The sequence below is a fragment of the Enterococcus asini ATCC 700915 genome (genome assembly GCF_000407365.1).
GTDB classification, from domain to species: domain Bacteria; phylum Bacillota; class Bacilli; order Lactobacillales; family Enterococcaceae; genus Enterococcus_C; species Enterococcus_C asini.
In genome coordinates this window covers 1,526,254-1,583,408 of sequence record NZ_ASVU01000001.1, presented here as the reverse complement: position 1 = coordinate 1,583,408, position 57,155 = coordinate 1,526,254, and the positions used below count along the sequence as shown (strand labels likewise).

Here is a 57,155-nt window from a genome sequence, read left to right as displayed (position 1 = left end):
TGATCAATTCCAAAGCCTCGGTCACTCGTTCATCATCGATCCCGATGATGAAGGTGCTGTTGCCGGCTTTCAAGAAACCACCGGTTGAGGACAATTTGGTTGCCCGAATATTTGCATCGATAAATTCGTTTGCAAGACGGTTACTGTCTTTATCTTGCACAATCGCCATGATTAATTTCATAAAAAACTCCTCCTTTTCAGTTTAAAAGAATTGGGGATAACTTTCTGTGATGGCGGTAAAGCTTTCTTCCACAACATCCGTTAAGGACATGCGGGCGTCCACTTTGTGAATCCGAATTGGTTCTTCTTCCGCCAATTTCAAGTAAGCGTGGCGGACCCGTTGATGAAATTCCAGACTTTCCGTTTCCAAGCGATCCACTTGGCGACCGGAGCGGGCATTTTCGATCCGTTTCAAACCGGTATCGGAATCCACATCCAAATACAAAGTGAAATCAGGCTTGGTTCCTTCTGTGGCAAATTCATTGATTTTGCGAATATCCGGCATGCCAATGCGACGACCGGCTCCTTGATAGGCCAAGGAACTATCCACAAAGCGATCACAAATCACAATCTTGCCAGCACTTAAGGCCGGTAAGATGACTTGCACCAAGTGTTGCCGCCGGGCTGCTGCATAGAGCAAGGCCTCCGTGCGTTCGTCCATCTCTTCGTTTTGTGGGTCTAAGATGATCTGACGAATCTTTTCTGAAATCTTCACACCACCTGGTTCCCGGGTTTTCACGATGCCTCGTTTGGCAATCAACTGCAATCTCGGGTATAACTCGTTAATCACGCTAGTCTTGCCAGCGCCGTCTGGTCCTTCTATGGTAATAAACAATCCGTTCACCATACGTCCTCCACTCTTGTCTCTATTGTACTAGAAAAAAAATAAATGCACAAAAACTATAGTTCTCGCCGACCTTCTACGGCCTTTAATAAGGTGACCTCGTCGGCGTATTCGATATCGCTGCCTACCGCCAAACCGTGGGCTAAGCGGGTGACTTTAATCCCTGCCGGTTTGATCAACCGAGAGAGATACATGGCCGTGGCTTCTCCTTCTGTGGTGGCATTGGTGGCGATGATGACTTCTTTTACCGTATCATCGTGAAGCCGTTTAATCAAAGCCGGGATATTGATGTCTTCCGGGCCGGTACCTTCCATGGGGCTCAAAACGCCTCCTAAAACATGGTACAAACCGTGGTACTCCCGCATTTTTTCTAGGGCCATCACGTCTTTGGGCTCTTCCACTACCAAAATCGTACTGCGATCTCGGGTGGTGTCCCGACAGATTTCACAAGGCTCTTCCTCGGTGATATTGCCACAGACGCTACAAAAGTGCAGATCCCGCTTCACACTTAACAGGGATTTGGCAAATTCGTTGACCACTTCTTCTTTCATATCGATGGTATAAAAGGCTAGCCGGGTGGCGGTTTTCTGACCGATTCCGGGTAACTTCATATAACTATCGATTAATTTTGCTATGGGCTCTGGGTATTGCATGGACTAAGCGCCCTCCTTTGTTGATCCAACTAAACCGCTACAAAAAGACTAGCCGTACTATGCTCGGCTTAGAAGCCCGGCATGCCTTTGGTATATTTGCCCATAGTCTTTTCGGTTTCCACGCTGATTTGATTTAGCGCATCGTTAACCGCCATCATGACTAGGTCTTGAAGCATGTCGCTGTCTTCTGGATCAATCACAGCTGGATCCACTTCTAAATTGATCATTTTTCGATCACCGGTGAAAGTCGCTTTGGCATAGCCATTTGTCGCTTCTCCCACAAATTGTTTTTCATTCAAAGCTTCTTGGGCTTTGACCATTTCTTTTTGCATTTTTTGAACTTGTTTCATCATGCCTTGCATATTCCCCATGCCACGCATCATTGTACTTCACTCACTTTCAAATTAGTCGTTTACAATACTCGTTAAATCCCCAAAAATTGCTTGGGCTTTTTCCACAATGGGCTCTTCTTTTGGTGGTTCTTTTTCTGTCGGTGCTTGTTCCTCACCTGCTGAGGCGCCACCTTGCTTCCGAGCTTTGCGCTGTTGCAAGTAACTTTGCCGCAAGCCTAACCAACTGGACTCAGGGATAAAGACGATTTCCGGAGCATAGCCACTAATCAAACGACTCATGTGATTGGAAATCATCAAAGCCAACTGTTCATCTTCCGAAGCTTTTTGACATACCATCTCGGCTTCAAAGGACAAGACCAAACCTTGAGGGCCCGCCGCTTTGATTTCCGTATTGCGCAAAAGACCTTTTTGCAAGGAATCAAACATGGTCAAAAGCTCGTCCCAGACTTCTCGGACTTTGGTCACATCTTCGTTGGTAGCTTGATCCAAGACCCGGTACACCCGTTCTTTTGGCAAGCGGTATTTGCTAGTAGTCTTCGTGCTTGAAGGACTACTACTAGTGGCCGAAGTGCTTTTGACTTGCGCCGGTTGTTGTTGCAATTCTTTCAACTCATGGGTCAAGCGATTGACCTGTTGTTGCAATTGTTGCACCAGATCTGCTAGCTCTCCTCCTTGAGTAGCACTAGAATCAGCGCTTGAGGCATTCGTAGGAGCAATACCACAGAGTTTCACCGCGGCGACTTCCAAATAAATCCGCGGATTATTAGTGAAACGAATCTCGTTTTGGGTTTCGTTTAACTGTTTAATCCAAAAGAAAAGCTGTTCGGCAGTGACTTCTCCGGCTAATGTTTTAAAGCCTTCCGTGAGATAGCCATTTTTCTCCGTTAAAAGAGCCGGTGCTTTTTGATATAGCAATAAATCCCGGCAATAGACCAAGAGGTTTTCCAAAAGTCGTCGGGCCTCTTTCCCACTGGCCAACATCTCGTCTAAATCCGCTAAGGCCTGAGCCGTGTCTTGTTGCCGGCAAGCTTCCATGAATTGATCCATGCGCTCATAGCTCAGACTGCCAGTGACTTCCATGACATCTTTCATAGTCACCCGGCCATCGGCAAAGGAAATTGCCTGATCCAGCATGCTCAAAGCATCCCGCATGCCCCCTTCTGCTGCTTGGGCGATGACTTTCAGCGCTTGTTCTTCATAGGGAACGTCAATTTGCCCTAAGATATAGGCCAGATGTTCCGCGATGTCTTGGGTATCAATGCGCTTAAAGTCAAAGCGTTGGGTCCGGGAGATAATCGTCGCCGGAATCTTATGAGGTTCGGTCGTAGCTAAGATAAAGACCAAGCTTTCTTGGGGCTCTTCCAAAGTTTTTAACAAGGCGTTAAAAGCCCCGGTGGATAGCATGTGGACTTCATCGATAATGTAGACTTTGTATTTGGCTTGGGTCGGGGCGTATTTGGCCCGATCCGTGATAAAACGAATTTCATCCACGCCATTGTTGGAAGCCGCATCGATTTCGATGACATCTTCTTGTTTCCCTGCCGTAATCGCGCGACACATGTCACATTCGTTACAAGGCTCACCGTCATGGCTATTAGGACAGTTAATGGCTTTGGCAAAAATTTTAGCCGCACTGGTCTTCCCCGTCCCTCGAGGTCCAGTAAATAAATAGGCATGGGAGATCTGATTTTGGATGACCGCATTTTTCAGTGTTTGGGTGATTGCCTTTTGGCCCACCACATCGTCAAAACGCTGGGATCGCCACACTCGGTACAGTGCTTGATAGCCCACGTTCGCCACTCCCTTTCCTGGGCATTAGTATGACATTTGCGAAGCATTTCTCGCAAATCACTAGGTTCTATTATACGCAAAAACCCCTTAAATGACTAGCAGGAATCCAAGGTTACAAAAGAGCTTAAGATTCACTCAAAATGGCTTTTTTCCCTTTGGAGTAAAGGATTTTCCCAGACAATAGTCACTTCACTAAGCCTCTTGGCGTCACTATGATATAATTTAGAAGAATAACGGAACACTAAGTTATGAATAGGAGGAAGCAAGATGGGTATCATTAAAGCAGCAACCAGTACAATCGGTGGCGGATTAGCCGACCAATGGCTAGAGGTCATCGAACCAGACAATATGGGGGATACAACGGTCCTTACAAAAGGGGTTAAAGTCCGCCAAAATGACAAGCGTGGCGCCAATCGCAAAGGCACAGAAGATGTCATCACGGACGGCTCCGTCATCCACGTTTATCCGAATATGATGATGTTGTTAGTGGATGGTGGGAAAATCATCGACTACACCGCTGAAGAAGGCTACTACACCGTCAAAAATGACAGCGCTCCTTCCCTTTTGAACGGCTCCTTAAAAGACGCGGTGAAAGAAACCTTCAGTCGTTTCAAATTCGGTGGTGTCACGCCGCAAAAACAACAAGTCTTCTACTTAAACTTACAAGAAATCAAAGGGATTAAATTCGGTACCCCGGCACCTTTGAATTATTTCGATAACTTCTACAATGCCGAGTTATTTTTACGGGCTCACGGGACCTACTCCATTAAAATCACCGATCCGATTTTGTTTTACGCGAATGCCATTCCGAAAAACAAAACCCAAGTGGATATCAATGAAATCAACGAACAATACTTAAACGAATTCTTGACTGGTTTGCAGTCTTCCATTAACCAAATGTCGGCTGAAGGACAACGGATCAGCTATGTACCTTCCAAGAGCATGGAGTTGTCCAAATACATGGCCGATGTCTTGGATGCTAGCTGGAAAGAACTGCGCGGCATGGAAATCGTGGCCGTGGCTGTGGCAAGCATCTCTTACACCGACGACTCCATGAAACTGATCAATATGCGGAACCAAGGGGCAATGCTAGGGGATCCAAATGTGCGAGAAGGCTATGTGCAAGGATCTGTGGCTCGCGGTATGGAAGAAGCCGGCAAAAATGCTGCCGGAGCAACCACTGGCTTTATGGGTATGGGCATGGCAACTAACGCCGGGGGAGGCTTTTTAAACCAAGCATCCCAAGCCAATAACCAACAAATTCAACAACAACAGCAACAGGCACAACAATCCCAACCGGCTGCTCAAGCTGCTGGGGAAAGCTGGACTTGTCCAAAATGCGGTACGGAAAACACCGGCAAATTCTGCAGCAATTGTGGTGAAGCGAAACCAGCTCCTGTGGCAACCAGCGCTAAATTGGCAATGAAATGTGCCGAATGTGGCGAAACCGTTGATTTGTCAGCGGGCATTCCAAAATTCTGTCCTCATTGTGGCAAACCTTTTAAAGGCGTGCCTTTGGATGACTAACAAAGGGGTGGCACCATGGAGGTAATCACACACAAATGCCCGAACTGCGGCGGGGCCTTAACCTTTGATCCCGCCGATCAAAAATTTCATTGTCCCTACTGTTTGAGTATCTTTACGGAAGAAGAAGTCACTGAATTTGAAGCCAAGCAAAAAGCTGCCCAAATGCAAGATGACTCGACAACTACTACTGAAAATGGAACAGCGAGTGGCGAGGCGACGGATACTACCGCTACGGACAAAGACACCGAAACCGCAGCAGAAGCCATGGATCTCTACCTGTGTCCTAGCTGTGGGGCGGAAATCGTCACGGATGCTACTACGGCGGCGACATTTTGCTATTACTGTCACAATCCCGTGGTCTTACAAGGTCGCTTATCCGGTAAGTTTTTGCCGGATAAGGTCCTCCCCTTTGCCGTGACCAAAGAAGAAGCCGTCAGCAAGTTTTTAGACTGGTCGCAAAAAAAATGGTTTGTGCCTAAAGCCTTCTTTAATGAAGACCAAGTAGAAAAACTCACCGGGGTATACTTCCCTTATTGGAATGTCAATGCCCAAGCAGACGGCGGCTTAAATGGGACCGGGACTGCCTTACGTGTTTGGATTGCCGGGGATATCGAATACACGGAAACCAAACAATACGAAGTGCGTCGGGCCGGGCGTTTTCGCTTTAGCGATTTGGTCAAAAATGCCTTGTCCAAAAATGCCCAACAAAAAATGGTGGCTTCCGTCCAACCTTTCCAATTGGATCAAGCCGTGGCTTTTAAGGATCAATACTTAGCCGGCTTCCAAGCAGAAAAACGGGACATCGAGTACCAAAGCATGGCTCCCGATGTTGAAAAAGAACTAAAAGGCTATGCGGAAAATCTTTTGAAGAACACCGTGGGGAGTTTTTCCAGCTTTGTCGTCACCAATAGTCACTTGGACATCACAGACACCCAAAAGGAATACTTGCTTTTGCCAGTATGGCTGGTGACCTATCAAGCCGATGACGATAACAAGAAGACCTTTTATTACGCTATGAATGGTCAAACAGGTAAAGTGGCCGGTATCCTGCCCATTAGCTACAAAAAACTCGGCCTCGTTTCCGGTGGCATCTTCGCCGTACTCTTGGCATTGTTTTTGGGGGTGGCGTATTTACTATGAAAAAACTACTCTTTCTATTATTTGGACTCTTAGTTTTTGCCTTACCTCAATCGGTTACGGCTACTAGTGAGCATATTGAAGACAATGCGGGCCTTTTTAGCGCCACGGAAATCTCGGAGTTGGAAAGTCAGGCGGTCAGCCTTAGCGATACGATTAAAGGGGACGTTTACTTGGTGACTTCTGCGGACAATAGTGAAGATCCGGAAGAATTCGCTCAGGAATACTTGCGGGATAAAGTTGGCAATAACAATAACGGCGCCGTACTTTTCATGGATATGAATCAACGGGTCACCGCCATTAAGACTTCTGGGAATATGATTGATTACTTAACTGACAGTCGCTTGGAGGAGATCTTTGACACGTTGCAAAGCGCTATGGGGGCTGGGGATTACTTCAGCGCCGGCAACAGCTTTTTCTCCATGGCAGCAGGTTTTGTGGACGACGGGGTGCCTAGCGGTCATTACCGGGTAGATGAAGAAACCGGGAAAATCACGTATTACAAGACGATTTCCCCTTTTGAAGCCTTTATCGCGTTTTTGATTGCACTGGTGGCGGCCATTGCCTTTTTCGTGGTCATCAAATCCCGTTATCAATTGAAACTAGGAACTTACAAATACCCTTATCAAGAAAAATCCCAAGTAAATTTGACCGTGAATGAAAATCAATTAACCAATTCCTTTGTCACGACTCGCCGGATTCCGAGAAATAACAACTCCGGTGGCGGCTTTGGCGGTGGTGGCAGCACCACTTCCTCTAGTGGTGGCGGAACCTTTGGTGGCGGCAGTCGCGGATTTTAACATTCAATCAAGTTGGATGAAGGCCAGGACTTGTTCCTGGTCTTTTTTTCTTGCCCTACCTTTTTAGTGGAGAAACTGCTACAATAAACTCAACTTAGTAAAGGATGACCAACATGGATAGTAATCAATTACCCGCAATTTTCCCCACTGGACGAGTGGATCAGCAGCCCCACGGAAGCGAGCAAGAACTGACGATTCCCGTAGATCAGGGCTTTTTTCACGTGGCTAAAACCGAGTTAACGCCTCGGGAATTGCAGCTTTTAGAACTTTTCGCACCCCACACCACCCATCACGCCGAAAAAGAGCATCTCTGGTATCAGATTTTATTTGAAGGCGCACCAGTACCTGCCACACCGGCTTTGCGGGTGATTCAGGTTAAGTTGAAAATTCAGCCCGGCTTTTTAAAAAAAGAATGGCTAGCAGAAATCGATGATATGTTTTTACGCTTGGTGGACCGTTTTTTTATTCAGGATGACTTGTTACTTTTAATCGAGGAAAAAGGCGATACGAACTATCCGGTGGAAGAGATTTTTGGCTTATTTCAAGCTCTGGATACGGACTTTGATATCTACACGCAAGTCTTTGTAGGGGCTTTTCACGGGGATCCCACCAGTTTGGCGGCTAATTTCCAAGAAGAACAAAAGATTTTTACTGGGGAGCTCGCCACTCGCAATCGCCAGAAGGACTTTCCCTTCACTTCCACGGCGATTAATTATTTTATTGGCGAGCCGGTCAAAGCTAGCCCCATGATGAATGGCTTGTACCAAGATTGGTTCAGTGACTCGGAGATGATCGATATCCTCCGCGCCTTGTGGCAAAGCCAAGGAAACGTCAGCTCGGCCGCCAAAGAACTCTTTCTCCACCGCAATACCGTCCTTTATCGCATTGACAAATTCCAAGAAGCCACTCGTTTGGATCTGAAAAATATGAACGATTTAGTCTTTTGTCATCTACTAATCGAAATCTTTGCCGATAAATAAAAACGTCTTTCCCATCTGGAATCAGGTGGAAAAGACGTTTTTTTATTTTTCAATGGCAAATCCATAGCCTTGGATATGATTTTTTAACAAGGCCAAATAGCGCTCGCCTAATGGTGATAGTTCCAGCTGACGGTGCTTCAACCAACCTAACTGAATCGGATCATCTACGTTTAAGGGAATTGCCACGATTTTATCGTCATTTAACTCGCTAGATATAATGCCTGAGCTAATCGTATAACCCCTCAAACCTACCATGAGATTGAAAATCGTCGCCCGATCGCTAACCTTGATCTGACGCTTCCGGTGCAAAGTGCTCAAGATTTCTTCAGAGAAATAAAAGGAGTCCCCGTCCCCTTGCTCATAGGACAAATACGGATAATCCGCCAAATCTTCTAAACTCACGGAACTTTGCTTGATCAATGGATTGTCCCGGCTGACAAAGACATGGGGGCTAGCAGTAAACAAAGGATGAAACTCCAAATCCGAATCCTTAAAGAGTTTTTCCATGACTTGGCGATTGAACTTGTTTAAATACAAAATCCCCAACTCGCTTTTAAAAGCCGTTAAGTCCGCCAGAATATTCAAGGTTTCCGTTTCCCGTAGCGTGAATTGATACTCCGCCGCATCTACTTCCCGGATCAACTCCACAAAGGCATGGACCACAAATGCATAGTGCTGGGCCGAAACGGAAAAGGCCTGTTTCCGAGGTGCCCCCGCTTTGTACTTGCCTTCTAATAAATTAACCTGATCCAAAATCTGCCGGGCATAAATCATGAATTCTCGGCCTTCTGTAGTCAGACTGACGCCGGATTGATGGCGTCGGAGGATTTGAATGCCCATTTCCGCTTCTAAGTCCTTCACCGCATTGGACAAGCTTGGCTGACTTAAAAAAAGTTCCTTACTGGCCTCATTAATTGACCCTTTTTCCACGATTTTTTCCAAATAAGCCAACTGTTGAATCCGCATAATTGCCTCCTCCTTCCAAGTATTCCCTATAGTTTACTTCAAGATATAGTTGAAAGCTATAAGCAGTCATATTTTTTTTCAGTTATTCAAAGTCGAAAATGCGTGGTACCTTAGCTACTAACAACCACACTACTTTTCAAAGACAAGGAGCGACTGCCATGACCACAACCATTATCGGCTTTCCCCGGATTGGTGAATACCGGGAATTAAAATTTGCTACAGAAAAATACTTCCGCCAAGAAATCAGTGAAGCAGACTTACAAGAAACCGCCCGCGCCTTGCGCCAAAAGCATTGGCAGACCCTTAAAGACAGCGGTATCGATGAAATTCCCAGCAATGATTTTTCTTTTTACGACACCACCCTGGATACCGCCTTTTTATTCAATATCTTACCTTCTGAGATCAAAGATATTGAACTGAGTTCCTTGGATCAGTACTTTGCTTTGGCTAGGGGCTACCAAGGACCAAAAGGCGATATTAAAGCTCGCCCGATGAAAAAATGGTTCAATACAAACTATCATTATTTGGTGCCAAAGTTTGAAGCAGACACCAAGATTAAATTAAATGACGAGAAAATCTTTCAAGAATTTAAAGAAGCCCAAGCACTGGGAATCACCACTCGCCCGGTGCTAGTAGGGCCTTTCACATTACTGAGTCTCGGAGAATACGCTGCAGGCAGCACCCCAAGAGATTTTGCCAAAGCTTTGGTCGCGGCGTACAAAGAAGTTTTGACGAAGCTAGCAGACTTAGGAGCCCAATGGTTGCAACTAGACGAGCCTGCCTTGGTGAAAGACTTGACCGCTACAGACCTAGCGCTTTTTGAAGAAATCTATCAAGAACTCTTAGCAGACAAGCCATTAAAAGTCCTTTTGCAAACCTACTTTGGGGATATCCGGGATGCGTACGACAGTGTCATCGCCTTGCCCTTTGATGGTATCGGCTTAGACTTTGTGGAAGGGGTGCAAAGTTTAGCCCTCGTGGAAAAAGGCTTCCCCAAAGACAAACGCCTCTACGCCGGAGTGGTAAATGGCAAAAACATCTGGCGCAATGACTACCAGAAGACTTTGGACCTCTTAGCTCAGCTGCCCCAAACTGCGGTCTTGTCCACTTCTTGTTCCTTACTTCATGTGCCTTACACGACAGCTAATGAAGACTTTGCACCGGAAATTGTCGCCCACTTCGCCTTTGCAAAAGAAAAATTACAGGAATTAACCGATTTGGCAGCCATTCGCCAGGACAATCATTCTCCTTTAACGGTCAATCAAGCACTCTTTGCCCAAAAACGCTTTGCCCCAGACCCGCAAGTCCAAGCCAATCTAGCCGCCCTTACTCCGGAAGATTTTGTCCGGACACCAGCTTTTGCCCAGCGAGAAGCCTTGCAAAAAGCCGTCTTCCAGCTGCCGTTGCTGCCGACGACCACGATTGGTTCCTTTCCCCAAACCCGGGAAGTCAAGCGCACTAGAGCCCAGTTTAAACGGCAAGAAATCACCGAAGCTGCTTATGATGCCTTTGTAGCGGCACAAATTGATGACTGGCTGGCTTGGCAAGAAGCCATTGGGCTAGATGTTTTGGTCCACGGGGAATTTGAGCGCAACGACATGGTGGAATATTTCGGTCAAAATCTCGCCGGCTACCTCTTTAGTAAAAATGGCTGGGTGCAGTCTTACGGTACCCGGGGTGTTAAGCCCCCGATTATCTGGGGAGATATAAAACGGGGGGCGGCCATCACCGTGAAATGGTCCCAATACGCCCAGTCCCGCACGGATAAATTCGTCAAAGGCATGCTGACCGGGCCTGTCACGATTTTAAACTGGTCATTCCCCCGGGAGGATATCAGTTTAAAAGATGCCACCTTGCAACTGGCTTTGGCCATTCAAGAAGAAGTCTTGGACTTGGAAGCCCATGGCATCTCCATGATTCAAATCGACGAAGCCGCACTGCGGGAAAAATTACCTTTACGAAAAAGCGATTGGTACCAAGAATACTTGGATTGGGCCATTCCGGCTTTCCGCTTAGTTCACAGCAAAGTCTCCGCCACCACTCAGATTCATACCCATATGTGTTATAGCGAGTTCACGGATATCATCCCGGCGATTGAAAATCTGGACGCAGACGTGATTTCTTTTGAAGCGTCCCGTTCCAATTTGGAGATTTTGGACGCTTTGAAGGCGCAAAACTTCCAAACCCAAGTGGGCCCCGGGGTTTATGATATCCATTCCCCTCGTGTCCCAAGCGTTAGTGAAATTAGTGAAACCATCGAGAAAATCCTAGCCAAAGTCACACCGGAAAAACTCTGGATCAATCCCGACTGTGGTCTGAAAACGCGAGGCATCCCGGAAACCCGAGAAAGTTTGGCCAATCTCACCACAGCAGCCAAAGCAATTCGCCAAACAATTAGCGAACCCGTGTCAACTAGTATCCAATAGAAAGGAAGTCCGCCTATGTCACATGCCTCTTTGTCCTTTGAAATCTTCCCTCCTAATACCCACGTGGGGGAAGAAAAGCTCTTGGGGACTTTGGAACAGTTGGGAGATTTGGCCCCGGACTTTATCAGCGTGACTTGTAGCAACAACAAGCGCAATATCGAAGAAACCACGCTAAAAGTCGCCGGCTATGTGAAAAATCACCTGCAGATTCCAACGATTGCCCACTTGCCCGCCTGTTACTTAAGTAAACAACAAGTTACCGCTATCTTGACCCAATTAGAGCAGCTAGGTATAAAACAAGTCTTGGCCTTACGGGGGGACATCGATCCACAGATTCCTCCCACAAAAGATTTTTCTTACGCCAGTGACTTGGTAGCTTATATTAAAGAAGCGGCCCCCCACTTTGAAATCAGTAGGGCGTGCTACCCAGAAGTCCATCCCGAGTCAAAAAGTCATGTGGCCGATGTCTTGCATTTGAAAGAAAAAGTAGCTAGGGGCTGCGACCAGTTGATTTCCCAACTTTTCTTTGACAATGAAGTCTTCTATCGTTTTTTGGAGATCTGTCAGTTGGCCAATATCCAAGCTCCGGTTTTGGCCGGCATCATGCCCATCGTAAATCGCAAACAAGCCTTGCGCATCATCCAAACTGCCGATGCTAAGTTGCCCAAAAAATTCTTGGCTATCTTAGACAAGTATGAGCACAATCCCGTGGCCTTACGAGATGCGGGGCTGGCCTATGCTGTGGATCAAATCGTGGACCTCATCACCCAAGACGTGGCCGGCATTCATTTGTACACTATGAACAATGCGGCTACCGCTCGCCAAATCTATCAAGCCACCGCCTCTTTATTCCACAAAACGCCGGTGCTAGACCAAGTTCTTGGCTAATCGCATACTACAAACAGGAGGACAACGCTGGGAGTTTTTCCAACGTTGTTTGCGTTTTCAACAAAGTGTACAAAAAATCTCCTGTGGTTTTGTGCAGATTGTCATGGCATTCAAAAAGCGCTTTCAGGTATAGTTAACCCATAGAAAACGAAAAGAGGTATTTTCAATGGTAGAAATGGCATTACAACACGTGTACAAAAAATATGACAGCGCAGAAAACTATTCTGTAACTGACTTCAACTTGAACATCGCAGATCGCGAATTTATCGTCTTCGTAGGTCCTTCCGGTTGTGGGAAATCCACTACTTTGCGGATGATCGCAGGTTTGGAAGACATTTCAGAAGGTGAATTGTTAATCGGCGGCAACGTGATGAACGACGTAGCACCTAAAGATCGGGACATCGCCATGGTATTCCAGAACTACGCTTTGTACCCACACATGACCGTTTTTGACAACATGGCATTCGGTTTGAAATTGCGTAAATACGACAAAGCCGACATCAAAACTCGGGTAGAAAACGCTGCAGAAATCTTAGGTTTGACTGAATACTTGGATCGTAAACCGGCTGCCTTGTCCGGTGGTCAACGTCAACGGGTTGCCTTGGGTCGTGCCATCGTGCGGGATGCAAAAGTCTTCTTGATGGATGAACCTTTATCTAACTTGGATGCGAAATTGCGGGTTGCCATGCGTGCCGAAATCGCGAAATTGCACCAACGTTTGAACACTACTACAATCTACGTAACCCATGACCAAACAGAAGCGATGACCATGGCGGACCGGATCGTTATCATGAAAGATGGTTTCATCCAACAAATCGGAACTCCTCAAGAAGTTTACGATACACCAGTTAACATGTTCGTTGCAGGCTTCATCGGCTCTCCAGCTATGAACTTCTTCAACGTTACTTTGAACAACGGGGTCATCACTGACGGCCACGGCTTGAAACTACGCATTCCTGAAGGGAAAAACAAAATCTTGGTGGAAAAAGGCTACGAAGGCAAGCAATTAGTCTTTGGTATCCGTCCAGAAGATATTCACTCTGAACAAGTTGCGATTCAAGCATCTCCTGAAGCAACAGTTACCGCTGAAGTTGTGGTATCTGAATTACTAGGTGCCGAATCCATGTTGTACACTCGTATCGGGGATACTGAATTCATCTCTAAAGTAGATGCTCGTGACTTCCACCGTCCTGGTGAAATGATGGATCTAGCATTCAACATCTCGAAAGCACACTTCTTCGACAAAGAGTCCGAACAAGTAATCAAGCTTCCTTAATCTCGTGTTCATTTCTTAACCCTATACCTTTCCAATACCAAAAGACCCGCTTGCTCCTATGCAGGCGGGTCTTTTGGCGTGTTTAGTTTGGTACTACAATTTCTTTTCAAAACCTTCCATCGGCGCCAGATTATTTTGATAGCTGTCAAATTCTGTGCCGTCTTCCGTAAAGTGCATGACACTGCGAAAAGCGGTTTGCAAGTATTCTTGCATGGCTACTGGAATCGCTAATTCGTCCAAATCGTAAGGGCTCAATGTATTACGTAAAGGCTCTCCGGCAGCAGCTTTTTGAACCCATTTTGGTTCTCTGATCAATTCCCGACCAATGGCGACAAAATCGGCTCCATCGGCTAGGGCTGCCTCAGCGTCGGCAGGGCTTTCCACGGAACCGACACCGATTAAAGGTACTACCCCTTTGGTCTTTTCGGCAAATTGAGACACTAAACTGCGGCTGTCGGTTTTATCGTTCAATGAAGTCCGTTGGTAACTCCCCATGGATAGATGAAGGTAGCTGATCTTATCTTTGATTTGATCCACAAAGTACAAGGAATCAGCCAAACGAATCCCTGGTGTTTCTATTTCTTCTGGAGAGATGCGATAGCCCACTAGAAAAGGTCCTTTGCTGTATTTGGCTACCACTTGATTGACTTTTTCAATGACGGCTAAAGGAAACTTCAGGCGTTTTTCCCGGCTGCCGCCCCAGTCGTCTTCCCGTTGATTGGCATTTTCCGAATAGAATTGTTGCAACAAATAAGTATTGGCCCCGTGGAGTTCCACCCCATCAAAACCAGCTACAATCGCTCTTCTCGTCGCTTCACCAAAGTCTTCGATGATTTGTAGAATTTCTTTTTCCGTCAAAGCACGAGGCACTTCGGAGTCTGCTGGATAACTAGCCGCAATTTTGCTAGCGCTCACTGGTTGTTCCCCGCGCAAAACCTTACTAGTGGACTTTCTGCCGGCGTGGAAAATCTGCAAAATCGCTTTCGTGCCATCCTTTTGAATTCCTTTGGCAAGCTTGCTCAACCCGGGAATCATTTCGTCTCGAGTGATGGAAAGCTCCCCTTCGAATCCTTTGCCACTTTCACTGACATTGGCCACCCCGGTGACGATCATCCCCGGTCCCCCAGCCCGTAAAGCGTAATAGGCGATTTCTTCTTTCGTCACCATGCCGTTGTAAAAGCTGGCCATGGTCGTCATAGGTGACATAACGATCCGGTTTTTGACTTCTAAGCCATTGGCAAAGCGATAAGTTGATAAAAAGTTGTACATTTTCTTCATCCTTTCTTTTTCCGAGTAATGGTTACGTACCTCGTAAAAGCAATTATAGACACTTGCCTCTTTTTGCCTAGTACCTACTTTTTTGTTTGCTAGCCACTTTAAAGTAACAATTTGATAACACCTGGCTTTTGGCCTGACTCAAATGGTAAAGAAAAGTTTAAGACCTAGACAACTCAGCTGAAGAAAAGTAGCCTTGAAAGCCAATCATTGCGAGGGCGAGCCGTGGGTGGTATGCTGACTGACGAAACAAGCCTTAAAAAAGGAGTTTAGTTATGAAAAAAATTTATCATTTAGCGGTAGAAACTACTCTCGATGTTATCGGAGGCAAATGGAAACCTATCATCCTCTGCCATCTGGGAAACGGCCCTCAACGCACCAGTGAATTGCAAAAGAACATCCCCGCAGTCACTCAAAAGATGCTAGTGCAACAACTACGGGAATTAGAAGCGGACGGCATCATTTTGCGGAAAGTCTACAATCAAGTCCCCCCTAAAGTGGAATACTCCTTAACAGAAGAAGGCAAAACCTTGCGCAATATTTTCGTCTCTATGTCGGAATGGGGCGTTAGGCGAGTAGCTACTTTAAATGAAAAAGGCGCCGATATCCAAATCGAAAACGAAAACTTCGATGGCTTTTTGAAGTATTAACCCCTGTAAAATGATTGCTAGAGCAGTCAGTAAAAATCACAAAAAACGTCTGCCCCAGGAGAATCTCTTCCTAGGCAGACGTTTTTTTGCATTTTTTATTTTACTGAAGCGCTGGAAACACCGTCCACGCTTGCGGCAGCTACCGGAACTTTCGCCGGTATTGGTGCATCACTTTTAGAAGCACTGGCTACGGCGTCTACAGCAGGGGCTGCTGAGGTTTCCCCGGCATTTTTTGAAGCACCAGCCACGGCATCTACTTCCCCGCCGACTAATGCTTGACCGGTTTGGGCCAAATACCAGTCCACGATTGGTTTAAAGTCCAAGATGTATTCATTGACCCCGGCGTAATTGCCGGCTTCATCATGCATGGCTTGGTAATTGTGAACCACGTATTTGTCTGGGCCGTGGGTCGGTACATGAACCCGAATGACATCTTGGGCTCCGGAGCGTAGTTGTTGCAAGACCCACTCCACGTTTTTATAGGATTTTTGTGGGTGGCAATAAGCCAAGGCATTGCCGACTTGTCCCGGTTGGCGTTTGGCAAACATCTCCTCGGCGTCGGCACAGTGATTGTAGTACAAAAATTGATTGTTGCTGTCGGCATAGGTCAATTCCATGGGCATGGAGCGCAAGAAGTAGTTCAATTGATCCACGGTTAAGATCCCTCGATCTAGTTCCACATAGGTGTTCCCAGAGACGGCCCCCACTGCGGCAGCGGCTTGTTCCACCCAGTCTTCGGCGGCTTTGTCGATATCGGGAATCGTTGTGGCAATCGCTCCTTTTGCTTCCAAGTCTTCCGGTGGTAATTTAGGTGCGGCACCGTCCAATTGACCGATTACTTCGATGAACTGGACGAATTTCCCTAGAGTACTCCCTAAAAATTTCCGGGTGCCTTCTGATTTTAAGTTGCCTTTTTCGTCAAAGGCTTCTTTGGCTTTGCCTAAAAGAAATTCATTGCCGGGTAATACGATGGCATTGACCCCGGGAGCATCGAGGATTTGGCGCAAGTGCAGTTGTGCCCGCGAGGTTCCCTGGTCGTAATACGAACAGCCCACGATCATCACCGGTTTATTTTCCAGTGGATGAATCTTGAAGGAGAGCCATTCCAATGCACTTTTTAGAGCCGCGGGAATGGTGTGGTTGTGTTCCGGAGTGGCGATAATGACCCCATCTGCTTGCATGATTTTCCGGTTTAAATTTTGAATGGCTACACTATCGGTTTGATCGTCACTTTGATTAAACAATGGCAAGTTGGCGATTTCCATGATTTCCAAGTCAAAAAGCTGACTGTATTCTTTGGAAATGTATTCCAATAAAATTCGGTTGTATGACTGCTCTGCGGCTGACCCGACTAATCCGATTAATTTCATCTCGTTCACTTCTCCTTATCGATTTTCCCAAGAAACAGATTCCGCCAACTTTTGATTGACGCTATGGGCGTGACCCAGCTGGCTGGTGATTTGCATAAATACTAAGAAATCTTCAAAGAGTCCTTCCAGTTGTGCCACCATATCTTGATCTATCAGTTCGTTGTTTTCATCAAAGGCTTGTAGGGAATGACTTAAAAGAAACTCTGAACTAGGCATGATCCGAGCTTTTAATTCCGGCGCATCCAAAACTTGACGCAAGTGCGCTTGCGCCCGGGAAGAACCCAGTGTTCCGTATGAGGCACCGATGATCATCACCGGTTTGTCCACAAAAGGATAGATGCCGTAAGAAAGCCAGTTCAAGGCATTCAGTAAAGCGGCGGGAATGGCGTGGTCGTATTCCGGCGTACTGATCACCACTCCATCGGCGCTTTCAATGGTCAGGGCCATTTGACGCACCACTTCTGGTACCTTTTTATCTGCAGGTTTATCAAACAAAGGCAAGTGGTTAATCTCAAGTAATTCCAACTCCGCTTGATTTGCAAAATGAGCTTTCATGTATTGTAATAGTTGTCTATTGGTCGAGTTTTCCGAATTAGTCCCGACTAAAGCGACGATTTTCACCATAGTACTCTTCCTTTCTCGTTTCCAGCTTTACTGCCAAATAATGTGGTCTGCCACTTGGGCCGAGGTCAACACCTGGCGATCTTTCATAATCAAAATGCCCTCAATTCCCGGAGTCTGTTCAAGAATTGCCAAAATCTCGTCAGGTTCTTTGCCAAACAACCGCGTCGTCCAAATCTCACCATCCACGGATTTTTGTGAAAGAATCGTCAAACTGGCCAAGTCCGTTTCCAAAGGGTGACCCGTATAACGATCGATCAAGTGATGGTAACGGTGATTTCCTGTGACCAACTGTCGCTCATAAATCCCTGAGGTCACCACGGAAGTAGCCGGTGTAGCCAAAATCAAACGATACTCCTCCCGCTCCCCTTGAGGATCACGGATGCCGATACGCCAAAGTCCCTGGGGATGAGACGAAGGCCCAAAGACCAGTAAATTACCGCCTAAATTCAACAGACCAGAGCGAGCTCCCACTGATTGAAGGTACGCGAGCAAGCGATCCCCTATGTACCCTTTGGCTAAGGAACCTAAGTCAATGGCCATGCCGGGCTTCGTCAAAAAGACACTGTGAGTGGCATCATCTAAGACAATCTGGCCAGGATCCGTCAAAGCTAGCTTGGCATTTAGCTCCGCCTCGCTGGGGACGCGGGCATCACTAAAACCAATGCGCCAACTCTGTACCAAAGGACCAATGGCGATGTTTAACTGACTGCCAGGCGCTTGACTGTGGGCTGTGCCTAATTTGATCAACTCATACAGTTCCGGATGGACCACCACAGGGCTCTTGCCACTTTGGCGATTCACCTGCATCAATTCCGAGCTGGGATCATTGGCACTGAAGCGGTGTTCGTATTCCTTTAAGCGAGTCACCAACTCGTTTAAAACCGACTCCGCCGCTTCGTGTTCAATGGTCAGCTCAATAATCGTTCCCATTAAACGAACAACCCGTTTGCCTTGCACCATGCCGCTCCTTCTTTCTTTTATCCGGTTGTGGCTTTTTTCACATTATTTTACAAAGCGATTCTACGCCTTGATTATAAAGATGTCAATTCAAAATATACATTTTTTATATATTTAAAATTCTTAGCACACAAAAAAAGTCTGAATCCCAGTGATTCAGACTTTTTAGTAGCTTAATTAGTCGATGTTAATTCTTGCATTTGAGCGTTGATTTGCTTCAATAAACGCTGATTGTCATTGACCTTGGCATAAGCCCGGGCATCTTGGAGCAATTCCAACACACGGCTTTTTTCTTGACCTGCTTGCAGCGCATTTTGGGCCAACTGAAAGACTGCTCGCGCCAAGTAGTAGGTCACGTGATTTTTCGCACATAGGGAAAAGACATATTGGAAAAGGCCATCGCTAGACTCGTAGTCCTTTTGCTCCCCGTAAAACAAGCCACAGTGAAAGACCATATTCAAAACCTTCCAGACTTCTTCAATGGTATTAGTAGGATATTGATAGACCCGCTCTAGCACTTGATTGAAGTAATACTCCGCTTTGTTCAAGTCACTCTCCCGCAAATAAACCAAACCGATGCCTGTATAGCCCAATAGCTGGTAAATTTCTTGAGGATGTTGATGCTCTTCTGCTAAGAGTTTGTCAAAGGTAAAGAGGACATCCGTCACCGGCGCCTGGCGAAAAATCATTTCAAAGCCCAGTAGGTAGTAGTACTGCAACAACAGTCCCGCCTGGGTCACTTCGACTAGGTCAAGCTGTTCCAAAAGAGTCCGCAAGCTCTCATATTCACTGGTAATCAAGTAAAACTCCCCTTGATTCAGTAGCTCCCGCAGCTGAGTATTTTGCGTGCCCACTTTAGGAAAGAGCTCCCCTAGTGGCAACTCCAAGCGATTGCACAGTTGAATCAAAATTTTTAAGGTCGGAATCTGGCCATTGTTTTCCAAACGGCTCAAAGTCGCCTGGGTGCAAATTCCCTGGGCCAATTCCTTTTGAGAGTATCCTTTTTCCTTCCGAGTAGCAATGAATAATTCGATGTTCATGAACGTCCTCCTGGTGAATGCCTAGTCTTACTATAGTCGATTATTCTAAAAAAAGAAATCAGAAAAAAACGCCCTTGGAAAATGACCCAGCCGGTGCATTTTCTACAGACGTTTTTTTATTATTTCTTAGTCCAATACATCATGGATAAAACCTTGGAGTTTATCCTTCATGCCTTCTGTCGCTTCTTTGACATTGTCGCCATAGACAGAAACTTGTTTTTTCCGGTCTTTGATTTTCCCCATGACATTCATCAAGGAATCCAAGTCGTCATCGGAGAGATCGTCTACCACGCCTAAAAGTCGCTCGTTTCCGTTAAATTTGTCGTCCACAAAGCGTTTCACTTTTCGGCGATTCTTCTTATGGCGTAGCGTATCTGTCACACTTTCTGAAACAATTGTAGCCGAAATGATTCCTGCCACGGCCACCACACTTAATCCAATCGCAACTTTCGTCGATGTCTTCATAATGGAACCTCCTTAAATAACTGCTTCTATGGGGATTATCCCCTACTTTTATCATAGCACAGGGGTCATTTTATGAGAACTGAAAGCACTTTTCTCCTAGGCTTTTGCATAAAAAATCCGGGACTAATGAAACGCCCCGGATTGTATGTTTATTTGACTTTGGCGACGCTTTTGTCAATCAATGGCAATGCGACTTTTTGGCTCCAGAAGCTGATTAAGGGTCCCGTTAAAAAGGCATTAATAAAGGTCCCAACACCCACCGGTCCGTGTAAAAAGAAAGCCAGTAAGGTAAAAGACACATCTTGGGTCACCCGCAAGATGCGGTAATTGGCCCCCGTGCGATCCACCAATGAAGGCGCCAAAGCATCATAAGGGGCACTTCCTAAATCGGCTCCAGTGTAAATGGCCACGCCTAAGGTAAAGATCCCAGTGCCGATTAACAAGAATAAAACTTGCTGGAAAACATTCGTGGCACTAAGTCCCGCTTGGCGAAATATTCCTGTGAAAAAGTCGATTAGAAAGCCGACGAAGACCATATTCACCAAGGTGCCAAAACCGATATACTTACGCCCAATGAAAAAGATCACCAGCAAGAATACTAGATTCACGCCTAGTTGGTAGACCCCTAAAGAGAGGCCAAAAACTTTTGACAAAGCGATATTAGACGAAGTATAGGGGTCTAGGCCCACATGTCCTTCTTGCAAGATCGTCGCCCCTAAACCGAGCATGATGACACCACCCACGGCAAATGCCATGCGGACAAACAGTTCCTTCGTGATCCGATACATGAGGCCACTCCTCTCAACGCACTAAAAGCTTAGAGTCAACTAATCGTTGCGGCCACGGCCACCAAACAAAATCACCAGTCGCAATAATTGCAGCAAAGTACTGATGGCTGCTGCCACATAGGTCAAAGCCGCGGCAATCAAAACTTTCCGGGCTTGAGGCAATTCTTCTGGTGTCAGAAGCCCACCTTCGCCTAAAATCGCTAGGGCTCGTCTTGAAGCGTTAAATTCCACGGGCAAAGTCACCACTTGGAATAAAAAGGCCAAAGAAAACGCGATTAAGCCCACTTGAATCAAGAAATTCGTCTGCAACAAAAGCCCAATCAAAATAATCGGCATGGCCATTTGGGAACCAATATTGGCCACAGGAACCAGACTCGCCCGCAAGCGCAAAGGGAAGTAACTCTTCGCATCTTGCACCGCATGACCACATTCGTGAGCCGCCACTCCAATAGCCGCCACTGAGGTAGAACGTGCCGTGGACTGAGACAAGCTCAACATCTTGTTGCGGGAGTCGTAATTATCCGTCAAATCCCCGGAAATCTGTTGCACGCCCACATTGTGAATTCCTTGACTATTCAAGATATATTGAGCGGCACTGGTCCCAGTCACTTGATTGACGCTTTTGACTTGATCGTACTTGTTAAAGGTGTGTTTCACGTACGCCGAAGCAGCCAATGACAAGACCAGCCCGATGATGACAAAGATAAAGGTCCCATCGAATAGGCCATAGCCGAAACCGTACATTCCATACATACAACATCCCTCCATTTTCTTGCTCAATAGTATAACAGGAATCCATGAACTTTCTGTGAATTAATTCTTCTTAACAAACTCCGATTTCAAAGACATAGGACCAAAGCCTTCGATCTTGCAATCGATATTGTGATCCCCTTCCACTAAGCGGATGTTTTTTACTTTCGTACCTTGTTTCAAAGGACCAGATGCCCCTTTGACTTTCAAGTCTTTAATCACCGTCACGCTGTCCCCGTCTTGCAAAAGATTGCCATTGGCGTCTTTGACCACCAAGCCGACTTCTTCTTCCGTAGATTCCACCCATTCATGACCGCATTCTGGGCAGACAAACTGACCTCGATCCTCATAGGTGTATGCTGAATTACAAACTGGACAATTTGGCAGTTGTGCCATTTTCTTCATTCCTTCCAAAACATAGTGTAGCCTCTATTGTAACGGAAAAGAATAACCAGGGAAAGCTGATTTTTCACTAAATCACAGGCATTTTATGAAAATTTTGGTCACCGCTTTGCCTTTAGCAACGCTTCTAAGATCACCGCTTGATTTTCGGCTTGGTTTTTAGCCGCAAACAACAACGTCACCTGAGCGTGTTCTTTTACGATTTCTTGTAATTGCAAAAAAGCAGTCCGGGTTGCTCCATGCTTTAGCTCTTCTTCGTAAGCCTGACGAAAAGCTGCAAAATCAATCTTGCCTCCGTGAAAGGCCTGACGCAATTCACGACTAGGGCCTACTTCTTTGAGCCACAAATCCACGTGGGCCCGCTCTTTACTAAGTCCTCTGGGCCACAGGCGATCCACTAAGACCCGGTAGCCATCTGCAGCCCCGGCTTCTTCATACACTCGTTTTATTTGCAACATCGCTTTCACCTTCTTTTCTTTTAGCATAGGACTTTTTTTGAAAAAGACAAACTCATTTGCTCGCAAAAAAGCAAACGGTTCATAGATTTAAACTACCCGCCAAAAGACAAAAAAACCGTCTGAGCAAAGGCTCAAACGGTTTTCGATTACTTATTGTCTAAGATATTCAGACGGACCTTTTTAGGACCTTCTGTGCGGACACCGTACACAATGGTGCGAATCGCTTTTGCAACTCGACCTTGCTTGCCGATGACCCGACCGATATCTTCCGGAGCGACGGTTAAGTTGTACTCCATAAAGTCACGAGACTCTTCGATTTCCAACTTCACTGCATCCGGGTGGGTGACTAAAGGACGGACGATTGTTAAGACTAAATCTCGTAAATCAGTCATAGTCGGTCACCTTATTTCGAAAATTTTGCTTCGTGATGTTTCTTCATAACGCCTTCTTTAGAAAGGATGTTACGAACGGTATCTGAAGGTTGCGCACCTTTAGACAACCAATCCAAAACCAAATCTTCTTTGATAGAAACTTCCGCAGGGTTAGTTAAAGGATTGTAAGTCCCAACTGTTTCGATAAAACGTCCATCACGAGGAGAACGAGAATCAGCAACTACGATACGGTAGAAAGGTTTCTTTTTAGAACCCATACGTTTCAAACGGATTTTTACTGCCATTATTTACACCTCCATATAATTTTCTCACATGGGCTAGTTTAACAGGTTTTTCTGATGGTGTAAAGAGTTTTTTCTTTACAGGTTAAATTCTTCTGACTTTCCCCTGTTTTCCGGTGTTTTTCGGCTTATTTCTAGCCAAAAGACCTTTTCTTTGTCTTTTCCGGAGATTCTAGTTACAATTAGTAAGTAAGTTATTTTCATTATTTAAACCCATCAAGGAGGAATCGTTCATGACAAAGAAAATTTGTTTTATCGTAGGTAGTTTACGGACTGCATCTTACAACAAAAAAGTAGCCCATGCCTTTGCAGAGCTCTTACCGGAAGACTTTGAAGCAGTCTTTCTCGAAATTGGCAATCTGCCATTGTACAATGAAGATTTGGACGCAGAAGGCCATATCCCAGTGGAATGGCAAGCCTTCCGTGATCAATTAATGCCATTAGACGGCGTGTTCTTCTTCACACCAGAATACAACCGTTCAGTACCCGGCGCTTTGAAAAACGCCCTTGATGTAGGTTCTCGCCCTTATGGTCAAAGTTCTTGGGATGGCAAACCTGCTTTAGTTGTTTCCGTATCACCAGGTGCTATTGGCGGTTTCGGTGCCAACCATCACTTGCGTCAATCCTTAGTATTCTTGAATATGCCAACTTTGCAACAACCAGAAGCCTATATCGGTGGCATTAACAACCTAATGGACGAAGACGGCAACGTGCAAGAAGGAACTTTAGACTACTTCAAGACGATTGTCGGAAAATATGTGGAATTCTTTAACAAATTAAAAGCCTAAGCCTTGCTTACCCCTGCTTAGACTCATAAGAAAACAGGCAGCTCCCGCTATTATGGTGGGAGTTGCCTGTTTTTATTATTTGTCAGTGACTGCCTGAGACAAGTATTGCCACATGATATCGCCAAAACGAGGCAAGTACTCGTGCCCGTATTCCGGATAGCTGTAAAGCTTTTTGTCGGCAACGTTTATCAGGTTGTTGTAGACAGCAAACTGTGTCTTTGGTGGACACACCGTATCCTCTAAGCCAATGGCCCAGTGAACTTTCCCCGTAATCCGGGGAGCAAAATATTGCAAATCAATGTAATCAAGGGTGGCGAAGAAATCCTCTTCTTTTTCATGGAGTGGATCTTTAAACCGAAACCAGTAGGCCAATTCTTCATAAGCAGAGTTGGTCACGTCTAAACGATAGGCTTCTCGATAATCACTTAAAAATGGATAGCACACAAAGCTCTCCTTAATCTCCGGGGCCAATGCCGCACAAATAAGCGCCAATGCGCCCCCTTGAGAAGCCCCATAAGCATAACATTTCTCAGACTCAACCTCGGGATAATGCAAGATAATCCGAGTCAACTGATAAATATCCAAAAAAACACTTCGGTAAAACAAGTGATCTGGCCCTGTCTCTACCCCTCGAATAATATGACCTTTCAAAGTCCCTCCGGAAGTTTGGGACATATCTTCGGAAAGCCCCCCTTGCCCTCGCACATCCAAAGCTACCACCCAGAAACCTTCTGCGGCTAAAGCAACTTTATCCGTCCAATCTCCTGCATCCCCGTGATAGCCATGAAATTGAAACAGCACTGGACACTTATTTTGATTTGCTTTTGGTCGAATCACTTGGGCGTGAACCCGTGCCCCACCAACACCAGTAAACGTCAGATCAAACCCCTCAGCCTGTTTTGAAAATAATTCATGGGGGATCATTTCATGAGTAGTTCCCAATAGATCGACTTCTGCTAGCCCTTTTTGCCAAAATTCCGTAAAGTCAGCAGGCTTTTGCTGGCTTCCCAAATAATCATGCCACTTTGCCAATGCATCTTTTGTATACATCTTACTGGTCCTTTCGTAAGTGATAATTTGCCACAGCGCCTACTAGATTGGCATCATTTTGGAACTCACAGATTTTCACCGTGATGACTTGGTCTTCTGCGTGTTGTTGGGCTTGCAACTGCGCCAGCTGTTCCTTCACCGGCTCCAAAAAGTCGCTACGGGTAGAAATCCCACCCCCGATGCAGACTACTTCTGGATCGACTACTAAGCAAATATTGTAAATACCGATGGCCAAGGCACGATGGATTTGCGCCACTTCTTTTTGGGCCCTTTCGTCGCCCTTTTCAGCTAAAGCAAACAACTGCTGACCGTCAATCGCTTCTGCTAATGCCATAGCTTTTGCGTAACGTTTGGCTGCGTGCACCGGGCTTGCTAACTCACTCAAGGTATGCCCCTTTTCTGTCAGCATATAACCAAATTCTCCCCCAAAAAGACTGTTTCCTTTGATTAGCTGACGTTCCAAAATCACGGCTCCTCCTACTCCAGAACCGATGATTAGCGCCACCGAACTCTGAGCATCTTTAGCCGCACCATAATAGGCCTCGGCCAAGCCGGCACAGTTGGCATCGTTTTCGATGAAAACAGGTTTGCCTAGGGCTGCTTCAAGTTCTGTCACAAAAGGAAAATGATGAATGTAGGAAATGGCACTGTACCCACCGATGACCCCAGCTTCACTATCCACTGCGCCAGGTACACTAATGGTTACAGCTTCGATCTCCTCTGGACTTTGTTTTGCCTGTTCCCCTAGTACCCGCAGTAATTCTTCCTGTAACGCTGACCAACTGTCCGGCGTCTGAAAATTCCCGGGATTTTGCAGACTTTCTGCTTGCCACAAAGCATACTTCACACTGGTACCACCGATATCCACTGCCAAAATACTCATACAGATTCCTTCTTTCCTCATAAACGTACAACTACATACTATTGTTTGCTAATTAAAGTCACTAGGGCATAATTCTTTAACTCCTAGTCAAGACGAACTCCACGGAGAAATTGTCATAGCGATGCACAGAAATGGAATACTCGAAAGCTTGTCCCGTATCCAAATAAGCGATCTGTTCCGCCACCGCCACGGGATCTCCTGAAGTAAGCCCGAGATAGCTTTGCTCTTCTTTTGTGGCTTGACGTACACTGATGCTCCGGTGACCACTTTGAATTTTCAAACCCAAATCCTCTTCAATGTATTCATAAAGGGAACCTTCAATCCGCTCTTTCTTCAAGCCAGGGATTAAATCAATGGGCATAAACATTCGCTCCATTACTAAAGGTTCCCCTTCCACAAGACGCACCCGGGAGATATTGTAAACAAACTGATCTTCTTGCATGTTTAATTTATTTTTTATCAAAGCATCCGCATTAATCACGGAAAAGACTAAGACTTTACTCTTCACTTTCTGATCCGGATGTAAAGCAGTAGTTCCCCGAAACTGATTTGCCACAGCCAAGCGCTCCAGCTCAGATGCGCTTAAGTCCTTCACAAAAGTCCCAGAACCCCGGCGTTTAATAATCAGGCCTTCCGCCACTAAAATATCCAGGCCTTTTTTAACCGTCATCTTACTGACGCCATACTCGGCACAAAGCTTTTTTTCAAAGGGAATTTGCTGGTTGGCTTGGTAGACGCCTTCTAAAATTTTCTTGCGAATATCATTGGCGATAAACGTGTACTTTTTCAACTAGCATCCTCCCTTTCCCCGTTACGGTTTACTCTTGTTGTTCCAAATAATACAGTTGGGAATGATAATCTCCCGGTAACTCTCGGGACCAATAATCCTGGGCTCGCTTAATGTAATTGCCCCCGAAAATCAGCCCAATACGCTCCAAGTCTTTTCCGGAGCGCAATGTTTCCGACCCGTTGATTTGGTAAAAGGCCTGTGGATTTAGCCCTACAAGCTTCAGCCGACGATAGGCTGGATTGGGTTTTCCTAAGACTTGATAGTCCGCTACCAGTGCCTGTTTCTGATCCTTTGACACCACCATCCAACTGCAATTTATTTCTTCAAAAGGACTGATTAATCGGTAAAATTTGCCCTCGTGAATCAGGTCCTGTCGTAATTTGAAAGTCTGAATGGCGTCCTTAACCTTGCCTAATTCTTCAGGGGTTAATTGCGTCACATCCAGTTCCAAACCATAGGTACTAAAAAGCGCCACATCACTTCTAAAATCCAAGCCCGGTGAGCGTCCCACCTGATGATTCGGCACGGCTGAAAGATGCCCGCCAATGCTTGACAAGGGATAAAGCATGGATGCTCCATACTGAATTTTTAAGCGTTCCACACCGTCCGTGTCGTCACTGGACCAAGTTTGAGGGGCATAGTATAACAGTCCCGGATCAAAGCGCCCGCCACCTCCAGCACAGGACTCAATCAACAGCGCTGGATACTTGGCCAATAACTTTTCGTAAAGCGCATAAACGCCGAGAATATAGCGATGAAATAACCCCCCTTGCGCTTGTTCACCGAGATAATTGGAAAAAGGTTCCGAGATGTAGCGGTTCATATCCCACTTAAGATAAGAAATCCGCCCACAGGACAAAATCTCATCCATTTGCCGAAAAATCTCCTCCACTACTTGAGGATTGCTAAAATCTAGAACGTATTGGTTGCGACCGTGGGAGATATTTTTTTCCGGATTGCCAATGACCCATTCCGGATGGGCTTGATACAAAGGTGTATCTCTCGAAATCATCTCCGGCTCAAACCACAGACCAAATTCCAAGCCTAACCCATTGATTTTTTGCGCCAGTCCGGCTATTCCCTCTGGCAATTTTTCTTTTTGTACCGACCAATCCCCTAAGGAACCCTTGTCACTGTTCCGCTGCCCAAACCAACCGTCATCTAAAACAAAGAGCTCCACGCCGATTTCTGCCGCTTTTTCGGCAATTTGGAGCAACTTCTCGCTGGAAAAATCAAAATAAGTTGCTTCCCAATTATTAATCAGAACGGGTCGTCGTTTATGTGCCCAGTGTGGGTTAATCAAATGTTCTGTGAAAAATTCGTGGAACGTCTGGCTCATGCCATTTAGCCCAGTATCGCTGTACACTAAAACCGCTTCAGGAGTTAGGAATTCACTTTGTCCTGTTAATTGCCAGCAAAATTCGAAGGGATTGATGCCCATTTGTACCCGTAACATATCATAAGTGTCTACTTGTATCCGTGCCAAAAAGTTGCCACTATAAATCAAGCTAAACCCGTAAGCTTCTCCTTGGTGTTCGGTGGTTTCCTTGGTACAAAGGGCCAAAAAAGGATTGTGTACGTGGCTCGATGCTCCTCGCGTACTGGAAACTTCCTGCACCCCGTAATTTAAAGGAGTACGGCTCAACTGTGTTTCTCGTGCCCAGGCCCCGTCCAAGTGTAGCCAGTCGTAGTTTTGATTTGGCAAGTCCAGATTGAAGCTCAGACAATCCAGGAGTTCATAGGTTATTGAACTGGGATTCAACACTTTCATTTGCCGAGTAACCACGGCGCTATCGGGAAAAATCGTGTAAAAGAGCTCCACCTGTAAAAGGGAGTAGGCATCTTGTAAGGTGATGATTAACGTTTCCCCTTCTTCCCCAAAAGTCCCCGGCAAGCCGACAGAAGACTTCTTCCCCTTGACGATTCGGTAACCAGCATAGGTGAACTGACTGATGCGATCACCGTTTTCATAGCGAATGCGCAACATAGGATAACGAAAATCCGTGGTCCCATAAATGCCCAGCTCCTGCTTAATGTGCTCCAAAGAAGTAGTATGATCTTCTGCTAATTGGTTATTACTAGGACGAATCTCTCGTTCGATTAAAAAATCGTGAGTTTCATAAACGGGGATGCGACTGCCAAAGTACAGTTGTTCCAAGACTTCCAGCTGTTCCATCACTCGAAATACATAGCTGATCTTTTCATTTTGCAGATGAAATTCATTTGTTCGCTCATTAATATGAATCATGTGTTTGTCCTTTCAATTCAAGTAATTTCTGGTGACCTTTTTTCAATAAATAAAAGACACCACCCGGCGCTACCAAGAAAAACAATAGTGGACTAATCGGAAGTAATAAGGCCCAAAAGACAAAATTGGCAACCACAAACCCGTTCCACAAACTTGGGCGTAACGTTTGACTTAACACAAGATAGCTATATGTTGCAAAGTCTAGCCCAGCCTTTGGCGTCACTAAAAAATTCGTAGTCAAAAGCAGTAAGAACAACAACAAAATTCCGCTGGCTACTAAGAATAAAACCGAAAGTGATGAGCCTACACCCCACACCAAAGTTCCAATGACTCCGGCAAAAGACAAGAAGATCCCTACAGATAAAGTTTTCTCCCAAAGTTTCGCTTTGCCTAGGTTTTCGGTAATGCGGCTAAGCCCTTCATGTACCGCTTCGGGATGGTCTACGGCGTACATGGTTTTTTCTTGGGCAGAAACCCAGCCATAAATCCCAGCCATTTTAATGAGTGTTCCCCAGAAAAACAGTGAACTCTTGACTAAGACGTAAAGAAACTCAACACCTTTAGTCAGGCGGCTTTTTGCTGTCATAGTCCTTCTTCCTTTCGATACTTTTTTTGCTTATTTCACTGAACCTGCCACACCATTGTAGATGTATTTTTGTAGAGCTAAGAACACGATTAGAATCGGTAAAATCACGATAATTACCCCAGCTAAAATCACCGGCCAGTTCGTGCCATAAGGTCCTTTAAAAGCGAATAACGCAGTAGAAATCACCTTCAAATTGCGATCAGGCATGTATAAGAAAGGATTGTAAAAATCGTTGTACACTCCAACACCGCTGATGATTAACATCGTAACAATCGGTGCTTTCAGGTTGGGTAAAATGATTCGCCAAAAGATTCCGAAATAATTGGCCCCATCAAGAAACGCCGATTCATCTAAAGACACTGGAATCTCATCTAAATACTGCAAAAATACGTAGATTGAAATCACATCAGTTCCCAGATTTAGCAAGATTACCGACCAGATGGTGTTAAATAAGCCAATGCCTTCAATAATTTGGAAAGTCGCCACTTGACTTGTAATCCCTGGAATCAGCATGGCCAACATAAAGAGTGCCATAATCGGCTTCTTTAGTTTAAAGTCAAAGCGGCTCATTACATAAGCAAACATAGAACCTAACAAAAGCTTCCCTACCATACTAATGCCAAAAATAATCAAGGTATTCTTGAACCCTGTAAGCATCTGCCCACTGACAAAGGCTGTCTTGTAGTTACTAAAATCCAAAGACTTCGGCAGACTTAAAACGCCGGTAGTCAAAAATTCATTATTAGACTTAAAAGAACCGATAAAGACTACTAAAATCGGCAGGATGGCCACAATCGCCCCAACTGCTAAAATCAAATATTGAAAAGCCTTGCCTATCGATAATCCTCTTTTCATCTGCTAGCCCTCCTTTTCCGTGATAAATCGGCGCTGAATCAGCGTCACCACTAATACAATCACCAGTAAAATCACTGCCATGGCTGAAGCCAGCCCCACCTTGTTGTACTTAAAGGCTGTATCAATAGTTTGAATTACAAAGGTCATCGTGCCGTTCGCCCCCGAAGTCATGATATAAGGAATATCGAAGACGCTCAAGGAACCACTGATGCCCAAAATCAAATTCAAAAAGATGATTTTCCGTATGCTCGGTACGATGATATAGCGGAATTCATCCCAGCGATTGGCTCCGTCGATTTCTGCGGCTTCATAGACTTCCGGGTTGACCGACTGAATCGCCCCTAAGAAAATCAAGAAGTTAAACCCGGTATAACGCCATAAGGAAGTAAAGGCCAATGAGATATTGTTAATGGAGCGATCTCCTAGCCACAGGCGAATCTGACTATCCAATCCCAATGCAGAAAGCACGGTGTCCAAAGTTCCGCCGCCTTTGTAGAAATACAAGAAGATAAAGCCGATTGCCACCCCGTTCAGTAGATAAGGGAAGAACAAAACACCCTTCCAAAAGTTAGCAAACTTCACTTTAAAGGACAGAATCGTGGCAAATAACAGCGCCACCGCCAGCTGAAGGAAGGTTGCGATAAAATAATACAAACTCGTCTTAAAGACGGTGAAATATTTGGGATTGGTTAAAACCGTCTTGTAGTTTTCCAAGCCTACAAAGGTGCTGTCCGGGGAATAACCGTTCCAATCCGTCAAGCTATACTGAAACATCTTCACTAATGGATAATAAGAAAGCAATAAGAGCAATACCACAGGAATAATCGTAAACGTAAAAATCAGGATGCGTTTTTCCGTTTTTTGACTCAGCCGGGATTTTTTCTTTGGTTTCACCGGCGCAAGTTCTGCTGGTTTATTCATCTTGAATCCTCCTGTCATTTTTAAATCTCCTGTTTATCTGGTCGCAAGGAACTCACTATGTAATTTTTGCGCCAGCACCTTCTTCAGACCATGACAAAGCCCTAGGAGAAGCAGTGCTTTCCCGATTGCTTTGTCACAGTACAAAAGAAGTTGATACGATAAGTTAGCGACTCGTTTTTATTCCCCCACTGTCTTCATAGCATCGGCCCAACGAGTATTAAAGTCTTTCATAATGGCATCAAAGGTTTCATTGGAATTGCCCACAGCAGCGTCAATGATTCGTTGTTTTTCTGCATCCGTGGTGCCAATTCCTAATTCAGCTTGATCGTTAATTGCGCTGAACAAGGATTCTTTGCCGGCCGGTGCAGGATTTTCTTCCAAAAGTTCTACTCCGGCTTCTTGCGCTACTTGTAAAGACTCTGGATAGTCTGCGCCGACTTTGGCAGACAAACCACCATTGTCTTCGGCATAGTCCGACTCATTTACTAACCAATCCAATAATTTCCGTGCTGCTTCTTTATGCTTACTGTGAACATTGATCCCGTAGTTGTAGTCTCCGCCGATTGGTAAGTATTGTTTGCCATCTGGAGCTGTCATTGGGAATGGTTGAAATGCGATATCCTCCGCATTTTCCGCCACCGCTTCTTTGATTTGGGGCACTGCCCAACTACCAAGGACCATTACACCGATTTTTCCATTCGCCATATCTACCTTGGATTGTTCCCAGTCACTGGTTGTCGGATCGGCTTCAATTAATTTTTGTTTGCTTACTTCATACAAGGTGTTGTAGATCGTATTCATGGTTTTTCCACTGTCAAAAGGAGCTGTATCCGTTGTCATTTCATTAGTAAAATCTGGATTCCCTGCGGCCCCACTACGGACAAAATCCCAGTTTGAAAGAGTCCAACCTGCAGCGTAGTTCGTATAAAGAGGTGTCACTTCCGCATTTTTTTCCTTCACCGTTTTCAATGCGCTGATAAAGTCTTCCGGTGTCTGAGGAAATTCCGTAATCCCTGCATCTTCAAAGACTTTTTGATTCACCACTAGTCCAGTAGCATTCATCTGAGACGGGATCCCATAGCTTGTACCATCATACGAACGATCATTTAAGCCTAAATATTTTTCCCCTAACTCATCCTTTTTCCCCAATGGTTCAAAGAAATTGCCATAGTCTTCTGGTTTAATATCTCCGGGAATCATCAAGAGATCGCCGTACTCTTCACTGTTCATCCGGGTTTTAATCTGTCCGGCATAATCGGTGATAGTCTGAATCTCTACTTTGATGTCTGGGTATTTTTTATTGAATTCCGCCATGTACTCATCCCACTTGCCGTTGGTTTCCCAATCGGTTTTGTGGTTGATAAACGTGATAGTTTCTGTTTTGCCATTCCCTTTGTCCGCTTCCTTCTGATTGCCACAAGCACCCAGTATTAACCCAGTTGCCCCTAAGATTACCAATGAACCTAGCATTTTTTTCTTCATGTTTCTTCCTCCTAATGAATAGATAAAGTGCGCTCTCAAAAAAAATTTTTTGAGCAGAACCAATGTTACCTTTCCAGCCAGTTTCGAAACTTGGAAAACGATTACAAAAACATAATACTACATTTCCCTTTATAAGTATATACCTAAAATATATTATTTTGTACTTTTATAGAATTTCTGAATGATTGCTTCCGCAGGTTTCCCATAAAGAGCATAATCTGTATCCTGGGACGCCTGATCTAAGTCGTATAAAAAAGCTTTCCAATCCCAGATACCAAAGCCTTGAACCCATGCTCGTTTGTCACAGGCGGCAAACATGGCTTGAAACCATCGACTTTGCGCATCAAGACTGACCTGTCCTAAAAGCGTCCAATCATTTGGTAAATATTCACTACCTACACGACTAGGACAGCCGGACTCGCAGAAAAAGAACGGTTTTTGCTCTCGCTTTACTACTTCCTCGATTCGATCTAATTCCTCTTCCCAAGAAGCTAGCGGATAATAACCAGAAGAGGAAATCACGTCCACCGCATCCCACCAAGTTAGGTGATCTTCTTGATACTTGTCACAGTTGTACGTAATCAATCCCTGATAACGTTGCCGTACTTCTGCAATCAGTGACCGCCATTCTGCTTCCCGACGATCGGCATTGACCAATTCGCAGCCCACGACGAACATTTCACATTTCGTTTCCTCCGCCAATTGGGCATAGTGATTTAGATACTCTCCATAAGAAGCAAACCATTCCGACCATTTTGGTTCACAGGGAACATCGTGATCAAAGAAATTAATATGGGCCCGCCAAGTACCATCGGCGACATTTACCATAGGTTTCAAAATCACCTTTAACCCTAGGCTCTTTGCATACGCAATCAATTCTTTGACTTCCTCATCTGTCACTACCTCGTCAGCTTGCCAATCAATTTTTACGGATTGGGGATGAGCTTGCGTAACTGTGATCGGTAAAATCACGTGTTCCACACTGCAATGTTCCTGCATCAGCCGTAAAGATTCTCGACTCCTAGGATTTTGCCAATCCCCTCGCTTGCTCATAAAGCCAAAGGTCATGCCTTTAATGGTTTCCATCTTCTTTCACGCTCCATCTTTTTAGTTTGAAATCGATTTCAGCTACATTGTAAAGGAATCTATTTCTATTTTCAATATAGATATATACTTATAAAATATTTAACCAAACTTATATCACACACAAAAAAGAGCCCTTTTCCCGGGAATACCGAGAAAAGGACTCTTCTAATTGTTTTATTTCATCGTCTCTTCCACCAATTCCTGATGGCGAAAGCAAGTCACGAGATGATCATTAATGATGCCCACCGCTTGTAAAAAAGCATAAATGGTCGTGGAACCCACAAAGGAAAAGCCACGTTTTTTTAAGTCCTTGGCGATTTGATCGGACAAAGGACTTGTGGCGGGGACTTCTGCTAGGCTTGCCCAGTCATTGATCACAGGTTTTCCGTCCACAAAGGACCAAAGATAGTCCGAAAAGCTGCCCCACTCTTGCTGGATTTCCAAAACGCGTTGGGCATTGTTAACGGCGGCGGCCACTTTTCTGCGGTTCCTGATAATGCCAGGATCTTGCAAGAGACTTGCGACTTTTTCTGGGGGATAAGCCGCCACTTTGGCAATTTCGAAATGATCATAGGCATGATCGAAATTGTCCCACTTTTGTAAGATCGTATTCCAACTAAGACCGGCTTGATTGATGTCTAGCATTAATTTCGCAAAAAGTTGCTGATCTTCCCGAATGGGCACGCCCCAGACTTCATCATGATAGCGGGTCATGGCTTCATTTTGGTGGCTCCAACCACAGCGTTCTTTTTCCATAGGGTTCCTCCTTAAGCTTTGTTACCAGTAATTACGTGGTTTTGGGCTTTTCCACTGCAAATAAGTAATGGGGCATCACCACACCCTTGTATTCTTTTACAAAGCGTTTTTCCACAGTCATGCCGTTTCTGATGGCCACATTCATGGAAGCTAGATTGGTATCTCGCACGATGGAATGGACTTTTTGAGCATTCAAAGTAGTAAAAGCGTAATCTCGGACAGCTTGGGCCGCTTCTTGTGCATAGCCGTTATGCCACGCATCATAAAGCAAATGATAGCCGATTTCTAACAGTTTTTCCCCTTCCACTACTTGCCAAGTCAGACCACATTCGCCTAAGAGTTTTCCCGTGACCTTGTCTTCTACAGCCCACAAACCGAAACCATCTTCCTCATAAGACGCCAGATTCCACTGGAGCCAATGGGCGACCTCGGCTTCACTAAAGGCTCCTTCATAAGCATACATCACCCGTTCATCACTTAAAAAACGAGCTAGCAGGGCTTCTTCCCCTATCCGCCATTCTCTTAGGCGTAGGCGACTAGTTTCAATCATCATCGCTGGACTCCTTTTACTTTATTCTGGGGCTTCCAAGGTAATCACCTGAGTCGCCACTTTTTCTAAAAATGTTTTGTCGTGTTCTACCACGAGCATGGTCGGCTGAGCAGCCAAAATCATCGTTTCCAACTGTTCTTGGTTGAAGACATCCAGGTAGTTTAAAGGTTCATCCCAAATGTACAGTTCCGCTGGTGTTGCCAAGGATTTTGCCAATTCCACCCGTTTTCGTTGCCCCATGCTCATCTGCTCAATCGGATTCTGGAAGACGGTGCGTTCAAAGCCCAGCTTTTTCAAGTTATTCAATAAATCTTGGTAACTCAAGCCATGACTCTCCGCAAATTCCGGCAAAGTGCCCCGATTGTCTTCATAATTTTGCCGTACATAACTTGTGGCTACTTGATTAGGACGAAGGATTTCTCCGGTAGCTTCCCCGGTGAAGTTACCTTGCAAGTAGCGAATAATCGAGGATTTTCCTGCACCGTTTGCTCCGGCAATGGCAATCCGCTCTCCTTGCTGGATTTCAAAGGAAACCGGCTTAAACAAAGGTTTGCCGTCAAAGGACAAGACCAGATCCGTGACTTTTAGCAGCAACTTGTGATGGCTTGGCTGGTAGTTGATTTTCAAAGGATCGATGTATTCCATGTCTTGCAAGAGTTCTTCTTTTTCGGCAATCTGACCTTCCAAACGTCGCTCTAGATTTTTTGATTTTTTCATCACTCGCGCCGCCCGGGCACCGATAAAGCCGGTATCATAAACCGCTCCACTGCCTTTGACGTTGGCTTTGCCGTATTTGTCTTTTTCTCGTCCCCGGGACCATTCGGCTTTTTCTGCTGCGGTCTGTTTCAAGCGACCGATTTCTTTTTTGAGTTTTTCATTTTGTTCCACTTCGTAGCGGTCTCGCATATTTTTTTGTTCTTCATATACGGAGAAATTCCCCTGATACAAGACCAGCTGGCTTTTTTCAATGGATAGGATGTGATCCACCACTTCATCTACAAAACTGCGGTCATGACTAATCAAGATAAAGCCTTGCCGCTTATTCCGCAAATAGTCCGCCACTTGCTTGCGCCCGAGAATGTCCAAGTGATTGGTGGGCTCATCGATCAAAGGATAGCTAGCATCCTCCACGAACAACAAGGCCAAAAGCACCTTGGTCTGTTCCCCACCAGAAAGGCTGTCGAAAGGTCGCCACAAAATATCCGGATCCACCTTAAGCAAATTCAACTCCCGCTGAATCTGCCAGTCCTCAAACTCCCCTTGCCCCTGCAACACGTAATAAGTCAGCTGACTCGGATCGGTCACCGGTTGAGGAAAATAAGTAAATTGCAACTGATGGAAAATCTTTCCTTCATGAGGCAGCTGCCCTTGCAACAGTTTCATCAACGTGGTTTTGCCCCGACCATTGCGACCAATTAAGCCCAGTTTCCATTTCGTATCGATGACCAAATTGGCATCGGTAAAGAGATTGTGTCCTTGGCTATCATAGCCAAAGGTCAAATTTTTAATTTCAATTACGCCCATGTTTATCACCTCTTAGTTGTCCGCAATTTGCGCACAAAAAAACGCCTTTTCTACTTTTCAGAAAAGACGTGAGTAGCCAAAGAGGCCCATCAAATGGGACTTGCACCATTGAAAACTCCGCCAATTCTGAAAATCTGCACACTGATTCCTTGGATAGTCCTCAGTCTGAATGCAGCTTCAACAAATTGGTTTAGTTTTTCAATGGATGATCCCTCATTTCATATGATTGTGTAATTAGAGTAGCATGTTCTGCTTTTTTTGACAACTGAGAAAGCATTAAAATTTTGCTAACTCTTTCGGATTAGTCTGCTGCTTTCTTTTTTCCAGTGCTTGGTCTTTGGCTTTGCCTGCTAGATAATAGCGCCAAGCTAACTGAATGAATAAAATCAAAACCGCCCCGATGGCTAAGATTCCGTAGGCCAGCATTTTGGAGACGTGAACCCCGTGACTCGCTGGTGAAAACTCCCAACGATTCACCAAAATCACCAACCCGATAAAAACTACCGTCCAATAGACATTGACTCCCCGCCACAACTTCATCTCTGTCACTCCCTAAAAAATTAAGCGCCTTCACTTTTACTAACTCTATTCTAGCACAACGACTGAGAGGGGCAAGTTAGAAGGGTTCGTCTTATGAATGAATAGCGGGCTAGTGTAAGTGCCGGCTTGGAAGAACCGCATTGGAGGTGAAAAAAGACTCTCACAAAAGGGGCAAATAAATCGCTCAGGGTCTTAGCGCCACTGCTGGGATTTATTTGCTCTCTCAGATGCAAGAGTCAATCGTTATTTTTTAAAGCTTATTTGCGCTTTTTCTTCTTTTTCTTGTTCTTTTTCACCATGCGATTCATGGCCATCTTGCCGAGCTTGCCTTTGACTCCGGTGCCAAACATTTGATCCATTCCCGCAGGCATGCTGCCTTTGGACATTTGCTGCATCATCTTTTGGCTTTCTTTAAACTGCTTGATGAAACGGTTGACTTCCACCACGGAGTTCCCGGAACCCGCAGCAATCCGCCGACGACGGCTCGGGTTCAGCAAGTCGGGATTTTCCCGCTCGGCTTTGGTCATGGACAAGACAATCGCTTTTTGCCGGGCGATTTGTTTCGGATCGACTTTGACATTTTCAATTCCCGGAATTTGGCTCATCCCCGGAATCATCTTGATCAAGTCTTCAATCGGTCCCATGTTATTTACTTGGTCCATTTGTTCGATAAAGTCGTTAAAGTCAAAGGAGTTTTCCTTCATCTTCCGAGCGAGTTCTTCCGCTTGTTTCTCATCGTATTCCTGTTGGGCTTTTTCGATGAGGGTCATCATATCCCCCATGCCCAAAATCCGGCTCGCCATGCGGTCTGGGTGGAAGACTTCTAAATCCGTCAATTTTTCCCCAGTACCGGTAAATTTAATCGGTGCTCCCGTCACTTGGCGAATGGACAAAGCCGCCCCGCCTCGGGTATCCCCGTCTAATTTGGTAATCACGACTCCGGTAATGCCCAACTGTTGGTTAAAGCTGTCCGCCACGTTCACCGCATCTTGCCCGGTCATGGCATCCACAACTAAGAGGATTTCATTTGGTTCGGCGATTTCCTTGATTTCCTTTAATTCGGTCATCAAGACTTCATCAATGTGCAAACGACCGGCAGTATCGATTAAGACATAGTCGTTTTTCTTTTCCCGGGCCAGTTCCATCCCTTGACGGACGATTTCCACGGGACTGACTTCGGTACCCATTTCAAAGACCGGCACGTCCAACTGTTGGCCTAAGACTTTCAATTGGTCAATGGCCGCCGGACGATAGACGTCTCCTGCGATCATTAGCGGCCGAGCATTTTCATTTTTCTTTAAGTAGTTGGCCAATTTCCCGGCAAAGGTGGTTTTCCCGGCCCCTTGGAGCCCGACCATCATGATAACCGTTGGGATTTTCGGGGACTTGGTGATGCCCACGGTTTCTTCCCCTAAGGTTTTGGTCAATTCTTCATTGACGATTTTTACGATTTGTTGGGCTGGTGACAAGGATTCCAGGACCTCTGTCCCTACCGCCCGCTCCCGGACACTTTTGGTGAATTCTTTCACCACTTGTAAGTTGACGTCGGCTTCTAGTAAAGCCAGGCGGATTTCCCGCATCATTTCTTTGACATCAGCCTCGGTGACTTTGCCTTTTTTCCGCAGCTTGCCCATGGCCTGTTGCAGACGTTCTGTTAAACTTTCAAATGCCATTTTCTCATTCCTCTATTCATCGATTTCTTGTATTTGCGCCACAAAACGGGGCAATGCTTCGTCTTTCGGATAATACTCGGCGATATATTGACTAAGATCGGTTAAGACCTCTTCTCTGACGATGTAATCCGACAGTAAATGCAATTTCCGCTCGTAATCTTCCAAGATTTTCTCGGTCCTTTTTATATTATCATAGACCGCTTGCCGACTCACCTGAAACTCCTCGGCAATCTCCCCTAAGGAAAAATCATCTGCGTAATACAGCTCCATATAATTCATCTGTTTTTCCGTTAGTAAAGTGGAATAAAACTCAAACAACGCATTCATGCGATTGGTTTTTTCGATTTCCATCACAGGTCCTCCATTTCTTGCCAGTTTTCTTCTGAATAGACTTTAAGACCTTGTTTTAAAAAGTAGGCCGTGGCCACGCCGACACCGGCTTCTTTTATCCCGGAAAACGTTCCGTCATAGATTAAGTGACTGCCACAAGAAGGACTGCGCTCTTTTAAGATGACTTGGGTGATACCTTGTTCTTGCAACGCTTCAAAGGCTTTAATGGCCCCTTTTTGATACGCTTTTGTGACATCTACACCCTCTGTGTTGACCACCCGGGCACGCCCAGCCCAGACATCAAAGCCGTCGCCCCCTTGAATCTCGGCAGGAGGTCTCGGTGTTGGCAGACCGCCTAAGACTTCAGGGCAAATCATCACAGCTTTGCCTTCTTTGACCCAAGTCACCAGTTGTTCCACAGGTTGCGTGCCGCCATCGTAACGACAAAAGACGCCACCTAAACAAGCACTAATGCCTAGCATGCCACCACTTCCTTTCCAAGCAAAACAATCACTTGATATTATAGCATTTTTTTAACTGCCACAATAGTCTCCCGACGGATTTCTATGCTAAAATGAAGCCAACCTCAAGCCCACGCTTAGAGGAAAAAGGGTCGCTTAGACGGCCTGTTTCACAGGAGGTAGGGATGAAAAAAGTATTGATTGTGGATGACGAACCATCCATCGTGACCCTCTTGACCTTTAATTTAGAAAAAGAAGGCTATCACGTTACCAGTGCCAACGACGGACTTGTCGGCTACGAACTGGCCTTAAATGAGTCCTTTGATTTTTTGATTTTAGATATTATGTTACCCCGCTTGGATGGCATGGAAATCACCAAACGTCTGCGACAAGAAAAGGTTCAGACACCGATTTTGCTCCTTACGGCCAAAGACGACACCATCGACCGAATTTTAGGCTTGGAAATCGGGGCGGACGACTATTTGACTAAGCCCTTTAGTCCTCGGGAAGTCTTAGCCCGCATGAAGGCCATCTTCCGGCGTATGGAACCGCGACAAGGAACAGAAGCCGTGACTGAGGCCCCCATTGAGGAAGCCCCAGCGTTGTTGCAAATTGGCGACATCATCGCAGACTTAACTAATTTTCAAGTCACCGTCAAAGGCACGCCAATTTTTTTAACCCCGAAAGAATTCGAGCTGTTGGTCTACTTTATGAAGCGCAAAGACCGGGTCATTGACCGGGATACCTTATTAGATCGTATTTGGAACTACGACTTCGCCGGTCAAAGCCGCATCGTGGATGTCCATGTCTCCCATTTGCGGGAAAAAATCGAAACTGATCCAAAAAATCCTCAGTATTTGGTCACCGTCCGAGGCTTTGGCTATAAATTTCAAAGGCCAAAAGTATGAAGAAACAACTAGGAGAATACCTGGGCTGGCTAGCCGTGCTTTTGGTGATTTTCATTGGCGCTTGGCAGTTGATTGCCGGTTTTTATCACAACCAAGTGGTCAGCCAACAACAAGACTATTTAGAAAAAAAGGCCGCTCTTTTATTGAATGTTACCAAAGATGATTCGTTGGCCGAACTAGCCCAAGTGAGCCAGCAATACGTGGCAAACTCCGAAGAAAGGATTACGATTTTAGATGCCGGCGGCGCCATTGTGGCCGATACCACAGACGCTAGTCTCACCGGCACCCGCAGTAACCGGCCGGAGATTAAGACGATCCTTCAAGGGGGTAAACTAGGAGTCGCCCTGCGCCACAGTGCTACTTTAAAAAAAGAGCTACTTTATGTGGCGACACCCATCATCCAAGATCAAAAAATCAATGGGATCCTTCGCATTGCGGAACCCACAGCGAATTTTCTCAACTCTGCCGCCCAAGTTCGGCGCTCGATTTTTCTCGTATACAGTCTCTTGTGCCTGTTAATCACACTGGTGGTGTTGCATTTTCTTCGGCAAAAAAATCGCCCCATGGAAAAAATCCTGCCGGTGCTCAAAAAGATGGTCGCTCAACCGGAAAAAACAGAATTGATTTTGCAGACTTCTCCTCAGTGGCAAGAGCTCTACCAAACCGTCAACCAGCTGAGTGAACAGCTTTCGGAAACCTATCAGGCTTACACCGCCACAGAAAGTCAGCTACACACATTGCTAGACGAGCTGATGATTGGGGTCTTTTTATTGGATGAAAATCATCAACTCCTGATGATCAACCCTGCCATGAAGCAGCAGTTAGGGCTCCCCCAAGAGTTGACATTGCCGGAAAATCTGGCTAGCGTCATTCGCGATCCAGGGCTGATCCAAGCGATTTATCGTGTAACTCCTACAACACCAGTGCTCCATGAGGAATTTCAATTGAAGATTCCCAATAAGCGGGTTTTGGACTTAAACTTGCATCTCTTTGTGGAGCAAAAACAACTTTTGGGTATCTCTTATGATTTAAGCCGGGTGCGTCAATTGGAAAAGATGCAAAAAGATTTCGTGGGCAATGTTTCTCATGAGCTGAAAACTCCAGTGACCTCTTTGATTGGCTTTACGGAAACATTACTGGACGGTGCCATGGAAGACCCCACCATCACTCGGGAATTTTTGACCATTATGGAAAAAGACGCTCATCGCCTGGAGCGCTTGATTCAAGAAATCATCCAGCTATCCAAAACCGACGAGGCGCAAACTTACGAATGGCAAGAATTGGATCTTACAGCTTTGTACCAGCAATTAAGCCAAAGTTTCCAACACCTCTTACAGGAAAAACAGCTAGACTTAAAAATCGAGATGCCTCAGCCGATCAATTGGCGAACGGTGCGAGAACTCTTTTACCCCATCGTAAAAAATCTGGTGGAAAATGCCTTACAATATTCCCCCGAAAATAGTCAAGTGATCCTCCGCTCCCAGATTCGGCCCGATGGTCAATTGGAAATCCAAGTCAGCGATCACGGCATCGGTATCGACCAAGAAGACCAGAAACGAATCTTCGAACGCTTTTATCGGGTGGACAAAGCCCGGGCTCGTAATTCCGGGGGCACCGGACTAGGGCTCGCCATCGTAAAAGATTACACGGAAAAACTCGGAGGCCACTTAACTTTGGACAGCCATCCAAAAGTTGGCTCAACCTTTACCGTGATTCTTCCTCCCGAAGACAAGTAAATCGCAAAACAAAAGACGGACACTCTCTCTAGCTGAGAGATGCCCGTCTTTTTTACGCCCTATCCAAAGGGTTAAAATAACAAATATAAAATCATTCAATCACAGCAGCAACGGTATTTTTGTCCCCTGTACCAACCTGAACATTCAATTGGAGATCTTTTTCTTCTGGGAAGACAACCATCACCACATCGTCTTTCCCATTTGCCTTTAGAACATCTAAATCCACTTGTAAAAGCCGCTCTTTAGCAGCAACTTTTTGTCCAGCTTCAACAAAGGATTCAAAACCTTTCCCTTCAAGATCCACGGTATCAATCCCCACATGAATCAAGAGGCCAACTTTATTTTCCGTTTCGATAATCAGAGCGTGTTTTGTAGGGAAAATGGATTGAATCACGCCGCTCACAGGGGCAGTAATCTCGCCGTTAGTTGGCTTTACTGCAAAACCTTCCCCCATCATTTTTTGATTAAAAACTGGATCGGCCACCTCTTCAATCTTGATTACTTCTCCTGCCACGGGAGAAAAAATTTCGGTCTTTTTCTTTTTAAAAATGCCAAACATACTAGTTCACTCCTTAATTTTTCGCAACAAACGATTGCAAATCGACTCGATTACAGTCGTCATTCGTCCTATTTTTCTTTCTCTCAAGCTCCGCCTTCTCTTAGTCAAATCACACAAATGCCGCATAAAAAAATACTTATCCGCAAAAATAAATAACAAATATCAAAGTATTAAAAGGTTATTTTTGGCTGATTAAAAGCAGTAATTTTTTTGCCGATTCGAAGAGGTCTGCAGAAACACTATTACTAAATCACAATGCCTAAAAAAATGCAAGTCGAAAATTCAGGTGATCGTGGCTACTCCCTCCGACCTCACAAAAACAGTTTGAAATCTAAAAACAACTCGGTTATAATCAACTCGCTTGTATAGACAAGTATCGAAAAATCTTGTTTTCCCAGAAAGGAGCACAGGAAACGTCCTCGGCGTTTCCGCAGCAAACATGAATATAGCAAAGATTACTATCGCCTCAGAAGCCTGGCAGGTCGAGCTTTCCGAGCAAAATAGCCAACGTTTCACAGGACTACCTACAGAAAATGCTAAGCAACTGAAAAACTGGTTGGCAGAGCAAGAAATTAACGGCGGGGTAATCTGCACCTCTGCCCCTTGCCTCTTAGAAGGACCAAACGGCACCTATGAATTGTCCCAGTGGCTCACAGAAACGCTAAACCAGCCCTTCGTGACCACCAATTCCCTGACCGATTTTGCCGTAGCCGCTCAAGAATTACCTTGGCGCTTGGATTATTATGGCTACCGTCCTGGAAAAGACGAATACTCCGTGGAATCTTTACTGACGGTGGGTAACGGTTTTATGGGTCTACGGGGAACAACTCCGGAAATGGAGATTTCCGATGCCAATTATCCTGCAACGTACTTAGCTAGCCTTTATGATACAGGCTATTCAAAAATTCAAGACCGCACGATTGCCAACGAAGACTTTGTCAATGCACCAAATATGCAAAAGATTTATCTAATCATAGATGGCGAACGTATCGATATTGCCAATAATCGTGTGCGCTCACTAAAGCGCTCGTTGAATTTGCGAAATGGCTTATTAACTTCCAGTAGTTTGATTGAGTTGAAAAGTGGCAAAAAAATCTTGTTGGAAAGTGAAAAAGCGGTCAGCATGGCTCGGCGGGAATTTTATGGAATTCGCTATCGTTTCCAACCAATTGACTTTAGCGGAGACATCCAAGTGGTAACCGAGGCCGACGGGGAAGTTTATAACTATAACGTGGCCCGGTATCGCAGTCTGGAAAAAAATCACGTCACTATTCTCCAAACTGCTGCAAAAGATACGGCCACTCGCTTAGTCGCTGTTACAAAAAATTCCGCCATTACGGTAGTCCAAGAAGCGCAACTTTTCTCTACCGTGCTTCAACAAGCAAGCTGTGCCACGGAATGTGCTGATCACAAAATCTCCCAGTCCTTCACCATCGCCGCAAAAGCCGGAAACTGCTACGAACTGGAAAAAATCGTTCGCGTGCAACAATTTCGACAAGCAGAACAAGCCACAGCTGCCGAAGCAACCCAGGCTCCTCTGGCTCTCGATTTTCCAAATTTTGCTAGCTTACTGGCTGAGTCCACTTCGGTTTGGCAAGACTTGTGGGATAAAGCAGCGATTCGCGTTGAGGGAGATTTGATGAGCCAAAAACTCTTGAACCTCCATACTTATCACATGCTAGTCTCCGCTTCACCGAATGGCAATCACGAGCTAGATGCCTCTGTTACTGCCCGAGGCCTTCACGGAGAAGCTTATCGCGGACACATTTTTTGGGATGAATTATTCATCCTGCCATTTTATATCCTCCACTTCCCGGAAACTGCTCGGCAGATCCTCTTATACCGATACCACCGCTTACCGGCAGCCAAGGCCGATGCCGCAAAAGCCGGCTTTAAAGGAGCTATGTTCCCATGGCAATCTGGTCTGGATGGTACCGAGCAATCCCAAGAGCTGCATTTAAATCCAATCAGTGGGGAATGGAAAGAAGACCATAGTCGACTACAGCGCCACGTGTCCTTGGCCATTGCGTACAACGTTTGGCAATACTGGCACAATACCAAAGATCAGGACTTCATGGCCCAATACGGTCTGGAAATGATGTTGGAAATTGCTCACTTCTGGCAAAGTCTGGCCTACTGGGATGAAAGCCAAGGTCGCTACTCGATTGCCGGCGTCATGGGTCCAGACGAATTTCATGAGGCTTATCCAAATGCAGAAAAAGGCGGTTTGAAAGACAATGCCTACACCAACATGATGATGGTCTGGCTCTTTGAAGAATTAGCCAACTTACAGCAAGAATTAAGCGATGAACTCTTTACAGAACTGCTCGATAAAACGGGTATCACCCAAGATGAGCTAGCCTCCATGAAAGAAATTCGTCACCAATTAGCCTTAGAAATAAATCAAGAGGGCATCATCGCTCAGTTTGACGGTTACTTTGATTTGCAAGACTTGGATTGGGCTGCTTACCGAGAAAAATACGGCAATATTTACCGCTTAGACCGAATTTTAAATGCCGAAGGAAAATCCGCGGATAGCTACAAAGTGGCCAAACAAGCCGATAGCCTGATGATTTACTACAATTTTTCTACAGCACAAGTGAAAAAGATTCTAACAGACTTAGGCTACCAAGCTGCCTTACCGGAAAATTACGTGGCCGATAATCTGCATTACTACTTAGCCCGTACCTCCCATGGTTCCACTCTATCTCGGGTCGTTCATGCCCAACTAGCTGCCATGGTCAATGAAAATGACCTAGCTTGGCAACTATACCAAGAAGCGCTCTCCTCTGACTACCAAGATATCCAAGGAGGAACCACAGCAGAAGGAATCCACGCCGGAGTAATGGCCGCAACGCTCTATATTCCTTTGACTACTTTTGCAGGAATGGATATTCGGGGGGATGTACTCCACTTTTCCCCTAACCTCCCTGCCCAATGGCAAGCAATCAGCTACCGCATGAGCTTGCGTCAAATTGATTTTGAGATTACGGTAAACCACGAAGCAATTCTTTTACAAGCTTCTCAAGACACCCAAGTCCAAATTGGGGAAACGCTGGTGTCCTTACCTGCTGGTGAAACTATCACCTGTCCTTATTAAACAACTTTTCAGCCCGCCTACTTTGTCCAGGCGGGCTTTTTTGTCCGAAATTTACTTGCGGAAACAAATGGCAGGGGCAGACTTTTAAATGCGTTTTTTCTCAACAATAAGTTTTTATTGACTCAAAAGCTATTGCTAACACCAGGCGCTAGCCTTGTCATCAAGCCCTTTTACTCAGTTTTTTGACAAATATCGAAAGTAGCTTTTGGTAATTCAGCCACTTCGGGATAGTCTTTTTAGAATTTATGTAGTATAATACCGTCGAAAGGTTGTTACTCGCTTGCGAGGCATTACTTTTATAACTTGTAAATAAGGGTTGTTACTCATTTGAGGCATTACTTGCACAGCATCAAGGGAGCAGCAGCGCTATTTTTGTGTCTATAATTCGTCTTTGTGAGGTGAAACCATGGAAATCACTCGAAAAATCAATAACAACGTCGCATTAGGTGTCGACAGCAACGGCCGAGAAATCGTCGTTTGTGGGAAAGGTATCGGTTTTCCCAAAATGCCTTACACGCTAACCGATATGAGCCAAGTTCAACGAACCTATTACGATATTTCTGCACACAATGTGGAGATGTTCAATGAAATCCCTGAAGACATTTTGGCAGTTGCCACTGATATCGTTGATTTAGCCAGGGTAACGCTGAACAGCGAATTAAATCCAAATTTGCCCATCACCTTGGCAGATCATTTGAAATTCGCAAACGAGCGTATTAAGAACAATATGGAAATCTACGCCCCACTCTCATTTGATGTGGAAAGCATGTACGCCAAAGAGTATGCAATCGGCAAACGGGCCTTGACCTTGATGAAGAAAAAAACCGGTATTTCTTTACCAGCTTCAGAGGCAACCAGTATCGTATCGCATTGCATCTAATCAATGCAGAAGATCGTACTAGCGATATGCATCTAACCCTAATGATGACTAAAATTATTCAAGATGTCATCGGCATTATTGAATCGGAGCTAGCGATTACTTTTAAAAAAGATAGCTTCAATTACTCTCGTTTTATCACCCATTTACGGCATTTGATTCAGCGTCAAGTTCGCGACCAACAGATTTTTAGTGACAACAGTGAACTCTATTCCACCGTGCGCTTGCAATATCCGAAAGTCGCCGCATGCGTGGACAAAATCGATGCTTATTTCGAAAAAGAATACCACTGGAAATACAGCGACGAAGAAAAATTATATTTGATTATGCACATTAATCGCGTTTGCGCGGAAAATTAAATTACCACGGATTGTTACTCATTTTTTGAGGCATTACCCAGAACGATGCAACAGCATCCGTCTGGGTTTTTTTATTGATTTGGCTTATTTTGTACGGAAATGAAAGCCCTCTTTTTCCTGGTTCTTTCTCGTACGCATAGTAACCCACTCTACAGTTGTTTTTTGAAAATATGGTCATAAAAAAGAAAGTAGGAGAATATAAAATGACAGATGAACAAAAATTTCACCAAAGCGCCGCAGCCATTTTAAGTGCCGTTGGCGGCAAAGAAAATGTTGCCAGTGTCTTTCACTGCATGACACGTTTGCGCTTCTTGCTAAAAGACAATAGCTTACCAAATATTGACGAAATCAAAAAAATTGATGGCGTACTCGGGGCGCAACTCTCCGGGGGACAATTCCAAGTCATCATTGGACCGAATGTCGCAAAAGTCTATACGGAACTTTGCAAAATCGGCGGCTTTACCGAACAAGCAGCGGTGGACGTCGACGCTGCTGCGGATAATGCGGATAAGCCAAAAGAAAAGCTCACTGCCAAAACGATTGGCCAAAAGATTTTAAACGGACTAACTGGTAGTATCACCCCAGTCTTGCCGATCTTTATCTGTGCCGGGTTATTGAAGATGATCGTCATTATCTTGGGTCCGGGAATGCTAGGCGTACTTAGTGAGACGAGTGGTTTGTACACCGTTTTATCCTTTGCCGGCGATGCAGGTTTTTATTTCTTGCCAGTCTTTCTAGGCTATACCAGTGCCAAGCAGTTTAAAGCCAATCCATTAATCGGGATGCTTTTAGGGGCAATCTTGATTCATCCAAGCTTTATCGAAGCCGTAACGAATGGAACTTCACTTGATTTCCTCGGCTTACCAATTACTCCTATGACTTATTCTAGTTCAGTGATTCCGATTATTTTAGTTGTTTGGATTATGTCCTATGTGGAACGTTTTTGGAATAAAGTGATTCCTGAAATGTTGAAAATCATGTTGGTTCCCTTCCTGACTGTTTTAATTATGTTGCCATTGTCTTTAGTTGTCTTGGCCCCATTAGGTGTCATCTTGGGTTCTTTCATCAGTACTTTCTTCTTGTGGTTGCACTCAGTCTTAGGACCATGGGGGATTGCCTTGTTAGGTGCGGTCTATGCCCTACTAATCATGACCGGGATGCACCATCCATTGAACTTGGCGGTTTTTGCTACCTTGTCTTCTGTAGGGTATGACAAAATCGTCTTTGTGGCTGGGACTTCTGCTTCCATGGCTTTGGCCGGTATTGCCTTAGCCTTTGCGATTAAGTCCAAGAAAGCAGAAAACCGGAGTATCGGTTTCTCTAGCTTCTTCCTATTGGAAATTGCGGGAATTACCGAACCGACGATTTACGGGATTGCTTTGCCTTACGTCCGTCCTTTCATCGCTCAAGCCATCGGTGGTTTCTGTGGTGCTCTTTACATGGGCTTTATGAACGTGAAGATGTATAATTTGACTGGTTCCAATATTTTAGGTTTAACCGGCTTTATTGGTAAAGACTCCGGCAATTTCATGCATGCGGTTATCGGCAGTATCATTGCCTTTGTCGTAGCCTTTGTAGCCTTGTTTATCATCGGCTTTGACGAAGATAAAAACTAAAAGCTACTATTATATATACATTTAATTTTTTGGAGGGATAACTCATGCGAAAAATCCTTATGCGGGCCGATGACCTAGGTTATAGTGAAGCGGTCAATTATGGTATTTTAAAAAGTGTCCAAGATGGTTTGATTGGCAGTGTTGGTTTGATGTCTTCCATGGAGGCGGCAGCCCACGGGGTCAAATTACTCCAACCAGAAAAAATTGCTTTAGGGCTTCACTTTAATATTAGCATCGGCCAACCAGCTGCAGATCCTGCGTTAATTCCCAGCTTGGTTCAAGCAAATGGAGAATTTAAACCTTCCAGTGAGTATCGAAAAGCCAAAGAGGACTTCGTGGTTTTGGAAGAAATTATCATCGAAGCCGAAGCTCAACTGGCTCGTTTCATTGAGCTCACTGGGCAAAAGCCAGCCTATTTAGATGGTCATGCAGTACCTAGTCCTACCCTCTTTCACGGATTGGAAATTGTGGGCAAGCGCCACGGACTGAAGTATTCACCACTTCCACAAAAGATTGAAGACCAAGTTACCATCGGTCAAACTCAAGTCTTGATGCACACCGGTAGTAGTCCAGAAAAAGATGGGAAAACCTGTCTAGAAGAACTCTTAGCAACACCAGCACTTCCCGGCGTCGTGGACCTGTTAGTCTATCATCCTGGCTATCTAGACGAGTATATTTTGCAACACTCCTCTTTAAATATCCGCCGCACCGCCGAGTGTGCCATGCTTTGTCGCCCGGAAACTCGAGAATTATTAGCAGCCAATGATGTAGAATTGGTAACTTATCTAGACTTGTAATCCAATATACAGTAAAGCCCCCTTGAGTCAGTGCCTAACTCAAGGGGCTTTTTCAGTGCCTATTTAAAAATAGTAGCCACTAAACTCATATTTGTAGACCCGATAGAGGAATTTTTCTTCCCCTGTAGTGGTGAAAGTCGCGATTGGAGCGCCGTTTTCATCATATTCCGTAAAAGTAGCCACTTGACCTGAATCCACAAGATAGTTTGAGCCCAATTTTTGCACACTGGATATGAAAGTGGAGTATGGTACGGAAAACTCCTTGACCAGTTTGTAAGTTCCAGCACTTTCATCTACTTCATATTCATAGTAATAAGAATTTTCGGTGGAAGTCAGATCCGTGGTGCCTGCTCCGGCTTCCAAGTATGGCGTCATATCTAAATCCGTGCGGGAGTCCATCACCGCCGAATTGTTATTGAACATGTACAACGTATAATGCTCATCATCCGCACCGGCTTCATAAGTCACAGAATGTTGTCCCAATTGTGAGGTGAAGTCTCCCTCCTTTTGAAGCAAAGCTGCGCCATTGGTATCGATGCCGTCCCAGAAATCACTATCGGAAATAATCGTCGAAATCTGTGCGCTGGTGGAGACATCTGTTAATTTCATAATCGAGGACGTCTCTCGGGAACTCAAAATCAACTCATCATCGTTAATGTACTGAATCGTATTGATATGAACGATATCTCGCGCCCCTTTTTCCGCCGTAGAAACGACTTTCCCGGTGGCTTTTTCATATAAGTCAGGCAATAAATCGGCGAAGTTTGCGATTTCCGTCACAGCTCCAGTCTCACCATCGATTTTGATCACCCGATCTTCCACATAGTCATTTTCTGCTTTGGCCTGGATGCTAGTAGCCAAGGCAATCAGATTGCCCTCATCGTCCAAAGCATAGTCATGGTGGAGAAGATAGCCGGCATCTTTCACGTTGTACTTAGCCACGACCTGCCCAAGTTGATTCATTTTCACCAAGGAATAATTGGAAATGGCAAAGACCATATTGTTATCTGAATCAAAACTCAAGCGCATGGAGTTGTAATTGACCAAAGGAATCTCATTGCGCACATAGCCCTCATTGTCCACCAAGGCAATCACTCGATTTTCCAGCGTGCTATCCCCGATCAAAGCATACAAACCATTGCTTAATTCTGTCGGATTGTCATAAGTCGTCACATCTAGCTGTGTGCCTAAGCCGCTATTGGAGGCTTGCGGTGTGTAAGTGAAGCTCTTGAGTTCCGTCGTACCGTCAGTGTAAGTCACGGTTAAACTCACCTGATTTTCTTCTCCGGCAATCAACCCAATCAATTGGGATTCAAAATTGGTCGTGGTACCGCTGTTGACTAAGGTTTCGGAAAAATTAGGAATGTTCGCAGTCTTCACCGTATAGCTGACATCCGCGATTTCTTTTGTAGTTTTGAAATTCACATAAATACTGTTGCGATTGGTCAAATAAGGATTCGATACCAATAATGGATCAGTTACCGTTGCTTGAGTGGCTGCCTCCAATTCACTTAACTGCTCTTGAATCTGGCTTTGTATGTCTGGATTGTAAACATCTGAAACCGAATCAATCTCATAATTACTATAGTCCAACTCCGTCACATCTTGGCTACTAGCCACCGGCAAAACATACGCCTCTTCCTTTGTTTCAGTGGCCTTGCTATTTTGGACTAGTACCGTGATGGAAACCAACGCCAGCACTAAAATCGCCGCTACCCCAATAAAAATTGAACGCTGTTTGTTTTTCTTACTCATATCGTCTACCTCACATCCGTTTTGTATGAAACTACTAAACAAAATGGAACTTAAGGCAAACATAAATGAAGCTTACCCTCGAGAGAATTTCAGAAAAGCTTATTTTGGGTGGGCTTACCAAATGCTTGGGAACTTCTACAATTGCTAAAAAATAGAAAAAGAACCAATAAAAATCCCCGTCTTCCTTAAGGAAAACGAGGATTTTTTACTGATTACTCATTAATCACTATTTAAACTCGGTAATTTTTTCTGCTGGTAAGCGCACGGAAGTATAGCCTGACTCCTTCGCTTTCCCCACGGATAAGATGATGACTGGCACATAGCGTTCCTTATCCAAGCCAAAGGTTTCCGCTAAGGCACCTGCTTCAAAGCCACCGATGGGATTGGTTTCGTAGCCATGGGCCCGAGCCGTCAGCATAAATTGCATGGCTGCCAAACTAGAGTCAACTTTTACCACATCGTTCATTTGCGCTTTTGTAAAACTCTTGTAGTAAGGAATAATCGAAGCCAACTGTTGGTCTCTGACTTCCTCTGGCATCTTGCCTTCCGCCACTGCTTGATTGTAGATTTCTTCCCCTAGCTCGTAGCATTGCAAATCACCGAAAATCAGCACCATAGCGGAAGAAGTATCATTTTGTTTCGTATTGAAGCGAATCAAAGGTTTTAACTTCGCTTTGGCCTCTTCACTTTCCACCACTACAAAACGCCATGGTTGCATATTCACCGAGGAAGGTGCTGTAGTCGCTTCTTGAATCATTTCCAGAATCTCTTCGTGGGAAATTTTATAAGTTTCATCATACAATCGCACGGATTTTCGTCCAAAAGTAACATCCGCAAAATCATTTTTAACTAGTTCTTTTGCCATTTTCTTTGCCTCTTTCATTTCACTAATTTTGTTAATAACGCTAGCAAAGTCCGCTCTTCTGTCTCGCTTAAAGGGAAAGGATTTGCTTGGGCGCGCTCATGTTCTGCTTCACAGTGAGCCAAGGCAGACTTGGCTTTTTCAGTGACTTTCACAAAAACTTCCCGCTGATTGTCCTGATTGCGTTCCCGAGTCACATACTGCTCTTCTTCCAATATCTTTAAATGCCGGGTAACGGCGGCACTGTCAATCTGTAACTGAGTTTGCAAAACGGTCTGGGAACAAGGACCACTTTCCCGCAGAAACAGCATCAATTCATAGCGGGTAATACTAAAACCAGTGTCTTGCTCAAACAATGTAGTCATTTTCTGATTGGCTAATTTCAATTGATAGAGTAATTTACTGGTATCTCTCAGATTCATGGGAACTCCTTTCTACGATTGATTCATCAATCATTGACTAGTCAACTATAGAATAATGTGTTGAATTTGGAAAGTGATTTGCTTGGGCGGATGCTTTGAAAACAAAAAAAGCCAAACCCTCTGAAAGAGTTCGGCCAGCATAAAATCTTATTCTTCTTCTTCGGTCATAAACGTATTGAAGACTTCTTCAATCATGTCCCATTCGGCTTCGGTTTCGATTTGTTGCAATTCGCCTTCTGTGCCGTCTTCGTTTTCGATGTAAGCATAGGCTTGCAATTCCACGTCTTCTTCTTCAGGGACGCCTGCTGGGTAAAGCAAGACGTAATTTTTGCCGAATTCTTCTTGACCGTCAACGGTTAAGAGGATTTCGTACAAGGTTTCGTTTCCTTGATCGTCTACTAATGTAATGTGTTCATGTCCTTCGTGGTCATGATCGTGATCATGATGATTGTGTTCTGCCATGATTCTAGCTCCTTTTTTTTAAAATAAACTGCTGCTATTGCGATCCAAGTAGTTCTGTAGGATCATGACAGCTGCTAATTTGTCGATAACTTTTTTTCGCTTAGCTCGGGACGTATTGGCTTGTTCCACCAGCATCCGTTCTGCTTGTACCGTGGTCAAGCGCTCGTCTTGATACTCTACAGGCAGACCAAAGAGTTCCTTGATCTGATCCCCGTAACGCATGGACGCTTCTGCCCGAGGGCCAATCGAGTTGTTCATGTTTTTTGGCAAGCCCACCACAAACTTCGTCACCTCATACTCGGCGACCAGTTCTTTCAGGCGGTCAAAGCCAAAATTTTCTTCGTCTTCGTTGATGCGGATGATTTCCACACCTTGGGCCGTCCACCCCATGGGGTCACTTACTGCGATCCCCACCGTGCGCGAACCCACGTCTAAGCCCATGATTCTCATGACAAATCGATGCCGTGATTCGTCAAGTAGTAGCGAATCAAGACTTCTAAGATTTCATCCCGTTCGTGGCGGCGAATCAGGTTACGAGCATCTCGATAACGAGGTATATACGCCGGATCTCCGGATAATAGATAACCTACGATTTGATTGATTGGGTTATAGCCCTTTTCTTCTAGTGCTTGATAGACGATGGCCAAGGTTTCGCTGACAGCTTTTTTGTGGCTATCATCAAAGTCAAAACGCACCGTTTCATCAGTATACCCCATATGTCACACCTCAATTTCCATTTCTAGTCTAAATTTATTTTACTTCATCCCTAGGCAAACTACAAACAAATGATTTTTTATTTCTTTGTGAAGATTCTAAGAAGAAAGGCAATTCCTTGTTTTAGTCCCTTGGATAAAAGCGGTATAAATGCTAGACCTGTTATTATTTTCGGACGTAGTTCTCCATTTCAGTATACCACAGAGTGTCCTATTTTTCAGAGGAAAGCCAAAGACCACGGGCCTTTTTGCCGTTTGAAAAAGACCGGCGGAACACATCCACCGGTCTTTTTATCTGCCGTCTGCTTACGCTTCGGCTTCTTCTGGCAACTCTTCAAATTGTGAGTTGTACAAAGCTGCATAGTAGCCACCTTTGGCCAAGAGTTCTTCATGGGTACCTTGTTCCTTGATATCCCCGTCTTGCATGTACAAGATTTTGTCCGCGTCTTTAATCGTAGACAAGCGGTGGGCGATGACAAAGGAAGTCCGGCCAGCCATTAAGTTGTTCATGGCATTTTGAATCAAGACTTCCGTCCGGGTATCCACAGAAGAAGTCGCTTCATCCAAAATCAAGATTGGCTTATCGGCTAAAATTGCCCGAGCAATGGTCAAAAGCTGTTTTTGCCCTTGGGAAATATTAGAGGACTCTTCATTGAGTTCCATATTGTAACCCCCAGGAAGAGTTTCGATGAAGTGGTGTACGTGGGCTGCTTTAGCCGCCGCATAGACCTCTTCATCCGTTGCTTCTAAATTCCCATAGCGCAAGTTGTCCATGATGGTGCCTTTAAACAACCACGTATCTTGCAAGACCATGCCGATGTTTTCTCGTAGATCGGCCCGATTGAAGTCTTTGATATTGTAACCATCAATCTTAATCGCCCCACTGTTTACATCGTAGAAACGCATTAAAAGTTTCACCATGGTGGTCTTCCCAGCCCCGGTTGGTCCCACAATGGCCACGGTTTGGCCTGGGTCCACGTGACTGCTGAAGTCATTGATGATGATTTTATCAGGATTGTACCCAAAGTGAACGTGATCGAAGTCCACCATCCCGCTGACTTTGCCGATTTTCACCGGATTTTCCACAGTTTGGGCTTCTTCTTCTTCCCCGAGGAATTCGAAGACCCGTTCTGCGGCAGCGGCCATAGATTGGAGCATATTAGATACCTGAGCCAATTGAGCGATTGGGTTGGTTAAGTTCCGCACGTATTGGATAAAGGCTTGGATATCCCCTACAGTAATCGTGCCGTTGTAGGCGAAGATCCCACCGATGATCGCAACAGCCACATAGCCTAAGTTCCCCACAAAGTTCATGATTGGTTGCATCAAACCAGATAGAAATTGAGATTTCCATGCGGATTTGAAGAGGACTTCGTTTTGTTCTTTAAATTCATTCAAGGCATTTTCTTCATCGTTAAACAAATGCACGATGTTGTAGCCGCCCACGGTTTCTTCTACTTGACCGTTGATGATCCCCAAGTATTTTTGTTGGGTCGCAAAGTGTTTTTGGGAGAACTTCACGACGAACAAAATCAAAACTAAGGAAATCGGCACAATCAAAACGGAAATACCGGTCATTGGTACCGAGATGGAAAGCATCATGACGATGACTCCGACTACGGTAAAGGTTGAAGTAATCAACTGGGTAATGGACTGGTTCAAGGATTGTCCCAAAGTGTCCACGTCGTTGGTGATCCGGGAAAGAACTTCCCCAGTAGTACGGCTTTCAAAGTAATTCATCGGCATACGATTGATTTTTTCCGAAATTTCTTTCCGCATGCGGTAGGTCACTTTTTGGGTCACGGTGGACATGATCCACCCTTGCATGATCCCAAAGAGAGAAGCCACCAGATACAGACCTAACATAAAGAGCAAGGTTTGACCGATTTTATCGAAGTTAATGCCACCGGTTCCTTGGTATTTTTTAATCAAGCCATTGAATAATTCTGTAATGGCTTTGGATAAGATTTTTGGTCCCCAGATATTAAAGATTGTCGAAGCTGCTGCGAAAATCATGACAAACAGAATCGCAATCTTGTAATTCGCCATATAGGAGACTAATTTTTTAATCGTACCTTTGAAGTCTTTGGCCTTTTCGCCGGCGCCCATGCCGCGACCTGGTCCATGACCCATGCCTCCGCCTTGGGGGCGTTTTTCGTTATTTTCTGCCATTTTCTTCGCCTCCTATTCTGCTTCCAAACCTAATTCGGCATTGCTCAACTGGGAAGAAGCGATTTCTTGATAGACACTGGATGTTTCCATTAGTTCTTCGTGGGTTCCTTGAGCCACGATCCGTCCTTCATTCAAGACGATGATATTGTCCGCATGAAGAATGGTGGAAATCTTTTGCGCCACGATGATTTGGGTGATGCCTTTGACTTGTTCTGCCAAAGCGCGGCGTAGTGCCACATCAGTTTTATTATCCAAAGCAGACAAAGAATCATCAAAGATCAAAATCTTCGGATCCTTCGCCAAAGCCCGGGCGATGGACAAGCGTTGTTTTTGCCCCCCGGAAACGTTGGTCCCACCTTGGGAGATTGGCCGTTCGTAGCCTTGTTCATTGCTATCGATAAATTCGGTTGCTTGAGCGATGTTAGCGGCTTTCTTCATTTGTTCATCGGAAATCCCATCTACATCACCAAATTTAATATTCGATGCGATGTCCCCGGAGAAGAGCACCCCTTTTTGTGGTACAAAACCGATTAAGTCGTGAAGTTTGTGCAAGCTCATTTCCCGTACATCTACTCCGTCGATGGTGATACGACCGGTAGTTACATCGAACAAACGAGGGATCAGGTTGACCACGGTGGATTTCCCAGAACCAGTTGAACCGATTAAAGCCGTAGTTTGTCCTGGTTTAGCGGTAAAGTTCAAGTGGTGCAAGACATCTTCGTCTGCATCAGGGTAACGGAATGTGACCCCTTCAAAGCGAACTTCCCCTTGGTAATCCACATCGTCTTTAGGCTGTGTAGGGTCCACGATGGTTGGTTTGGTTTCCAAAACTTCATTTACCCGACCGGCCGAAACATTCGCCCGCGGCAAAATGATTGAAACCATGGACAACATCATGAAGGCCATGACGATTTGCATCGTGTAAGTGATAAAGGCCATCATATCCCCGACTTGTAGTTGGCCGGCATCCATATTGTGCCCACCTACCCAGACGATTAATACTGAGATGCCGTTCATCAATAACATCATGATTGGCATCATGATTGACATTGCCCGGTTGACGAACATTTGTGTTTTCATCAAGTCCGTATTGGCCACATCAAACCGTTTTTCTTCATATTTTTCCCGGGAGAACGCCCGAATAACTGGCAAGCCGGTGATGATTTCCCGAGAAACCAAGTTGACCCGGTCCACGAGTTTT

General features: G+C 45.1%; 59 protein-coding genes (2 of these 59 only partly in view). 16 read left to right on the top strand and 43 right to left on the bottom strand.

What is annotated here, in order from left to right:
- The 5 genes from I579_RS07695 to dnaX form a co-directional block, all read right to left on the bottom strand.
- On the bottom strand, positions 1–181 hold the 5' portion of the coding sequence (locus I579_RS07695; RefSeq protein WP_010754177.1) for a cyclic-di-AMP receptor. It extends 149 nt beyond the left edge of the window; the window shows 181 of its 330 coding nt (coding positions 1–181); its start codon is at positions 179–181; the stop codon falls past the left edge of the window.
- Between the two features lie 21 nt (positions 182–202).
- Positions 203–844, bottom strand: coding sequence for a dTMP kinase (gene tmk, locus I579_RS07690; protein WP_034810614.1), 642 nt, complete (start codon positions 842–844; stop codon positions 203–205).
- Positions 845–900: 56 nt separating this feature from the next.
- Entirely contained in the window at positions 901–1,497 is a 597-nt protein-coding gene (gene recR / locus I579_RS07685; RefSeq protein ID WP_010754179.1) for a recombination mediator RecR, read from the bottom strand.
- A 68-nt stretch (positions 1,498–1,565) separates the two neighbouring features.
- Entirely contained in the window at positions 1,566–1,880 is a 315-nt protein-coding gene (locus tag I579_RS07680; RefSeq protein ID WP_010754180.1) for a YbaB/EbfC family nucleoid-associated protein, read from the bottom strand.
- Between the two features lie 21 nt (positions 1,881–1,901).
- Entirely contained in the window at positions 1,902–3,641 is a 1,740-nt protein-coding gene (gene dnaX, locus I579_RS07675) for a DNA polymerase III subunit gamma/tau (RefSeq protein ID WP_010754181.1), read from the bottom strand.
- A 267-nt stretch (positions 3,642–3,908) separates the two neighbouring features.
- Here dnaX and I579_RS07670 point away from each other — a divergent pair, with 267 nt between their 5' ends.
- The 4 genes from I579_RS07670 (at position 3,909) to I579_RS07655 (ending at position 8,085) form a co-directional block, all read left to right on the top strand.
- Positions 3,909–5,168 (top strand): SPFH domain-containing protein, encoded by a 1,260-nt coding sequence (locus I579_RS07670; protein ID WP_010754182.1) that lies wholly within the window; start codon positions 3,909–3,911, stop codon positions 5,166–5,168.
- Between the two features lie 15 nt (positions 5,169–5,183).
- On the top strand, positions 5,184–6,308 hold the full coding sequence (locus I579_RS07665) for a TFIIB-type zinc ribbon-containing protein (protein ID WP_010754183.1): 1,125 nt from the start codon (positions 5,184–5,186) through the stop codon (positions 6,306–6,308).
- A complete protein-coding gene (locus I579_RS07660) occupies positions 6,305–7,105 on the top strand; it encodes a TPM domain-containing protein (RefSeq protein WP_010754184.1) in 801 nt (266 codons plus the stop codon). Before I579_RS07665 ends, I579_RS07660 begins: the two co-directional genes overlap by 4 nt.
- Before the next feature lie 113 nt (positions 7,106–7,218).
- Positions 7,219–8,085: a helix-turn-helix domain-containing protein gene (locus I579_RS07655; RefSeq protein WP_010754185.1), complete on the top strand. Its 867-nt coding sequence runs from the start codon at positions 7,219–7,221 to the stop codon at positions 8,083–8,085.
- Between the two features lie 42 nt (positions 8,086–8,127).
- Here the strand turns inward: I579_RS07655 and I579_RS07650 are convergent, their stop codons facing one another.
- On the bottom strand, positions 8,128–9,051 hold the full coding sequence (locus I579_RS07650; RefSeq protein WP_010754186.1) for a LysR family transcriptional regulator: 924 nt from the start codon (positions 9,049–9,051) through the stop codon (positions 8,128–8,130).
- 158 nt (positions 9,052–9,209) lie between these two features.
- On the opposite strand from I579_RS07650, the gene metE reads away from it, so the two are divergent.
- From metE to I579_RS07635, 3 genes are all read left to right on the top strand, one after another.
- Positions 9,210–11,477, top strand: a complete 2,268-nt coding sequence (gene metE / locus I579_RS07645; RefSeq protein WP_010754187.1) for a 5-methyltetrahydropteroyltriglutamate--homocysteine S-methyltransferase — start codon at positions 9,210–9,212, stop codon at positions 11,475–11,477.
- 15 nt (positions 11,478–11,492) lie between these two features.
- A complete protein-coding gene (gene metF / locus I579_RS07640) occupies positions 11,493–12,365 on the top strand; it encodes a methylenetetrahydrofolate reductase [NAD(P)H] (protein WP_010754188.1) in 873 nt (290 codons plus the stop codon).
- A 166-nt stretch (positions 12,366–12,531) separates the two neighbouring features.
- The gene (locus I579_RS07635) at positions 12,532–13,641 is read left to right on the top strand and encodes an ABC transporter ATP-binding protein (RefSeq protein ID WP_010754189.1); all 1,110 of its coding nucleotides are present in this window, start codon (positions 12,532–12,534) and stop codon (positions 13,639–13,641) included.
- A gap of 93 nt (positions 13,642–13,734) precedes the next feature.
- Here I579_RS07635 and I579_RS07630 read toward each other — a convergent pair whose 3' ends face one another.
- Positions 13,735–14,910: an NADH-dependent flavin oxidoreductase gene (locus tag I579_RS07630; protein WP_010754190.1), complete on the bottom strand. Its 1,176-nt coding sequence runs from the start codon at positions 14,908–14,910 to the stop codon at positions 13,735–13,737.
- Positions 14,911–15,191: 281 nt separating this feature from the next.
- Between I579_RS07630 and I579_RS07625 the strand changes: the two genes are divergently transcribed.
- Positions 15,192–15,566: a winged helix-turn-helix transcriptional regulator gene (locus I579_RS07625; protein ID WP_010754191.1), complete on the top strand. Its 375-nt coding sequence runs from the start codon at positions 15,192–15,194 to the stop codon at positions 15,564–15,566.
- 95 nt (positions 15,567–15,661) lie between these two features.
- Here I579_RS07625 and I579_RS07620 read toward each other — a convergent pair whose 3' ends face one another.
- From I579_RS07620 to rpsP, 11 genes are all read right to left on the bottom strand, one after another.
- Positions 15,662–16,936 (bottom strand): NADPH-dependent oxidoreductase, encoded by a 1,275-nt coding sequence (locus I579_RS07620; RefSeq protein ID WP_010754192.1) that lies wholly within the window; start codon positions 16,934–16,936, stop codon positions 15,662–15,664.
- Between the two features lie 15 nt (positions 16,937–16,951).
- Positions 16,952–17,560, bottom strand: a complete 609-nt coding sequence (locus tag I579_RS07615) for an NADPH-dependent FMN reductase (RefSeq protein WP_010754193.1) — start codon at positions 17,558–17,560, stop codon at positions 16,952–16,954.
- Positions 17,561–17,587: 27 nt separating this feature from the next.
- A complete protein-coding gene (locus I579_RS07610; RefSeq protein ID WP_010754194.1) occupies positions 17,588–18,520 on the bottom strand; it encodes an FAD:protein FMN transferase in 933 nt (310 codons plus the stop codon).
- 170 nt (positions 18,521–18,690) lie between these two features.
- Positions 18,691–19,557, bottom strand: a complete 867-nt coding sequence (locus I579_RS07605; RefSeq protein ID WP_010754195.1) for a helix-turn-helix domain-containing protein — start codon at positions 19,555–19,557, stop codon at positions 18,691–18,693.
- Between the two features lie 126 nt (positions 19,558–19,683).
- Entirely contained in the window at positions 19,684–20,022 is a 339-nt protein-coding gene (locus I579_RS07600) for a hypothetical protein (RefSeq protein WP_010754196.1), read from the bottom strand.
- 149 nt (positions 20,023–20,171) lie between these two features.
- Positions 20,172–20,810, bottom strand: a complete 639-nt coding sequence (locus I579_RS07595; protein WP_010754197.1) for a YczE/YyaS/YitT family protein — start codon at positions 20,808–20,810, stop codon at positions 20,172–20,174.
- A gap of 39 nt (positions 20,811–20,849) precedes the next feature.
- The gene (locus tag I579_RS07590; RefSeq protein ID WP_174270017.1) at positions 20,850–21,554 is read right to left on the bottom strand and encodes a zinc metallopeptidase; all 705 of its coding nucleotides are present in this window, start codon (positions 21,552–21,554) and stop codon (positions 20,850–20,852) included.
- A 69-nt stretch (positions 21,555–21,623) separates the two neighbouring features.
- Positions 21,624–21,956, bottom strand: a complete 333-nt coding sequence (locus tag I579_RS07585; RefSeq protein WP_010754199.1) for a zinc ribbon domain-containing protein YjdM — start codon at positions 21,954–21,956, stop codon at positions 21,624–21,626.
- A 107-nt stretch (positions 21,957–22,063) separates the two neighbouring features.
- Complete coding sequence (locus tag I579_RS07580) at positions 22,064–22,420, bottom strand: DUF488 domain-containing protein (protein ID WP_010754200.1); 357 nt, start codon at positions 22,418–22,420, stop codon at positions 22,064–22,066.
- 146 nt (positions 22,421–22,566) lie between these two features.
- Positions 22,567–22,812 carry a KH domain-containing protein gene (locus I579_RS07575; RefSeq protein ID WP_010754201.1) on the bottom strand — a complete coding sequence of 82 codons (246 nt, stop codon included), beginning with the start codon at positions 22,810–22,812 and terminating at the stop codon, positions 22,567–22,569.
- Positions 22,813–22,823: 11 nt separating this feature from the next.
- Complete coding sequence (rpsP, locus tag I579_RS07570; protein WP_010754202.1) at positions 22,824–23,096, bottom strand: 30S ribosomal protein S16; 273 nt, start codon at positions 23,094–23,096, stop codon at positions 22,824–22,826.
- 230 nt (positions 23,097–23,326) lie between these two features.
- On the opposite strand from rpsP, the gene I579_RS07565 reads away from it, so the two are divergent.
- Entirely contained in the window at positions 23,327–23,881 is a 555-nt protein-coding gene (locus I579_RS07565; protein ID WP_010754203.1) for an NADPH-dependent FMN reductase, read from the top strand.
- Between the two features lie 75 nt (positions 23,882–23,956).
- Here the strand turns inward: I579_RS07565 and I579_RS07560 are convergent, their stop codons facing one another.
- From I579_RS07560 to I579_RS07485, 16 genes are all read right to left on the bottom strand, one after another.
- Positions 23,957–24,931: an acetylxylan esterase gene (locus tag I579_RS07560; protein ID WP_010754204.1), complete on the bottom strand. Its 975-nt coding sequence runs from the start codon at positions 24,929–24,931 to the stop codon at positions 23,957–23,959.
- A 1-nt stretch (position 24,932) separates the two neighbouring features.
- Positions 24,933–25,814, bottom strand: coding sequence for an ROK family protein (locus tag I579_RS07555; protein ID WP_010754205.1), 882 nt, complete (start codon positions 25,812–25,814; stop codon positions 24,933–24,935).
- Positions 25,815–25,890: 76 nt separating this feature from the next.
- Positions 25,891–26,604 carry a GntR family transcriptional regulator gene (locus I579_RS07550; protein ID WP_010754206.1) on the bottom strand — a complete coding sequence of 238 codons (714 nt, stop codon included), beginning with the start codon at positions 26,602–26,604 and terminating at the stop codon, positions 25,891–25,893.
- 28 nt (positions 26,605–26,632) lie between these two features.
- Positions 26,633–28,852 (bottom strand): alpha-galactosidase, encoded by a 2,220-nt coding sequence (locus tag I579_RS07545; protein WP_010754207.1) that lies wholly within the window; start codon positions 28,850–28,852, stop codon positions 26,633–26,635.
- Positions 28,839–29,438 (bottom strand): hypothetical protein, encoded by a 600-nt coding sequence (locus I579_RS07540; RefSeq protein WP_010754208.1) that lies wholly within the window; start codon positions 29,436–29,438, stop codon positions 28,839–28,841. Before I579_RS07540 ends, I579_RS07545 begins: the two co-directional genes overlap by 14 nt.
- Positions 29,439–29,468: 30 nt before the next feature.
- The gene (locus tag I579_RS07535; protein ID WP_010754209.1) at positions 29,469–30,293 is read right to left on the bottom strand and encodes a carbohydrate ABC transporter permease; all 825 of its coding nucleotides are present in this window, start codon (positions 30,291–30,293) and stop codon (positions 29,469–29,471) included.
- Between the two features lie 3 nt (positions 30,294–30,296).
- Positions 30,297–31,214, bottom strand: coding sequence for a carbohydrate ABC transporter permease (locus I579_RS07530; protein ID WP_010754210.1), 918 nt, complete (start codon positions 31,212–31,214; stop codon positions 30,297–30,299).
- Between the two features lie 177 nt (positions 31,215–31,391).
- Entirely contained in the window at positions 31,392–32,696 is a 1,305-nt protein-coding gene (locus I579_RS07525) for an ABC transporter substrate-binding protein (protein WP_010754211.1), read from the bottom strand.
- Between the two features lie 153 nt (positions 32,697–32,849).
- A complete protein-coding gene (locus tag I579_RS07520; protein WP_010754212.1) occupies positions 32,850–33,782 on the bottom strand; it encodes a glycoside hydrolase family 113 in 933 nt (310 codons plus the stop codon).
- Positions 33,783–33,956: 174 nt separating this feature from the next.
- Entirely contained in the window at positions 33,957–34,538 is a 582-nt protein-coding gene (locus I579_RS07515) for a DNA-3-methyladenine glycosylase I (protein WP_010754213.1), read from the bottom strand.
- A 31-nt stretch (positions 34,539–34,569) separates the two neighbouring features.
- Positions 34,570–35,091, bottom strand: a complete 522-nt coding sequence (locus I579_RS07510; protein ID WP_034810447.1) for a GNAT family N-acetyltransferase — start codon at positions 35,089–35,091, stop codon at positions 34,570–34,572.
- An 18-nt stretch (positions 35,092–35,109) separates the two neighbouring features.
- Positions 35,110–36,612 (bottom strand): Lsa family ABC-F type ribosomal protection protein, encoded by a 1,503-nt coding sequence (locus I579_RS07505; RefSeq protein ID WP_010754215.1) that lies wholly within the window; start codon positions 36,610–36,612, stop codon positions 35,110–35,112.
- Positions 36,613–36,888: 276 nt separating this feature from the next.
- The gene (locus I579_RS07500; protein ID WP_010754216.1) at positions 36,889–37,152 is read right to left on the bottom strand and encodes a hypothetical protein; all 264 of its coding nucleotides are present in this window, start codon (positions 37,150–37,152) and stop codon (positions 36,889–36,891) included.
- A 257-nt stretch (positions 37,153–37,409) separates the two neighbouring features.
- Positions 37,410–38,825: a signal recognition particle protein gene (ffh, locus tag I579_RS07495; protein ID WP_010754217.1), complete on the bottom strand. Its 1,416-nt coding sequence runs from the start codon at positions 38,823–38,825 to the stop codon at positions 37,410–37,412.
- Positions 38,826–38,837: 12 nt separating this feature from the next.
- A complete protein-coding gene (locus I579_RS07490; protein ID WP_010754218.1) occupies positions 38,838–39,176 on the bottom strand; it encodes a putative DNA-binding protein in 339 nt (112 codons plus the stop codon).
- Positions 39,176–39,637, bottom strand: a complete 462-nt coding sequence (locus I579_RS07485) for a 2-thiouracil desulfurase family protein (protein WP_010754219.1) — start codon at positions 39,635–39,637, stop codon at positions 39,176–39,178. Before I579_RS07485 ends, I579_RS07490 begins: the two co-directional genes overlap by 1 nt.
- A 164-nt stretch (positions 39,638–39,801) precedes the next feature.
- Between I579_RS07485 and I579_RS07480 the strand changes: the two genes are divergently transcribed.
- Complete coding sequence (locus I579_RS07480) at positions 39,802–40,524, top strand: response regulator transcription factor (protein WP_010754220.1); 723 nt, start codon at positions 39,802–39,804, stop codon at positions 40,522–40,524.
- Entirely contained in the window at positions 40,521–42,260 is a 1,740-nt protein-coding gene (locus tag I579_RS07475; RefSeq protein WP_010754221.1) for a sensor histidine kinase, read from the top strand. Before I579_RS07480 ends, I579_RS07475 begins: the two co-directional genes overlap by 4 nt.
- A 91-nt stretch (positions 42,261–42,351) precedes the next feature.
- Here I579_RS07475 and I579_RS07470 read toward each other — a convergent pair whose 3' ends face one another.
- A complete protein-coding gene (locus I579_RS07470; RefSeq protein WP_010754222.1) occupies positions 42,352–42,819 on the bottom strand; it encodes a PTS sugar transporter subunit IIA in 468 nt (155 codons plus the stop codon).
- A 439-nt stretch (positions 42,820–43,258) separates the two neighbouring features.
- On the opposite strand from I579_RS07470, the gene I579_RS07465 reads away from it, so the two are divergent.
- From I579_RS07465 to I579_RS07450, 5 genes are all read left to right on the top strand, one after another.
- Positions 43,259–45,919: a glycoside hydrolase family 65 protein gene (locus tag I579_RS07465; protein ID WP_010754223.1), complete on the top strand. Its 2,661-nt coding sequence runs from the start codon at positions 43,259–43,261 to the stop codon at positions 45,917–45,919.
- Positions 45,920–46,325: 406 nt separating this feature from the next.
- Positions 46,326–46,799: a PRD domain-containing protein gene (locus tag I579_RS12555; RefSeq protein ID WP_010754224.1), complete on the top strand. Its 474-nt coding sequence runs from the start codon at positions 46,326–46,328 to the stop codon at positions 46,797–46,799.
- A 41-nt stretch (positions 46,800–46,840) separates the two neighbouring features.
- Positions 46,841–47,155 carry a PRD domain-containing protein gene (locus tag I579_RS12550; protein ID WP_051117367.1) on the top strand — a complete coding sequence of 105 codons (315 nt, stop codon included), beginning with the start codon at positions 46,841–46,843 and terminating at the stop codon, positions 47,153–47,155.
- Between the two features lie 203 nt (positions 47,156–47,358).
- On the top strand, positions 47,359–48,771 hold the full coding sequence (locus I579_RS07455) for a PTS transporter subunit EIIC (RefSeq protein WP_010754226.1): 1,413 nt from the start codon (positions 47,359–47,361) through the stop codon (positions 48,769–48,771).
- 44 nt (positions 48,772–48,815) lie between these two features.
- Positions 48,816–49,568: a ChbG/HpnK family deacetylase gene (locus I579_RS07450; RefSeq protein WP_010754227.1), complete on the top strand. Its 753-nt coding sequence runs from the start codon at positions 48,816–48,818 to the stop codon at positions 49,566–49,568.
- A gap of 63 nt (positions 49,569–49,631) precedes the next feature.
- On the opposite strand, the gene I579_RS07445 is transcribed toward I579_RS07450, so the two are convergent.
- The 8 genes from I579_RS07445 to I579_RS07410 form a co-directional block, all read right to left on the bottom strand.
- Positions 49,632–51,323, bottom strand: coding sequence for an aryl-sulfate sulfotransferase (locus I579_RS07445; protein ID WP_010754228.1), 1,692 nt, complete (start codon positions 51,321–51,323; stop codon positions 49,632–49,634).
- A gap of 226 nt (positions 51,324–51,549) precedes the next feature.
- Positions 51,550–52,188, bottom strand: coding sequence for a nitroreductase family protein (locus tag I579_RS07440; RefSeq protein ID WP_010754229.1), 639 nt, complete (start codon positions 52,186–52,188; stop codon positions 51,550–51,552).
- 14 nt (positions 52,189–52,202) lie between these two features.
- A complete protein-coding gene (locus tag I579_RS07435; protein WP_010754230.1) occupies positions 52,203–52,607 on the bottom strand; it encodes a MarR family winged helix-turn-helix transcriptional regulator in 405 nt (134 codons plus the stop codon).
- A 147-nt stretch (positions 52,608–52,754) separates the two neighbouring features.
- Positions 52,755–53,069 carry a DUF1292 domain-containing protein gene (locus I579_RS07430; protein WP_010754231.1) on the bottom strand — a complete coding sequence of 105 codons (315 nt, stop codon included), beginning with the start codon at positions 53,067–53,069 and terminating at the stop codon, positions 52,755–52,757.
- An 18-nt stretch (positions 53,070–53,087) separates the two neighbouring features.
- Positions 53,088–53,519, bottom strand: coding sequence for a Holliday junction resolvase RuvX (ruvX, locus tag I579_RS07425; protein ID WP_010754232.1), 432 nt, complete (start codon positions 53,517–53,519; stop codon positions 53,088–53,090).
- On the bottom strand, positions 53,516–53,785 hold the full coding sequence (locus I579_RS07420) for an IreB family regulatory phosphoprotein (protein WP_010754233.1): 270 nt from the start codon (positions 53,783–53,785) through the stop codon (positions 53,516–53,518). The genes ruvX and I579_RS07420 overlap by 4 nt, the downstream gene beginning before the upstream one ends.
- 303 nt (positions 53,786–54,088) lie before the next feature.
- The gene (locus I579_RS07415) at positions 54,089–55,954 is read right to left on the bottom strand and encodes an ABC transporter ATP-binding protein (protein ID WP_010754234.1); all 1,866 of its coding nucleotides are present in this window, start codon (positions 55,952–55,954) and stop codon (positions 54,089–54,091) included.
- Positions 55,955–55,966: 12 nt separating this feature from the next.
- A protein-coding gene (locus I579_RS07410) for an ABC transporter ATP-binding protein (RefSeq protein ID WP_010754235.1) crosses the window boundary here: on the bottom strand, positions 55,967–57,155 show its end. 1,196 nt of this gene lie beyond the right edge of the window; 1,189 of the gene's 2,385 nt are visible here — the last part of the coding sequence; its start codon lies off the right edge, out of view — the gene reads right to left on this strand; the stop codon is at positions 55,967–55,969.

What these genes read in the sequence shown, in the direction of transcription:
- I579_RS07450 (WP_010754227.1), top strand. Translation starts at nt 48,816, where the DNA reads ATGCGAAAAATCCTTATGCGGGCCGATGACCTAGGTTATAGTGAAGCG.
- I579_RS07510 (WP_034810447.1), bottom strand. Translation starts at nt 35,091, where the DNA reads ATGATGATTGAAACTAGTCGCCTACGCCTAAGAGAATGGCGGATAGGG.
- I579_RS07465 (WP_010754223.1), top strand. Translation starts at nt 43,259, where the DNA reads ATGAATATAGCAAAGATTACTATCGCCTCAGAAGCCTGGCAGGTCGAG.
- I579_RS07515 (WP_010754213.1), bottom strand. Translation starts at nt 34,538, where the DNA reads ATGGAAAAAGAACGCTGTGGTTGGAGCCACCAAAATGAAGCCATGACC.
- I579_RS07590 (WP_174270017.1), bottom strand. Translation starts at nt 21,554, where the DNA reads ATGTACGGTTTCGGCTATGGCCTATTCGATGGGACCTTTATCTTTGTC.
- I579_RS07470 (WP_010754222.1), bottom strand. Translation starts at nt 42,819, where the DNA reads ATGTTTGGCATTTTTAAAAAGAAAAAGACCGAAATTTTTTCTCCCGTG.
- I579_RS07565 (WP_010754203.1), top strand. Translation starts at nt 23,327, where the DNA reads ATGACAAAGAAAATTTGTTTTATCGTAGGTAGTTTACGGACTGCATCT.
- I579_RS07500 (WP_010754216.1), bottom strand. Translation starts at nt 37,152, where the DNA reads ATGAAGTTGTGGCGGGGAGTCAATGTCTATTGGACGGTAGTTTTTATC.
- I579_RS07555 (WP_010754205.1), bottom strand. Translation starts at nt 25,814, where the DNA reads ATGAGTATTTTGGCAGTGGATATCGGTGGTACCAGTGTGAAGTATGCT.
- I579_RS07430 (WP_010754231.1), bottom strand. Translation starts at nt 53,069, where the DNA reads ATGGCAGAACACAATCATCATGATCACGATCATGACCACGAAGGACAT.
- I579_RS07595 (WP_010754197.1), bottom strand. Translation starts at nt 20,810, where the DNA reads ATGTATCGGATCACGAAGGAACTGTTTGTCCGCATGGCATTTGCCGTG.
- I579_RS07620 (WP_010754192.1), bottom strand. Translation starts at nt 16,936, where the DNA reads ATGAAATTAATCGGATTAGTCGGGTCAGCCGCAGAGCAGTCATACAAC.
- I579_RS07635 (WP_010754189.1), top strand. Translation starts at nt 12,532, where the DNA reads ATGGTAGAAATGGCATTACAACACGTGTACAAAAAATATGACAGCGCA.
- I579_RS07600 (WP_010754196.1), bottom strand. Translation starts at nt 20,022, where the DNA reads ATGAAGACATCGACGAAAGTTGCGATTGGATTAAGTGTGGTGGCCGTG.
- I579_RS07480 (WP_010754220.1), top strand. Translation starts at nt 39,802, where the DNA reads ATGAAAAAAGTATTGATTGTGGATGACGAACCATCCATCGTGACCCTC.
- I579_RS07630 (WP_010754190.1), bottom strand. Translation starts at nt 14,910, where the DNA reads ATGTACAACTTTTTATCAACTTATCGCTTTGCCAATGGCTTAGAAGTC.
- I579_RS07575 (WP_010754201.1), bottom strand. Translation starts at nt 22,812, where the DNA reads ATGACTGATTTACGAGATTTAGTCTTAACAATCGTCCGTCCTTTAGTC.
- I579_RS07680 (WP_010754180.1), bottom strand. Translation starts at nt 1,880, where the DNA reads ATGATGCGTGGCATGGGGAATATGCAAGGCATGATGAAACAAGTTCAA.
- I579_RS07420 (WP_010754233.1), bottom strand. Translation starts at nt 53,785, where the DNA reads ATGGGGTATACTGATGAAACGGTGCGTTTTGACTTTGATGATAGCCAC.
- ffh (WP_010754217.1), bottom strand. Translation starts at nt 38,825, where the DNA reads ATGGCATTTGAAAGTTTAACAGAACGTCTGCAACAGGCCATGGGCAAG.
- I579_RS07625 (WP_010754191.1), top strand. Translation starts at nt 15,192, where the DNA reads ATGAAAAAAATTTATCATTTAGCGGTAGAAACTACTCTCGATGTTATC.
- ruvX (WP_010754232.1), bottom strand. Translation starts at nt 53,519, where the DNA reads ATGAGAATCATGGGCTTAGACGTGGGTTCGCGCACGGTGGGGATCGCA.
- I579_RS07490 (WP_010754218.1), bottom strand. Translation starts at nt 39,176, where the DNA reads ATGGAAATCGAAAAAACCAATCGCATGAATGCGTTGTTTGAGTTTTAT.
- I579_RS07585 (WP_010754199.1), bottom strand. Translation starts at nt 21,956, where the DNA reads ATGGCACAACTGCCAAATTGTCCAGTTTGTAATTCAGCATACACCTAT.
- I579_RS07660 (WP_010754184.1), top strand. Translation starts at nt 6,305, where the DNA reads ATGAAAAAACTACTCTTTCTATTATTTGGACTCTTAGTTTTTGCCTTA.
- I579_RS07650 (WP_010754186.1), bottom strand. Translation starts at nt 9,051, where the DNA reads ATGCGGATTCAACAGTTGGCTTATTTGGAAAAAATCGTGGAAAAAGGG.
- I579_RS07560 (WP_010754204.1), bottom strand. Translation starts at nt 24,931, where the DNA reads ATGTATACAAAAGATGCATTGGCAAAGTGGCATGATTATTTGGGAAGC.
- I579_RS07615 (WP_010754193.1), bottom strand. Translation starts at nt 17,560, where the DNA reads ATGGTGAAAATCGTCGCTTTAGTCGGGACTAATTCGGAAAACTCGACC.
- rpsP (WP_010754202.1), bottom strand. Translation starts at nt 23,096, where the DNA reads ATGGCAGTAAAAATCCGTTTGAAACGTATGGGTTCTAAAAAGAAACCT.
- I579_RS07475 (WP_010754221.1), top strand. Translation starts at nt 40,521, where the DNA reads ATGAAGAAACAACTAGGAGAATACCTGGGCTGGCTAGCCGTGCTTTTG.
- I579_RS07455 (WP_010754226.1), top strand. Translation starts at nt 47,359, where the DNA reads ATGACAGATGAACAAAAATTTCACCAAAGCGCCGCAGCCATTTTAAGT.
- I579_RS07535 (WP_010754209.1), bottom strand. Translation starts at nt 30,293, where the DNA reads ATGAAAAGAGGATTATCGATAGGCAAGGCTTTTCAATATTTGATTTTA.
- I579_RS07545 (WP_010754207.1), bottom strand. Translation starts at nt 28,852, where the DNA reads ATGATTCATATTAATGAGCGAACAAATGAATTTCATCTGCAAAATGAA.
- I579_RS07655 (WP_010754185.1), top strand. Translation starts at nt 7,219, where the DNA reads ATGGATAGTAATCAATTACCCGCAATTTTCCCCACTGGACGAGTGGAT.
- I579_RS07610 (WP_010754194.1), bottom strand. Translation starts at nt 18,520, where the DNA reads ATGGTGCAAGGCAAACGGGTTGTTCGTTTAATGGGAACGATTATTGAG.
- I579_RS07665 (WP_010754183.1), top strand. Translation starts at nt 5,184, where the DNA reads ATGGAGGTAATCACACACAAATGCCCGAACTGCGGCGGGGCCTTAACC.
- I579_RS07580 (WP_010754200.1), bottom strand. Translation starts at nt 22,420, where the DNA reads ATGTTGCAAATAAAACGAGTGTATGAAGAAGCCGGGGCTGCAGATGGC.
- I579_RS07505 (WP_010754215.1), bottom strand. Translation starts at nt 36,612, where the DNA reads ATGGGCGTAATTGAAATTAAAAATTTGACCTTTGGCTATGATAGCCAA.
- I579_RS07445 (WP_010754228.1), bottom strand. Translation starts at nt 51,323, where the DNA reads ATGAGTAAGAAAAACAAACAGCGTTCAATTTTTATTGGGGTAGCGGCG.
- I579_RS07605 (WP_010754195.1), bottom strand. Translation starts at nt 19,557, where the DNA reads ATGAACATCGAATTATTCATTGCTACTCGGAAGGAAAAAGGATACTCT.
- I579_RS12555 (WP_010754224.1), top strand. Translation starts at nt 46,326, where the DNA reads ATGGAAATCACTCGAAAAATCAATAACAACGTCGCATTAGGTGTCGAC.
- I579_RS12550 (WP_051117367.1), top strand. Translation starts at nt 46,841, where the DNA reads ATGATGACTAAAATTATTCAAGATGTCATCGGCATTATTGAATCGGAG.
- I579_RS07485 (WP_010754219.1), bottom strand. Translation starts at nt 39,637, where the DNA reads ATGCTAGGCATTAGTGCTTGTTTAGGTGGCGTCTTTTGTCGTTACGAT.
- I579_RS07525 (WP_010754211.1), bottom strand. Translation starts at nt 32,696, where the DNA reads ATGAAGAAAAAAATGCTAGGTTCATTGGTAATCTTAGGGGCAACTGGG.
- metF (WP_010754188.1), top strand. Translation starts at nt 11,493, where the DNA reads ATGTCACATGCCTCTTTGTCCTTTGAAATCTTCCCTCCTAATACCCAC.
- I579_RS07435 (WP_010754230.1), bottom strand. Translation starts at nt 52,607, where the DNA reads ATGAATCTGAGAGATACCAGTAAATTACTCTATCAATTGAAATTAGCC.
- I579_RS07520 (WP_010754212.1), bottom strand. Translation starts at nt 33,782, where the DNA reads ATGGAAACCATTAAAGGCATGACCTTTGGCTTTATGAGCAAGCGAGGG.
- I579_RS07670 (WP_010754182.1), top strand. Translation starts at nt 3,909, where the DNA reads ATGGGTATCATTAAAGCAGCAACCAGTACAATCGGTGGCGGATTAGCC.
- recR (WP_010754179.1), bottom strand. Translation starts at nt 1,497, where the DNA reads ATGCAATACCCAGAGCCCATAGCAAAATTAATCGATAGTTATATGAAG.
- I579_RS07415 (WP_010754234.1), bottom strand. Translation starts at nt 55,954, where the DNA reads ATGGCAGAAAATAACGAAAAACGCCCCCAAGGCGGAGGCATGGGTCAT.
- I579_RS07540 (WP_010754208.1), bottom strand. Translation starts at nt 29,438, where the DNA reads ATGACAGCAAAAAGCCGCCTGACTAAAGGTGTTGAGTTTCTTTACGTC.
- I579_RS07440 (WP_010754229.1), bottom strand. Translation starts at nt 52,188, where the DNA reads ATGGCAAAAGAACTAGTTAAAAATGATTTTGCGGATGTTACTTTTGGA.
- I579_RS07530 (WP_010754210.1), bottom strand. Translation starts at nt 31,214, where the DNA reads ATGAATAAACCAGCAGAACTTGCGCCGGTGAAACCAAAGAAAAAATCC.
- metE (WP_010754187.1), top strand. Translation starts at nt 9,210, where the DNA reads ATGACCACAACCATTATCGGCTTTCCCCGGATTGGTGAATACCGGGAA.